This is a genomic window from Bifidobacterium sp. W8114 (assembly GCF_016101165.1).
Classification (GTDB): domain Bacteria; phylum Actinomycetota; class Actinomycetes; order Actinomycetales; family Bifidobacteriaceae; genus Bombiscardovia; species Bombiscardovia asteroides.
Genome location: NZ_JACFRA010000009.1, coordinates 1 through 40,407, shown reverse-complemented (window position 1 = coordinate 40,407; position 40,407 = coordinate 1). Strand labels below are relative to the sequence as shown.

13 protein-coding genes are annotated in these 40,407 nt (G+C 60.2%); 12 read left to right on the top strand and 1 reads right to left on the bottom strand.

Going from position 1 to position 40,407, the window contains the following annotated elements; translation table 11 throughout:
* The first annotated feature begins 325 nt into the window (after positions 1-325).
* The 8 genes from H3T89_RS08615 to H3T89_RS08575 all read left to right on the top strand — a co-directional run bounded on the left by H3T89_RS08615 (position 326) and on the right by H3T89_RS08575 (position 21,565).
* Entirely contained in the window at positions 326-1,246 is a 921-nt protein-coding gene (locus H3T89_RS08615; RefSeq protein WP_198216867.1) for an ABC transporter ATP-binding protein, read from the top strand.
* The gene (locus tag H3T89_RS08610; RefSeq protein ID WP_198216866.1) at positions 1,243-2,019 is read left to right on the top strand and encodes an ABC transporter permease; all 777 of its coding nucleotides are present in this window, start codon (positions 1,243-1,245) and stop codon (positions 2,017-2,019) included. Before H3T89_RS08615 ends, H3T89_RS08610 begins: the two co-directional genes overlap by 4 nt.
* Before the next feature lie 6 nt (positions 2,020-2,025).
* Positions 2,026-2,691, top strand: coding sequence for a TetR/AcrR family transcriptional regulator (locus H3T89_RS08605; protein ID WP_198216865.1), 666 nt, complete (start codon positions 2,026-2,028; stop codon positions 2,689-2,691).
* Positions 2,692-3,259: 568 nt separating this feature from the next.
* On the top strand, positions 3,260-6,838 hold the full coding sequence (locus H3T89_RS08595) for an RCC1 domain-containing protein (protein ID WP_332461052.1): 3,579 nt from the start codon (positions 3,260-3,262) through the stop codon (positions 6,836-6,838).
* Positions 6,839-7,651: 813 nt separating this feature from the next.
* Complete coding sequence (locus H3T89_RS08590; RefSeq protein WP_198216863.1) at positions 7,652-10,963, top strand: RCC1 domain-containing protein; 3,312 nt, start codon at positions 7,652-7,654, stop codon at positions 10,961-10,963.
* Between the two features lie 260 nt (positions 10,964-11,223).
* On the top strand, positions 11,224-14,952 hold the full coding sequence (locus tag H3T89_RS08585; RefSeq protein WP_198216862.1) for an RCC1 domain-containing protein: 3,729 nt from the start codon (positions 11,224-11,226) through the stop codon (positions 14,950-14,952).
* A 296-nt stretch (positions 14,953-15,248) separates the two neighbouring features.
* A complete protein-coding gene (locus tag H3T89_RS08580) occupies positions 15,249-18,773 on the top strand; it encodes an RCC1 domain-containing protein (protein ID WP_198216861.1) in 3,525 nt (1,174 codons plus the stop codon).
* 368 nt (positions 18,774-19,141) lie between these two features.
* A complete protein-coding gene (locus H3T89_RS08575) occupies positions 19,142-21,565 on the top strand; it encodes a beta-L-arabinofuranosidase domain-containing protein (protein WP_198216860.1) in 2,424 nt (807 codons plus the stop codon).
* 5 nt (positions 21,566-21,570) lie between these two features.
* Here the strand turns inward: H3T89_RS08575 and H3T89_RS08570 are convergent, their stop codons facing one another.
* Positions 21,571-22,599 (bottom strand): LacI family DNA-binding transcriptional regulator, encoded by a 1,029-nt coding sequence (locus tag H3T89_RS08570; RefSeq protein ID WP_198216859.1) that lies wholly within the window; start codon positions 22,597-22,599, stop codon positions 21,571-21,573.
* Between the two features lie 311 nt (positions 22,600-22,910).
* Here H3T89_RS08570 and H3T89_RS08565 point away from each other — a divergent pair, with 311 nt between their 5' ends.
* The 4 genes from H3T89_RS08565 to H3T89_RS08550 all read left to right on the top strand — a co-directional run bounded on the left by H3T89_RS08565 (position 22,911) and on the right by H3T89_RS08550 (position 39,703).
* On the top strand, positions 22,911-26,573 hold the full coding sequence (locus H3T89_RS08565; protein ID WP_442859983.1) for an RCC1 domain-containing protein: 3,663 nt from the start codon (positions 22,911-22,913) through the stop codon (positions 26,571-26,573).
* 865 nt (positions 26,574-27,438) lie between these two features.
* Complete coding sequence (locus tag H3T89_RS08560; RefSeq protein WP_198216858.1) at positions 27,439-31,041, top strand: RCC1 domain-containing protein; 3,603 nt, start codon at positions 27,439-27,441, stop codon at positions 31,039-31,041.
* A 995-nt stretch (positions 31,042-32,036) separates the two neighbouring features.
* Entirely contained in the window at positions 32,037-35,564 is a 3,528-nt protein-coding gene (locus tag H3T89_RS08555; protein WP_198216857.1) for an RCC1 domain-containing protein, read from the top strand.
* A 578-nt stretch (positions 35,565-36,142) separates the two neighbouring features.
* A complete protein-coding gene (locus H3T89_RS08550; protein WP_198216856.1) occupies positions 36,143-39,703 on the top strand; it encodes an RCC1 domain-containing protein in 3,561 nt (1,186 codons plus the stop codon).
* Positions 39,704-40,407: the final 704 nt, after the last annotated feature.

Here is a 40,407-nt window from a genome sequence, read left to right as displayed (position 1 = left end):
CGACCTATTAACAACCACCCAACACGCTTACAGCCACAAGGCCAAACCCCCAACATAAACAACGCGTTTAGTTCCTATAGCCCCAACACTGCTAACGAAAATCATAGTACTTGCAAGTCAATGCAAGGCGTATATCCCCGCCAAGCCACATCAGAATATCCGAAAGCTGACGCAGACCACAATGCGGCCCATGAAAACCTTGGCGAGACCAGGTTGTTAACAATGTTATTATAGTTTACATCGTTAATCACTAATGATCGTCAGGAGGTATATCTTGCAACCCGCAAAAAACGATTCGGGGAAATACGCCCTGTCCTGTTGCCAGGTGCGTAAATCATTCGGGAGCAGGCAGGTGCTCAAGGGTGTGGATCTTCAGGTCAGGCGCGGCAGCATCTTGGGTCTGCTGGGTAGGAATGGAGCAGGCAAGTCAACCCTGATCTCGGCCTTGACCGGGCTGGGCGAGCCGGACTCAGGCCACATCTCAGTAGAGGGGCGCAACCCTTATCGAACCCCCTCGCGCATCTTCGGCCGGGTAATCGGACTTGCTCCCCAAGACCTGGGCATCTATCCCCATCTCAGTGTCCGGGACAACCTGTGTGGCATGGCCGGCCTGCAAGGGCTGAACACCAAGCAATGCAGCAAAAGGGCCGACGAACTGATAGAGCTCATGGGATTGGGATCCCAGTCAGGAACAGCAGCCGAGAATCTATCGGGAGGGCAGAAACGACGCCTTCACACCGCCATGGCCATGGTCCACAATCCCCCAGTGCTCTTCCTGGACGAGCCGACGGTCGGAGCGGATGTAGAGGCCCGCGCCAGAATACTGGACATGGTCAAGGCCATGAGCCGGCAGGGCACCACCATCATCTACACCACCCACTACCTCAAAGAATTGGAAGAGATGGGCGCTGACCTGGCCTTCCTGATCGACGGGCGGATCCAAGTCCGGGGCTCCCTGCAGGAGGTACTCCATAAATATGCCCGGGCATCCCTGCGTATCTCATTCGTCGGCCCTGCCCCAGGCCAGGTCCCGGGATGGCGGACGGCAGACGGCTTCCTGGAGCCCGATCACCCGGTGTCCAGTCCAGAGCAGGAGTTGGCCCGCCTCCTGCAGAAGCCGGTCATGAAAGAGGCCCGTCTGTCGTCAGTCACCATCGTCCAGCCTGACATCGAGTCGGCCTACATGACCGTCATGGGTTCGTCCTCTAGCGACCCTGCCGGGTTACGAGCATGGGAAGACAGGTGAGCGCCGTGCATTTCAACGGATATTTAGCGACATTCCGCCTCAATTTCAAAATCGAGCTGCGAAGCATCTGGCTGCAGGCGGTCATTGTGGCCATTCCCCTGATCATCATCCCCTTCATGCTGCCCTCCTACCGGGACTCGCTGAGAGCCCAGGGGCATCTGGGCGCCAACGGATCCGAGCAGGCGCTTCCTGGGTTCGCCATCCTTTTCGCCATGTTTTCCCTGCAGCTGGTCCTCCAACTCTTCTTTCAGGAGCATGAATGGCACACCTGGGACAGGATGCGGGTGTCGGCGGTCTCCCTCTTCGACCTGGTCATGGCCAAACTGAGCGTGTCCTTCATGGTGCAGGTGGTCCAAGTCTCTCTAGTCATGCTGATCGGGACGGCGCTCTACCATTATCGGCCCAATGGATCAGTCCTGGCCCTGGCCGCGGTCTGCCTGGTCATTTCGATTGTGCTGACCCTCTTCGGCCTGTTGCTCTACATCTTCTCGTCCTCGCAAAACATGGCCATGTCCTTCAACAACATTCTTGGCATGCTCCTGGCTGGCATGGGCGGAGCCCTCAGCCCTGTCTCCGGATTCCCGGACTGGGCGCAGAAGCTGGCCAAGGGCAGCCCCGTCTACTGGGCCATGGATGCCATAGGAAAAATCAATTTCGACCATGCCGGAATGGCGGATGTATGGCCTGACCTGCGTATCCTGCTGGCCTTCCTGCTCGCCCTGGCTCTCCTGGCAACGGTACTATTCAAGAGAGGAGTACAGCGGAAGGAGTGAGGAAGCATGGCTGACCCACCCAAGGCACCCGTCAAGACGACGCTCAACCGAGACTACATTCTGCGCTCTGCCCTATATTTCGTCGACGAGCACGGACTGGAGGCCCTGAACATCCGCGCCTTGGGCAAGCAAATGGGGGTGTCAGGACCAGCCATCTACCGCCATGTACCCAGCAAGGCCGCCCTGCTTGATGGAATCGTCGAGCTCATCTGGCAGTCAGCCACCGACCTGGACTCCATACCCCAGGACATGGGATGGCGGCAAGCGCTTGAAGATGTCATGCTTCAGGTTCACCGGACGCTGCTTTCGCATCCCCGGGCGCTCCCGCTCATGGCCACGCATCCCATCAACACCGACCAGTCCTTCCACATGGTCAGCACCTGGTTGAACCAGCTGACCGCCCATGGGCTCAAGGTCGATTCCGACACCATCCACCTGCTCAACAGCCTTGCCGGACTGACCCTGGGCAGTGCCATCGCCCAGGCCTCTCCCCCAGTCGGCGGTGCGGGTGGCCAAACCAATACGGATCTGGTTAAAAGACTGGCCGAGGATACCCAAGGATTCGATGATCTGAAAACGCTCTTCGCCTCTACGGACGACGGAATCAGTGCCCTTATGGAGACCAGCTACCGCAAGGGCCTGCACGCCCTCATCGCCGGCTGGCCCGCCTGATCAGTGGCCAATGGATCGTTCCCAGTCACGCACCCATAACACGCACTCATAAACTTCATGTTCTACTCAGAATCACTTCCCCGACATTCCACCTGAGAGAACCTTATCGGCACGTAGTATAGTTGAAAGACGCAAGGCTTCCTGCTTGTACCCTCGCACAGAGGGATGGGGATATACGCAACGTCAGGGAAGCCTCCAAGGGTATTTCAACCGGTAGGGGCCGGTGGGTCAGCCTTTGGGGAAGGGGATCATGCTTAATAGGTGTCAGCATCAGCACATGTCGATCAGACCGGCCGCGGCCGTCAGTCTTCTGCTATCTTTCGTCCTGCCTCTAGGCCTCCTCGCCGGCACCAGCGCCGATGCCGGCACCACCGCCAGCGAGCCTGCTGTGGCCGGCGCGAGCGCGCCAGCCATAGCAGGAGGCACCGGGGGGGGGGGGGGGTCGTCAGACCCCTCGCGTAGCTAAGCAAAATTCCGGTATTTCCCCCAGTAAGGCAACGCCTTCAACCACACCCCTCTCTCTACGCCATCACCCCTATCTACAACCTCCCCGCTAAATACAGCGCAGCTGCCGTCACCCACCATCCCAGCACCTAATAAAAGAATCGCGACCGACGAAGATTTAAACGGCCGATCACAGCCACGCTCATCCGCTCAACATACCGTCACCTTCAACGACCCTGAACAGCAAACCAGCACAGAACAAAAAATCACGGACGGAAACCGTGTAAGCCGACCCGTCAATCCATCAAGAATCGGCTATGTATTCGACGGATGGCTCATAGGAGACACACCCGTCGCCTATGACTTCAGTCAGCCGGTCACTGGCGATATCACCCTGACAGCCCACTGGATACAAGGCTCCAGCTCATGGAGCCTCGATCCAGTCCATGGACCAGCAAGCGGCAACACCAAGGTCACTCTTACCCCGCCCGTCATACCCAATATTCGGTTCAGTCAGATCAGCGCGGGAAATAACTTTGCTGTGGCATTGGGATCAGACGGCAACATCTACAGCTGGGGCTCCAACCAGAAAGGGCAGCTTGGTCGAACAGCCAGCAGCAGCCTATACGATCCCAATCCCACACCCGGTAAGGTCGACAGACCCGCAAACGTACCATCCGACTTCACCTGGGTTCAGGTCAGCGCAGGAAACACTTTTGCCCTGGCTCTCGGTTCTGACGGCATTCTCTATAGTTGGGGAGACAACGACTTATATGAGCTTGGACGCGATGGTGTTTACAATCTCTTCGGCGGTGACCAGACACCAAGGCCTGTAGACAAGCAGGACACCATCAAATTCACCCGCATCAAGGCAGCGGCAAACCACGCCATGGCTTTTGATTCTTTTGGAAATCTCTACAGCTGGGGATGGAACGAGTATGGACAACTGGGTCATGATGGTGGAACTCAGCAAGTCAAAGAACCGACTAAGGTCGACAAACCCGCGAATGCATCATCCAACTTCTCCTGGATTCAGGCAAACGGAGGGTTCTACGATACGATTGCGATCGGTTCAGACGGCAACCTCTACAGTTGGGGGAACAACGACTTTGACCAACTAGGCCGCGACACCACTGATACAAGGAAGAATCCCATCCCCGGCAAGATTGACAAGCCTGCAGGTGTTCCCAGCGACTTCACATGGCTCCAGACGGGTTCAGCCCATTACAATTCCATGGCTTTGGGCTCGGATGGAAATATCTATACCTGGGGTTCGGATCTTCAAGAAGTCATGCTGGGACGCGACCTGAGCCTCAATGCAGCCAATCGTCCGGCAGCTGTCTATAAACCGGCAAACGTCAATTACATTGACTGCATGACGACTGACTACCACTCCATGGGGCTCGGCTCAGACGGCAACCTTTACAGCTGGGGAACGGGAGGGGACGGCGAGCTCGGGCACGCCACCCCGGTAAGCGGCCCGGGAATTGTGACCAAGCCAGACAGTGGCAAGGATGACTTCACCTGGAAGCAGGCCAGCATAAACAACGGCTATACCATGGGACTGGGCTCAGATGGCTACCTGTATACCTGGGGCTTCAACTATTACGGCGAACTAGGGCACGGCGCCGCCGGCGATAAAGAACGCGGAGTGGTGTCGACGCTCGGCACACCCGACCTCACTGGCATTAAGTTCGACGGAACCACTATTAAAGACCTGTCAAAGAACACGAATGGCAACACCTGGAGCGCCACTGCCCCGCCACATGCAAAGGGGAAGGCGGATGTGACCGTCCAATGGACCATAAATGGGGCGTCGCAGCCGGATGTGCATTTGACCTATCGATATGATGGACCAAAATACACCGTCTCCTTCAGCAACAAAGACAAGTCCTGTCCGGCCTCTTCCGACATGCCCCAAAACCAGTCCGTCACTGAGGGCGGGCAGGCCGTGCGCCCATACCCCGATCCGAAAGCGGACGGCTGTCTGTTTGATGGCTGGTTCATCAAGGATGCCAATAGTGATTCCAAGGTCGCCTATGACTTCAGCCAGCCTGTCACCGGAGATGTCGCACTAATCGCGCATTGGAGTCAAACCAATAGCGGCGGATGGTCGATCAACCCGATCAAGGGCAGCTCGATGGGCGGCCAGCAGGTAACCATCACGCCGCCCAAAACCAGTCGGGGCATCCGCTTCAACCAAGTCAGTGCAGGTGGCTACCAGATGAGCGATGCCATGGGCTTCTCCGTAGGAGTGGCCAGCGATGGGAACGCCTATGCCTGGGGCAGCAACCAGCATGGTCAGCTCGGCATCGGCAACACAGCCAAGCAGAACAAGCCGGTCAAGATCCCCCTGCCGGACGGCGTGGACTCCACCTTCACCTACACACAGGTCGTAGCAGGCGGCTTCCACGTGCTTGCCATAGGCTCCGACCAAATCGTCTACAGCTGGGGCGCCAACGACCACGGCCAACTGGGCGACAACACAACCGTCGACCATTCCACGCCACATTCCGTGCCGGACCCGTCCGACACAAGCCGGCCTTTCAAGGCCGTCCAAGTGAGCGCCGGTGCCTATGACTCGGCCGCCATCGACCTAAATGGGAACGTCTACACCTGGGGCAGCGAAGGCAACAGCTGCGACGGTAACTTCAATCCCAGCTTCACCCAGCCACAGAAGACACCTGCCCCAGCAGCCGCCCCTGACGGCTCCGGCCAAGGACTGCAGGCGGTGCAGGTCAGCCTCGGATGGAGCTTCATCTTGGCTCTGGACGCGGACGGCAACGCATACGCTTGGGGATACAACAACTACGGTCAGCTCGGCAACAACAGCACCAGCAGCACATACACAGCCACACCAGCCAAGGTGCGCGACCCGAACAGCCCCGAGGACCCTAATAAAGGACTGCAAGCCACTCAAATCAGCGCAGGCACGGACCACGGCCTCGCCATCGACAAGAATGGGGCCGTCCTGAGCTGGGGGCACAACAATTCCGGCCAATTAGGGAACGGTTCCACCTACGACCAGCCCGTCCCCAAACCGGTGAAGAATCCCGGCAGGACAGGCAACTTCACCGTGGTAAGCATCAGCGCAGGAGTCATATACTCTCTGGCCGTCGACAGCGCAGGCAACGCCTGGGGATGGGGACACAACGCCTATGGGCAAGTGGGCAACGGCGACGTCTATCCACTGCAAACGCCTACAAAAGTGCTGAGCACCGACTCTTCCGCCAACACCAGCGAATCCCTGCAGGCCATGCAAATCAGCGCAGCCCAATATCATTCCCTGGCCATCGGCCGGGATGGCAACGCTTACGCCTGGGGCGACAACACATACGGCCAACTCGGCAACAGAAGCCTGCAGCAGAGCCGTAAGCCGACCTCAGTGGCCTTCAATCAGGCACTGCTGATCACCAGTGTCAGATTCGACAAGACGGTGGTCAACTCCCTGTTGCAGAACCCTGATCAGTCCGTCTCCCTGACCACCCCTGCCCACAATCCGGGACAGGCCGATGTGATCGTGGACTGGACCCTGGGAGGGATCATGCAGCCTCAAGCGCACCTGGCCTACACCTACGAAGGCATGTTGCCGCACGCAGGCAGCAGCGGGACCTTGATCTTGCTGGCGGCTGGAATGCTCGCCGCTGCTGGCGCTGCAGCAGCGGGACGTCACCGGCGCGAATCCCGCAACCTGCGAAGCTAGAGACTTCACACGAGTAAGCAGCCGGACCATACCCCAAGATGGCCCGACCACACAGGGTGGCCCCGCAGTCCCCAACACAGCGGAGCCACCCACCCTCCCCCTTCAACACCAGCGCCAAAAGGGAAACCAGGCAATTTAGACACCCAGAAGGGAACAACTGGTCGCCTGCACTTCCGCCGAATTCCAGTCCCGCAGTCAATGTGTGTAGAGCGTGGTAGCATGATGAGATAGAAGCCGGGACCGTTCCCGGCGTGCAGCTCGTTTTTCTTGGGATTTTTATTAACGGGCCGTTGATTTTGAGGAAGGGGATCGCACCCATCATGCGTCATTGTCGGAAAAAGCAGATCCGGTCATCCACTGTAGCTGGCCTTCTGCTCGCGATTATCCTGCCTACCAGCCTTCTGACTGGCCTTGCTGCCACTGCCGAGCCAGTCACGAACGATTCCAGTGCAGCCAGCGCGAGCGCGCAGACTGCTCTAGAAGGCACCGGGGGGGGGGGGTCGACCGACCGCTCGGGTAGATAAGCAAAACCCCGGCACTTCCTCCAGCACCATAATCTCGCAGAGCCCGTCAGCAAAACCCGCGACACCTTCTTCACCTACAGCAACCCCAAACACCTCAGCAACACCATCAACGCCTTCCACTGCCCCAGACACATCGGAATCGCCGTCGGCTACTACCGCACCCCAGAATCCCACCAAGCCGACTCCCTCTTCCGACTCCTCCCCTGCTCCTACGGCCACCCCATCTGACAGTGATTCCAATAATGCTGACAAGGCAGACGAAAGCAACGGAAACTCGGTCCAGCCACGCTTGGCCACAACATACACAGTAACTTTTGACAGCACAATAGGTTCGTCAACACAAAAGTCAACGCTCAGCCGTGGAAGCAGGGTGGTACGTCCCCCAGACCCCTACTGCAAAGGCTATTCCTTTGTCGGCTGGTTCATTGGGGATGTCGCCTATGACTTTACCCAGCCCGTCACCGAAAACCTCACGCTGACAGCCCGCTGGGTCAAGGGTCTCAATTCCTGGAGTCTCAGCCCCAACCATGGTCCTGCCACCGGCAACACGACAGCAACCCTGACCCCGCCGGCCATAGGAGATATTCGCTTCAGCCAGTTCAGCGCAGGAAAAGACTTTTCACTAGCCCTTGACTCGCTCGGAGTGCTATACAGCTGGGGCAACAACAGCGAGGGGCAGTTGGGACGCACACCCACCGCCAGCGAACCTGCCGATCGGCCTGGACGAGTAGACGTTCCAGGTGGCACCCGCTTCATCCAGGTCAGCGCAGGAGACGAATTTGTTGTGGCCATCGATATCAGTAACCATCTATACAGCTGGGGAAGCAATGAAAAAGGCCAGTCAGGACTAGGTCTCGTCCACTCATCAAGTCCCGTGCCAAATCAGGTGGTCCCATCTACAAATTCCTCCAAAAGCTTTGTTCAAGTCAGCGCAGGACCAAACTATGCGCTGGCCACATGCTCGGACGGAACTGTGTACAGCTGGGGAGACAACAGCAGCGGCCAGCTGGGACGCGAAACCGACGAACTCCATGGTGACTCGTCGACTTATGGGCACGCGTACCCGAACCCAATACCGCTTCCAAAAGGCGTAAAGTTCACCCAGGTGTCCGCGGGCGGCACGGCTTCCTTTGCACTCGCCTCTGATGGCAGCGTCTACAGCTGGGGAGACAACAGCAACAGCCAGCTGGGACGCACCCCCACCGCCAGCGAACCTGCCAATCAGCCATACAAGATGGATACTGCGGACGGTTTGAGCTTCACCCAGGTCAGCGCAGGATACCGCCACACACTGGCTATTGATTCAGATGGCAATGCATACAACTGGGGGTATGGCAGCACCAGCCAGCCCAGCAAGGTAGCCCTGCCTGACGGCATCAGAACAAGGCAGGTCGGCGCGGGATACGACTACTCTCTGGCGACTGGTTCCGACGGCAACATCTATAGCTGGGGAGACAACAGCAGCGGCCAGCTGGGACGAGATACGGGTGGTGAAACCACAAACCAGCCAGACAAAGCGAACATGCCCGACGGCATCACCTATACTCAATTCAGTGCGGGGTACAGGCACATCCTGGCTATGTGCTCGGACGGCTACCTCTACGACTGGGGAGACGACAGCAGCGGCCAGCTGGGTGCCGGGAACACCAGCAGTGTGCCAGTTACCACACCAAACAAGGCCGACTTCCCACAAGCATTCAAATTCATCAGCGCCAAGCTGGATGGAACCCCGATTACCGACTTGACCAAGAACCAGAACGGCACCTTGAGTTTCCGCACCCCAGCGCACGAAAAGGGCCGGGTGGACTTAACAGTCGCATGGATCAGGAACGGCCATCAGCCCGATGCACACCTGCCCTACAAGTATGATGGTTCCACGTACACAGTCACTTTCGACGGTGCAGGCGGTACACCAACACCAGATGCCCAGCGGGTCATGGATGACGATCAGGTCGTCCGCCCCGACAAGGATCCGGCCAAGGACGGCTATCTGTTCGACGGCTGGTTCCTCAAAGACTCCAAGGGCGACTCCAATATAGCCTACGACTTCAATCAGCCCGTCTTCAGCGACATCACCTTGGTCGCCCACTTCAGTCCCGTCTCGCACTGGAACATCGACAAGAAGGAAGGACCGGAAACCGGCGGCCAGAGCGTCAAACTCACCCCGCCGCAAGGCCCACGTGGAATCCGTTTCTCTTGGATCCAAGCGGGACAGGATTTTTCCTTGGCTCTCGGTTCAGACGGCAACCTTTACAGTTGGGGAACAAATTATAATTACCAACTTGGACACACCCCCTCAGATAAGCCTGTCGTGGTGGAAACTCCCGCCGGAGTCCGCTATACCCAGGCCGCTGCAGGACAAAAGTTCGCCTTGGCCCTTGGCTCAGACGGCTATGTATATACCTGGGGAAGCAACGATTGTGAACAGCTGGGACGCAACACCTTCGCCAACAATCGCAATCCCCCAGACAAAGTGGCACCGCCTGCGGGAATCCACTACACTCGAGTCTACGCGGGCGATAGCTTCGCCTTGGCATTAGGCTCCGATGGCAACCTCTACGCCTGGGGAGACGATAGGGAAGGCGCACTAGGGCAAGGCAGGTCAGGATTAAAGAGCAGAGACCCTCTTAGAGTCGCTGCACCCGAAGGCATCACATTCACCCAGGTTTTCACAGGTCCATTCAGCAAGCATGTCCTCGCCCTGGGCTCGGACGGCAACCTCTACAGCTGGGGATACAACAATTCGTTCCAACTGGGCCGCCAACGTAGTACGACAACTGACCTATATGACCCTCTGCCCTACAAAGTAAAGGCCCCAACCGGCGTCACATTTACGCAAGCCAGCACGGGCCTGAACTTCTCGCTGGCTCTCGGCTCCGACAATAATCTCTACAGTTGGGGAGGCAACAACAAAGATCAGTTGGGAAACACGGAACTGATTTCTGCGACCCCTTCCAGGGTCGTCATGCCGTCAGGTGTTCATTTCACCCGGTTTGTGGCGGGAAGTTACTTTGCCCTCGCCACAGGATCGGACGGCAACCTCTACAGTTGGGGATACAACGATTGCGGACAACTTGGACGCACCACCAGCGGCAAATCCGACCATCTGCCCACCAAAGTGGACGCTCCAGCCGGCATCACCCTCATCCGGCCTCAGGCAGGAGGCAATCACTCTTCAGCCATAGGATCGGACGGCAACACCTACAGCTGGGGAAAGAACGACCAAGGTATGCTGGGACGCGACATCAGCGGTGACCATGATCCGACTCCAGGCAAGATCATTTTCCCTGGAGTCGGCATTCCCAAACTCGTTCAGTTCGGCAATACGAGCGGAATTTATCCGACAGCCAACAATGACGGCACTTGGAATGTGACCACGCCGCCTTACACACCAGGGCCGGTTACGGTAACCATCAACTGGACGCTGAACGGGGTTACGCAACTCCCCGACACCAGCAACACCTACCTGTACACCTCCATCAGCGTCCTGCCTCGGGCCGGCGGCACCGGCATATTCCTGCCCCTCGCCGTTGGTCTGCTCATCATCATGGCAACCATGGCAGCGCGACACCTGAGAAAGGACAGAAGCCTGAATCAGTAGACTTCGCACGAGTAAGCAGGCCCGGATTGCGTCTATCCCCAAATTATGACGATCTGGGCCCTACAGGGTGGCCCCGCAATCCCCCAACACAGCGGAGCCACCCTTCTTTATTCATTCGGGTGTTGCTCCCACTCTTGCCCGTCCGCGCATGATATACTGCAATCCAGCTGTCGGGATGGTCCCCGGCACACGTCTCGTGAAGCGACTTGGGGATTTTCATCATCGAGCCACCTGTTTGGGGAAAGGGGTTCGCAGCCATCATGCACCATAGGGATGCTTCTGCCCGGCCATGCATTGCCGCGAGCCTTCTGCTTGCCATCATCCTGCTCGCAAGTCTGATCATGGGCAGCCTCGCCACAGCCGACACCGACACCAACACCGACACCGACACCGACACAAGCCAGCCAACGCTGCAGACCACGCCGACGACACCCCGGTCCCCATTGACACCAACACCCTCGCCACTGAACACCACACCATCACCACTGAACACCACACCCGAACACGATCAAACACCTGACAGCCGCCCCCAGGCACGCTCAACAAGGCACACCGTCACCTTCGACAGCGCCGACGGCAGCAGCATCGACCCTCAAAACGTCGATGACGGCGCACTGGCCAGCCGGCCTGCCAAGGACCCGACCCGGGACGGCTACCTGTTCGACGGCTGGTTCACCGGCAATCTTGCCTACGACTTCACCCAACCCGTCACTGCAGACCTCACCCTCACCGCCCACTGGACCAAGGGAACCAGTGCCTGGAGCCTCTCCCCCACCTCCGGGTCAGCCGCCGGAGGCGACAAGATCACCTTGGTCCCACCCGCCAAACCCGGCGTACGATTCAGCCACATCAGCTCGGGTCTATGGCATACCTTGGCGATGGGCTCGGACGGCAACCTCTACAGCTGGGGACAAAACAAAGCAAGTCTGGGACGTGACACCAATGAGATACCAGCCACCGCACCGAGCAAGGCGCCAGAAGGCACCCCAGGCCTGGTCACCCCGCCGACCGGCGTCCACTTCACCCAGACCAGCGCAGGAATGAGCCTTTCCCTGGCCATGGGCTCGGACGGCAACCTCTACAGCTGGGGACTAAACGAAAACGGGCAGCTGGGACGCAGCACCACCATCACGCCAGCTGACAGACCGGGCCTGGTCACCCCGCCGACCGGCGTCCACTTCACCCAGTTCACCGCCGGATACTCGCAATCCCTGGCCATCGGCTCGGACGGCAACCTCTACAGCTGGGGAGACAACAGCCGAGGCCAGTTGGGACGCGACACGGGATCAGCGACCTACGACGCCACGCCAGGCAGAGTGTCAATGCCGACAGGCATCACCTGCACCCAGATCAGCGGGGGAACCTTCTATTCCCTGGCTCTGGGCTCGGACGGCAACATTTACAGCTGGGGAGACAACACTCAGGGCGAACTCGGACGCAACACCAACAGCGAACAGCCAGGAACCCTGCCGAACAAAGTGATCCTGCCGAAAGGCGTAACGAAATACACCGCGATTGCCGCACAGGGATGGTGTTCTCTGGCCATGGGCTCAGACGGCAACCTCTACAGCTGGGGTTACAACAGCTACGGCCAGATGGGACGAGATACCGACACACCCACACAAAACATCGATCCAGGCAAAGTGACGCTGCCCGCAGGCGTCACGAGATTCACCCAGTTCGGCGCAGGAAACCAACACACCCTGGCCGTAGGCTCGGACGGCAACCTCTACAGCTGGGGGAGCAACAAATTCGGCCAGCTGGGACGTGATGCCAACAGCTTGAGAAATGCCGTACCGGGCAAAGTATCCCTGCCGGCAGGCATCAGCTGCATCCAGATCAACGCAGCAAATACCTCCTCCCTGATCCTAGGCTCGGACGGCAACCTCTACAGCTGGGGAGACAACAGCCGAAGCCAGTTGGGACGCACGACCACTGGTCGTTCTGACGCCCTCCCCGGCACAGTCACATTCCCCGAGGATCCCAGACCCGTCAGCGTCAGCTTCGGCGGGACGCCCGGCACCAACCTCAACGCCCAGTCAAACGGCACCTGGAGCGTCACCACGCCCCAGCATGCAGCAGGCAAGACCGATGTCACCATCATCTGGGGCATGAACGGCCAGCAGCCCGACACCCACCTGACCTACCAATACGTGAACACCTACCATGTCACTTTTTCTTCCGACAGTGACTCCCCTACAGCACCCTCGGGCATGCCCGGACCCCAGTCCGTCACCGAAGGCAGGCAGGCCACACGCCCGATTGCAGACCCGACCAAAGACGGCTTCCTGTTCGACGGCTGGTTCCTCAAGGACTCAAAAGGCGAATCCAAGGTGGCTTATGACTTCAGCCAGCCCGTCACCAGCAGCATCACCCTGGCCGCCCATTGGAGCCCTGTAGACATCGGCAGCTGGGCAATCAGCCCGAATAATGGCGATGCCCAGGGCGGCCAGCAGGTGACCATCACCCCGCCCAAAACCAGCCGGGGCATCCGTTTCAACCAGATAAGCGCCAGCGATAATTTTGCCGGTTTTTCTGTAGGGGTGACCAGCGATGGGAATGCCTACGCCTGGGGCGGCAACGACTACGGGCAGCTGGGCCAGGATCCGAGTACGACGGCCACACAGTACGCGCCGACCAAGGTCCCCCTGCCTGACGGCGCAGCTACCGGGTTCACCTACACGCAGGTCGCCGCAGGCGGAACCCACGTGCTGGCCATCGGCTCCGACCAGACCGTCTACAGCTGGGGACACAATCAATATGGCCAGCTTGGCGACGGCAGCAGGCAAGACCACTCCAAGCCACAGCCCGTCAAGGGCCCAGACGGACAACCCTTCAAGGCCACCCAGGTGACCGCCGGCTTCACCGATTCGGCAGCCATCGACCTGAATGGGCGCGTCTACGTCTGGGGCAGCGAAACCAACGACCAGGACACCTATAGCGCGCCCAAACTGACACCGGCCCTGGCCAAGGATCCCAGCGGCTCCGACAAGGGGCTGAAGGCGGTCCAGGTAAGCGCAAGATACAGCTTCCTCATGGCCCTGGACGCCGACGGCAACGTATACACCTGGGGATACAACAACCACGGACAATTCGGCAACGGCCAAAGCACAGGAAAATACAGCACCGTATATGCTGCCGACCCAGCCCCCGTGCCCGATCCCAAGAACGCCAGCAAGACCTTTAAGGCCAGGATGATCAGCGTGGGCGAACTCCACGCGCTGGCCATCGGACAGGACGGCACAGCCTGGGCATGGGGAAGGAACACATCGGGCCAGATCGGCGATGGCACGCTGACCGACCGGTCCACACCCACGCAGGTAAAAAACCCTGCCGATGCCAGCCAGGCATTCCAGGCCGCCCAAATCATCGCCGGAGCCACATATTCGCTGGCTATCGACCAGAGCGGCACAGCCTGGGGATGGGGAGAAAACACCTTTGATCAGTTGGGCAGCAACCAGGGCACCTCCGAGCTGCTCGTCCCCTCACAAGTGTCACCCCCCGCAGGCCAGGACAACGCAGGCAAGGGCTTCGCGGTCGCGCGGATCAGCGCAGGATCGGCTTGTTCCATGGCCATCGGTCAGGACGGCAACCTCTACAGCTGGGGATACAACTACCGTGGGCAACTCGGCACCGGCAGCAACAACGGCACGAAGATCATTACGCCGACGCTGGTGGCGCTATATCCGCCGCCGCTGATTACCGGTGTCAGGTTCGACCAGACACCCGCCGGCAGCCTGCAGCAGAACGCTGACGGGTCGGTCACCCTGGCCACGCCAGCCCACAATCCGGGACTGTCTGATGTGATCGTGGACTGGTCCCTGGGCACCACCAACCAGACCCCGACCCACCTCAGCTATACCTTCAAAGGCATCCTGCCCCATACAGGCAAGACGGGAGTGCTCCTCCTGCTCGCCTCAGGCCTGCTTGCCGCCGCCGGCGCCCTGGCAGCCGGACGCCACAGGCACGAATTCGCTTCGCTCGAGTAAGCGGTCGAACCGCACCCCAAGAACGGCCCGGCCATGATGGGTGGCTCCGCCCCCCCCAACATCATGGAGCCACCCATTTTCATTTTTATCTCTGCGCCTAGAGGAAAATATCTGCATCCCAACTTGACATAATATTTTTTACTCGTTTTATCCGAGTGTTGCTCCCCTTAAGACCCGAACCTGCATGCTAGCGTTCTTTCTAGCTACCGGGAACGTGCCCGGCATGCGACCGATGAAAAAACTTGGGGTTTTCATCATCGGATTGCCTTACCTTGGGAAAGGGGTTTGTAGCGATCATGTGCCATCCGGACGAGTCTTCCCGGTCAGCCATTGTTGTAGACATTTTGAAAGTTATTGTCATTCTTCCAGCCAGCATGATTTTCGGCGGGCTCACTGCGGCCGATGCCATCGCAAATCCGATCAGCCCGGCCCAGCAAACAGACGCATCCGTCAGCACAACCACCACCCGAGCTCAGCCAGGTTCAACTTCATACCAGGTCGTCTTCGACAGCGCCGAGGGCAGCAGCGTCGACTCCCAGAACGTCAAGGACGGTGCTTTGGCCAGCCGTCCCGAACAAGACCCGACCAGGGACGGCTACCTGTTCGATGGCTGGTTCGCCAAAGACGCCAACGGCGACTCCAAGGTGGCCTACGACTTCACCCAGCCCGTCACCACAGACCTCACCCTGACCGCCCACTGGACCAAGGGCACAAGCGCCTGGAGCCTCTCCCCCGCCTCCGGGAAGACCAGAGGATACGCCAAAATCACCCTGACCCCGCCCACCAAACCAGACATACGCTTCAGCCACATCATCCCGGCAAAAGAAGAAGGCTCCCAGGCCATCGCCTCGGACGGCAACCTCTACCGGTGGGGAGACAACAACTACAAATTGGAGACTCCTGAAGACGAAAAGCGCACGCCAAGCCTGGTCAACCCGCCGACCGGCGTCCACTTCACCCAGGTCAGCACAGGCTACTCCCATTTCCTGGCCATCGGTTCAGACGGCAATCTCTACAGCTGGGGGCACAATGCTGACGGAGAACTGGGACGCGAAACTGTCAGCACGACACCAAAAGACAACCCCCAGATAGACAATCAGCCGAGGCTGGTCACTCCACCGGCCGGCGTCCACTTCACCCAAGCATGTGCAGGCAAATGGCATTCCCTTGCACTGGGATCGGACGGCAACCTCTACAGCTGGGGACAAAACAAGTACGGCGAACTTGGACGTGACACGGGTTCTGCCATATACGACGTCAAGCCAGGCAAGGTGAACTTGCCGAAGGGCATCACAAAAATCACTCAAATCAGCGCAGGAACCTTCTACTCTATGGCTCTTGACTCGGACGGTGACCTTTACAGCTGGGGCGACAACACTTATGACGAGCTGGGACGCTACGCCGGCGGATATCCCTTCCGTGACCGTTCACCGCGCAAGATGATCATGCCAGCAGGCGTCAAGAAATTCACTTGGATCAAGGCTGGAGAGTGGACATCCCTGGCCACCAGCTCAGACGGCAGTCTCTACAGCTGGGGATGGAACGAATATGGCCAGCTAGGACGCAACACCGCCCCGGCGAGGCAAGACCGCACGCCGCGCAAAGTGACCATGCCGGCAGGCGTCACGAAATTCACCCAGGTCAGCACAGAGCACAGACATTCCCTGGCTTTGGGTTCGGATGGCAACCTCTACAGCTGGGGTCTAAACGATTGCGAACAGCTGGGCCGCGACACCGGGTCAGCCAAATACGACGTCAAGCCGGGCAAAGTGCCTACACCAGCAGGTGCCGCACAATTCACCGAGGTCAGCGCCGGCTATTCCCACTCCCTAGCCATTGGCTCCGACGGTAACCTGTACAGCTGGGGCCAAAACAAGTATGGCGAATTGGGACGCCCCACCAGCGGCAAGTACGACAGCAGCCCCGGCATGGTCGCATTCCCCGAGGATCCCAAGCCCGTTAACGTGAGTTTCGGGGGGGCACCCGGAACCAACCTCGACCCCAACTCGGACGGCACCTGGAGCGTCACCACGCCCCCACATGACCACGGCAGAGTAGATACAGTCATCACCTGGAGGATGAACGGCGAGCGTCCAGACGCACACTTGTCCTACAGGTACCTAGGCAATTATCTCATCGTTTTCGACCCCGACGGTGGCAATGGGTTCGGTTTCCAAATCGTGACCGAGGGAAACCGACTGAAACCCCCCGCCAAGGATCCAACCAAGAATAAACACCTGTTCGACGGCTGGTTCATCGGCGACACAGCCTATGACTTCAGCAGGCCGGTCACCGATAAGGCGACTCTGACCGCCCACTGGAGCAGTGCCGACAGCAACAGGTGGAAGCTCGACAAGGACAACGGGCCTGAGACCGGTGGTCAAACCGTCACCCTGACTCCGCCACCGGAACGCGGCATCCGGCTCAGCCAAGCCGATGCAGGAGACCTCCATTCCGGGGCCGTGGGCTCCGACGGCAGCCTCTACACCTGGGGAGACAACGACAGCCATGGGCAGCTGGGCCGCGACACCACCGACAAGCAGGACAGCCGTCCCGGCAAGGCGGATGCCCCTGCGGGCGTCAAGTTCGTCTATGTCAGCGCAGGCTACGGATTCTCCGTGGCCTTAGGCTCCGACGGCAATCTTTACAGCTGGGGAGACAACAGCCGAGGCCAGCTGGGACGCACTGTCACCAGCAGCACCCCGGCCAACAGGCCCAACAAGGTTGAGACCCCGGCAGGCATCACCTTCGTCCAGGCGAGCGCAGGCGGATCATATGTGGTGGCTGCTAGTTCGGACGGCGACATCTACACCTGGGGCAACAACATCCACGGCGAACTCGGGCGCAGCACCACCAGCGACAACCCCGCAGACAAGCCCGGCAAAGCCAACACCCCAGCAGACGTCACTTTCGCCAGTGTCAGTGCAGGCTGGGACCACACGGTGGCCGTGGACACGCAAGGCGCGATATACACCTGGGGAGACAACAACCACGGCGAGCTCGGGCGCAGCACCACCAAAACTCCGGCAGACAAGCCCGGCAAAGCAGACACCCCAACAGGCGTCACCTTCACCCAAGCCAGCGCAGGCGGAAGCCACTCCGTGGCCGTAAGCGACGACGGCAGCCTCTACACCTGGGGGTACGCCGCCAACGGACGCCTGGGTCGCGACACCAACAACACCCCCACAGACAAGCCCGGCAAGGTTGGCACCCCTGCTGGCATCACCTTCACCCAGGCCAGCGCAGGAGACGGGCATTCCATCGCCTTGGGTTCCGACGGCAGCCTCTATACCTGGGGTGACAGCAGCAAAACCCCGTCGGATAGGCCCAACAAGGTGGATACCCCAGCAGGCATCACCTTCACCCAGGCCAGCGCAGGAGCATCGTACTGCCTGGCCCTGGGATCTGACGGCAACCTCTACAGCTGGGGAGACAACACCAACGGTCAGCTTGGCCGCGACACCGGCAGCACCCAGGCCGTCAGCCCGGCCAAGGATGACTTCCCCGAGCTAGGCATCCCCACGCATGTCCTGTTCGACAATGCGGAAGCCTCCAACCTGATCAGGAAACCCGATGGCACCTGGACGGCGACCACGCCGGCGCATATGCCCGGCACGTCAACCGTCACCATCGACTGGAGGCTGAACGGAGCAGCCCAGACCCCCGACACCAGCAACATGTATCGGTACAATTCCATCAGCCTGCTGCCTAGGGCCGGCGGAGGCGGCCTGCTTCCCCTGCTCATCGCAGGACTGATAGCCTTCGCATGCGCCGCGGCAGCCAGACGCCACCGGCTGGAAAACCTCAGCCGACAACAGTAAAGACTTCCCTCGTGTAAGCAGGTCCGGGTTATCACTATCCCCAACACACTCCCGGACCACAAGGGTGGCCCCAACTCCCCCAACGCAATGGGGCCACCCATATACTTCCACCACAAGGGCATGGGCATCGCATCACCTCAGCCGCGCTGCCTGTTCCATGTGATTCTGTTGAAAAGTCATTGCATATGTCAACAACAGTGCTTATCGCAGAACCGGCCTGATTTCATTTCGGCACAGCATCTCATCGCAGACAGAACAACATTGGGGGAACCGCGACATTACAATATATGTAGCGCTACAATTATCAACAGCAACGCCGACGACTCAGCCACCGCAGGCCTGTCCGAACGGCACTGCAAGGAGGAGCCATGACCGGCGCACGCCGTCAATCCCAGTCCACGCAAAGCCATCCTGGACCGGACGTCCACTTCACACCATCCCAGGTCCGACTGACCCCTGGAAGCATCTACGCCGATGCACAGCAGGCCGGCTCAGACTACCTGCTGAGCCTAGATCCCGATCGTCTTTTGGCCCCCTACCGGCGTGAGGCAGGTCTGCCTGCCAAGGCGGATCCATACCCCAACTGGGAATCCATGGGTCTGGACGGCCACATCGGCGGCCACTACCTGTCCGGACTTGCGGCCTACTGGCAGAGTCTGCAAACCTGGCCCTTCCTGGAGCGCGCCACCCGCATGCTGACCGGCCTGCTCGAGTGCCAGGAGGCCTCGGGCGACGGCTTCCTGGGCGGCATGCCTCACAGCGCCGAACTCTTCCGGAACCTGCGGGAGGGTCACGTTCAGGCCCAGTCCTTCGATCTGCTGGGCGCCTGGGTGCCCCTCTACAACCTGCACAAGCTCTTCGCCGGCCTGCTGGATTGCTGGCAGTCCTTCCAAACCAAGGCCGCCTCCGAAATGGCCCGCGTCATGGTCCTGCGCCTGGCCGACTGGTGGTGCGACCTGGCGGACAATATCGACGAACAGGATTTCCAAACCATGCTGACCTGCGAGTACGGGGGCCTGAACGAGGCCTTCGCCCGCCTCTATCAGCTGACCGGAAAGGACCGCTATCTCCACCAGGCCCGTCGCCTGACCGACCGCCCCTTCTTCGAACCGCTGGCCGCAGGCAAGGACCAGCTGACCGGCCTGCACGCCAATACGCAAATACCCAAGGTCCTGGGCTACGAGCGTCTGGCCGAGATTACCGGAGACGAGACCTTCCGCACAGCTGTGGACACCTTCTGGCATGGGGTGGTAGACAAGCGCACGGTCTCCATCGGGGCCCACTCCATCTCCGAGCATTTCAATCCGCCGGACGACTTCTCGGCCATGGTCACCTCCCGCGAGGGCCTGGAGACCTGCAACAGCTACAACATGGCCAAGCTGGCCCTGCGCCTCTACGACCGCACCGGACAGGCCCGCTATCTGGACTTCTATGAGCGGGTCCTGGTCAACCATCTGGTTTCCACAGTGGGCATCCGCGAGCATGGCTTCGTCTACTTCACCCCCATGCGGCCCCGGCACTATAGGGTCTATTCCAGCGCCCAGCGCTCCTTCTGGTGCTGTGTGGGCACCGGCCTGGAAAACCACGCCCGCTACGGTGCCATGATTTTCGAGCGCCGGCCCGGAAAGAAATCCAGCCAGGAATCCGAGTCCCTGGCGGTCAACCTCTTCATCCCCGCCAGCCTGGACTGGTTCCAGCGCGGACTACAGGTCAGCCTGGCCTACGCTCCCGGCCCTGGAGCCACCAACCTGGGCCGTCTGGATCTGGAGGCCAGCGACAAGAGTCAGCAGACCTTGGACCTCTACATACGCCATCCCTGGTGGCTGGAGGGCGCCGAGTACCGGATCGCGCAAGGCCAGGCGGACATGACCGTCGAGCCAGCGACGTCCGGTTCGGATGGCAGCCCCCGCTTCGACCACCTGCATCTGACCTGGACCGGCCAAGTGAGCCTGGAGCTGAGCCACCAGGTTCGGGTGACTGCCGAGCCCCTGCCGGACGGTTCGGACTGGGTCAGCCTGCTGCGCGGTGTCAAGGTCATGGCCGCCCGCAGCGACGATGCCGACCTGATTGGCCTGAAGGCTGACGACTCCCGTGCCGGGCACATCGCCTCCGGCCCCCTGCGTCCGCTGGGCGACCTGCCCGTGCTCCAGGGAGCGCCCCAGGACTTCCTGCTGCCCCACCCCCAGGATGATGGCGCCATAGAGGTGGCCGTCTCCAGACCCAAGACCGGAAAACAAGGGTGGACCGATTCACGCCTGCTGCTTGTCCCCTTCACCTCTATCGAGGCCTCCCGATACTCGGTCTACCTGCCTTGGGCGCAGGATGGCAATAAGGACCGTGTTCACCGGGCCCTGGAAGAAGTCGATGTACAGGAACAGGCCCACGAGCTGCAGGTCTGCGACCGGGTGGACTGCGGATCCCAGCAGTCCGAAATCGACCACGAGTATCAGGGCAGGAATGACCGGCAGGAGCTGATTGAGGGAATCAACACCCGTCACGCCCAGGCTGGGGGCTGCTTCTCATACCGTCTGCGAGATGCCACCGGCGGAGCGACAATGCTGGAGGTGACCATGCGGGACCAGGACAGCGCCGCACCCTACTCCTTACGGACGGAAGGCCTGGAATTGGGCGAGCCCGTAAGAAGCCAGGAAAACGGCAGAATACTGGACCGCTACCCCCTGACCGGTCGTGGATTGGACGCCCTGCCCGACCGGGCCGTCAGGGTACAGGTCCAAGCCGGAGACGAAGGTCCCACCCCTGACCTGCTGACACTGGCGCTGATTCGCGGTTGACGAGTTCAAGACTGGGCTGTGCTACCAGCCTCCACCAGCGTGAAGGGAAGGTGCACCTGCTCAGGCTGATGTCTGCCGGGTAGATCCTTCATCCGAGCCATGAGCAGTCGCAGGCACTCGGCCGCCACCCGGTCCGTATCTACGCGGATGGTCGATAGTGCGGGTGTGAGGAAGCGGGACACTTCCAGCCCGTCGAAACCGATCAGGGCCACCTGCTCGGGCACTCGCACCCCATGTTCCTCCAGCGCGTGCAGAGCCCCGATGGCCACCACATCCGTCAGGGCGAAGACCCCGTCAAAATTCCTGCGGCGAGCCAGCAGTACTGCCATGGCTTGATCCGCGCTGCCCTGTTCCCAGTCGCAGTCGACCACATCTTCAGGTCCTAGGCGAATTCCATGGACTTGTGCTGCCTGCATGGCCCCCAAGAGCCGCTGGTCTTGCCCTAGGCTGGACTGAACCAGTTGGTCTGGGGCTTTGTAGGAAGCTCCAAGAACCAGAATCCGCCGGCAACCATGGTCTATCAGATGCTCCACTGCCGCCTGGGCACCCTTGCGGTTAGGACTGCGCACGGTGTCCACGGACCGGTCCAGTTGAGGACCGTCGAAAACCACCAAGGGATAGCGCCGATTGAGCGCGGCAATAGAGTCAGCGGACAGGGCCGGCGCAGACAGGATGGTCCCTTCGCAGAATTGTGTGGCGATGTCTGCCACCATGGATGACTCGTAGCTGGCCATCTGCCTGGTCTGCTGGATCAGTGTCTGATACCCCATGCTCACGGCCTGATCTGATACCGCCGCCGCCAAGGCCGCCGAGAAGGGCGAACGGTCCAGTTCCACAGTGGAGAAGCCGATGATTCCGGACCTGCCCGAGCTGAGCCGCCGGGCCGCCAGATTGGGTCGGTACCCCAGACGTTCCGCTGCCTCCAACACTCGACGCGCCGTAGCGGGCTTGACCGAGGATTTGCCCCGTAGTGCATTGGATGCCGTCATCCTCGACACCCCGGCCTCGCCGGCCACATCGTCCAAAGTCGTCACTATAGCCGTCGCTTCCCTCGCGCCTGATTTGTCAGCCCATTCTATCGCCGGGCAGACAGGGACTTCAGGGGAGGGAAATACGGGCTGCGGTACGATATTTGCTCGCTTTGTCTTCAGTGAGGCAGTAAACAGGAGCACTGTGCTGGCACGGAGCCCGAAGCAGGCTTGACCTATATGGATCTGATATCACAAATGGCGTCGTGTGCTCTTGTTTTTTCGGGTAGCATGATGAATGTAGTGGTGTTGGGGAGTTGGCTGGGTTTCGATATGGCTTGTACGGCTGGCGTGGGGGCTGAAAGGCTTCCTGACGGATGGGACGTTGTAGGCAGAGATTCATCAGCACCTTCCAGGGGATGTTCGAAGTGGCTGTGTCCGGTGTGGGCGAAAGGTTGTCGGCTATGCATCAGGGTACCCGACTGCGTCGCGCCTCGGCGACGACGATCCTCCTGCTGGGCCTGCTGGCAGGCCTGGTCACCGCGACCGCCGACGCGGACGCTCCCCCATCCATCAAGGGGGGCCGCCATACCCCTCGCGTAGCTGAGCACACCTCCGGCATCCCCACCGGCCGCGCAGCCAGCACCCCCCTGCCCTCGCCCTCGCCAATACAAACCACCACACCATTGAGCCCAAGAACAAGCCCAGGAACCCCATCATCGACGACGGGAACACCCGACAACACAGGATCTGCTTCAGCCAAGCCATCCGATACCGCTGATCAAACTTCGCATGTGGTGCGCTTCGACCCGGATAACGCGAGCAGGCCTACCCAATCAACTGTGGAAACCGGCACCCTCGCCACTCCCCCACAAGAAAACCCACAGCGTGGGGGCTTCAGGTTCGACGGGTGGACATACAACGGCCAACCCTATGACTTCCGGACCCCCGTCCTGCAGGACATAACCTTGAAAGCCCAATGGTCGAAGACCACGGACTGGAGGCTGAGCCCGGAGCACGGGCCCGCCTCCGGCGCCCGGCTGACCATCAGCCCGCCCGACAGGCAGGAACCCTGTTACACCAGCGTCCACGCAGGAGAGCAGATCCTCGGCCTGACCGGGGACGGCCGCATCCACACCTGGACACAGGACAGCATTCCCGAACAGGTGCCCTCCCCCACGCAGGCTCCCGCCGGGTTCCGTTACCTGCAGGCCGCGGCAGGCAGCCGCCGGCAGGCCGCATTGGGATCAGACCAACACATCTACACCTGGACCAGCCAACAGACCACACCCACGCTCCTCGACACCGGACAGGATGCCGGGTTCACCAGCATCAGCATCAACGACGACCGGCTCCTGGCCGTGGACCAACAGGGACAGGTCCGCGCCTACCAGTCCAGCGATGCCGACAGCCAGAATCCGAACCCGAAACCCGACGAACAGGAAACAACCATCCTGCCCGGACAGGCGCAGGCCGTCACCGCCGTAGCCTCCGGCAGCCAGGCCCTCATCGTGGACGCGGACGGGCAAGCCTGGACATGGAATACGAGCAACACCGGCAACGTCAAACCCGAACCCGTCAGGCAGGACCCGGGCACGCGCACCGTCCAGGCGCAGGCCCTCAACCAGGGATTCCTCCTCCTGGACGAGGACGGACAGGCCCGGTACCTGGCCTATGGCAAGAGCAGCCCCACAGCCGTCAGCCTGCCCAACAGCGAGCAGATCGGCAGAATCAACAGCGGCGAAGAACAGACCATGATCGTTGACAAAGACGGCCACATCTGGGCTTGGAAGCCGGGAAGCAAGCCCATCCGGGCGGACGATGGGAGCCGGCAGTACTTGCAGGCTGTCAAGGCCGGCAGCAGGATCACCGCCGTCGACCGGCAGGGCGGCCTATACCAGTGGGGCCTGGACGGGCAGGGCCGGCCCGGCAAGCCCGTCAGGCGCGACACCATCTCCGAGTCAACCCTGGAATCAGCCAGCATGGACGGCAAGCCACTGACACCCGACAAGACCGGCGACGCCTGGCAGACGGAGGTTCCCGCACGCCAACCCGGACAAGCCATCATCACCATCACCGGCAGTCAGGACAGCCAGCCCTTCACCAGAAGCCTCACCTACACGGTCGACCAGACCCTGTTAAGGGGGACCGAAACCGAAACCAGCTACACCATCCACTTCAACACGGGCGGAGGAAACCCCGAACCAGGAGACCAGCAAGTCTCCTACCCCTACGGCAGGGTCCAACGACCCGCCCCCGACCCGGTGCGCGAAGGCTACCAGTTCGACGGATGGTTCATTGGCGAAGTCGCCTACGACTTCAGCACGCCCGTCACAAAAAACCTCACCCTCACCGCCAAATGGACCAGCAAAACCCCCAACACCTCCTGGAGAATCAACCCAGACAAGGGCAGCCAGCTCGGCCACGAAACCACCACCATCACCCCACCAGACAGCACCAGCGGCATCAGATTCAACCAGATCAGCGGAGGAAAAGACTATACCTATGGTTTTTCCTTGGCTGTGGGCAGCGACGGGAACGCGTACGCCTGGGGAAGCAACCAGTACGGGCAGCTTGGCGACGGGACGACCGCCGACCGGGCTACGCCGGTCATGGTGAAAAAGCCTGCAGGAGTGCCGACCGACTTCACTTATGTGCAGGTCGCTGCAGGCGGCTACCACTCGCTGGCCATCGGCAGCGACGGATACACGTACGCCTGGGGATTAAACTGGGCTGGCCAGCTCGGCAATAACACCAGCGGTGGCTATATGACTGCTCCCGTACGCGTGTGCGATCCCAACAGCCCCTACGATGCGAGCAAAGGACTGAAAGCCATACAGGTCAGCGCCGGACACGATTATTCTCTGGCTATTGGTAGTAACGGATACGAATATGGTTGGGGATGGAACGGTCTAGGCCAGCTCGGCGGCATCATCAACAGCAACACAAGCAACCCGAATCCTATCCCCATGCAGGTGCTGCTCGATCCCAATGATGCAAGCACAGGACTGAAAACCATGCAAATCAGCGCCGGAGACTCGCATTCGCTGGCGATTGATCAGGATGGAAGCGTCTGGGCATGGGGGTTCAACTATCATGGCGAAATCGGCAACAGCATCAACAACAGCATGGAAAACAAGGCGAATCCTATTCCCATGCAGGTGCTGCTCGATCCCAATGATGCAAGCACAGGACTGAAGGCCAAACAAGTGAGTGCGGGGGGCAATCATTCGCTGGCGATTGACGAGAACACAAATATCTGGGCATGGGGGTTCAACCATAACGGTGAACTCGGCAACAGCATCAACAAGGGCACCATCGACCCGAATCCTATCCCCAGACAGGTACTGCTTAATCCCAATGATGCAAGCACAGGGCTGAAAGCCAAACAAGTCATCGGTGGAGGCAATCATTCACTGGCGATTGACGAGAACGGAAACATCTGGACATGGGGAAGCAACGAATATGGTCAGCTCGGCAACGGCAGCATCGGCAGTTGGACTTCGAATCCTACCCCCAAACAGATGATGCTCGAACCCAATAATGCAAGCACAGGACTGAAAGCCATGCAGATTAGCAGTGGATACTATCACTCCTTTGCAGTCGACGCGAACGGACGTGCACTGGCATGGAGTAGAAACAATACTGGCCAGCTTGGAAATCCTGAGGCAGGAAATCCGAGCCCGGCTCCCATGCCGGTGATGTTCAACCTGTCTCCGGTGATCAGCGGCGTTACCTTCGATACCAGCCCCGGCACGAACCTGAGCCATATAAGCAACAACAGCGTCACTGTGCTCACGCCCGAACACCTGCCTGGCCCGGTCACGGTCAGCGTCGCCTACACGATGGGCGGTGCAGGGCGCACCCTGACCGACACCTCTTTGACTTACACATACCTGCCTGCAGGCGTGCTTCCCCGCGCCGGAGGGGAGGGCATCCTGCTCGCCCTGGCCACCGGCATGACCGGCATGGGCGGGGTCCTGGCATCACGCCGCCACAGGAGAGAACAACACAAGTTGTCAAACATTTCTCACGAGTAAGACAAGCCGGGTGGCGGATCAATCTTCCCGCCCCGGCTTACAGGGGGCGCACGGAGGCAAGTGTCACTGAAGGCTCAATCCCCAAGTGAGCCGACACCCCTCTCGCGCCCCCACCACACATATGTTTACTTCTTCCAGACCGGCATCGGCATCATGTACACGGCCATAAACAGGCTGGTTCGGGATTGCCAAATCAGACTCGATTCTGAGCGTCTCCCGACTCCCATCTGCTGACGCACAACCGGCAGACCCCTACAATCTGCGGGCCAGATTAGCTCATGTCCAGCCACAGGACAGCAAATCCAGGACGCCTATTTCCACATATCAGACTACGGTTTCTTCACCTGCACCATCCTTGACGACTCGAGATACCGACCACCAGTCAAACCAAGTCAGGCCTGACCACACGGCATTCCGCGCCTTGACCGCCCGTATCAGACCCGCCAAAATCCAACGATAACCCAGCAGGACTGCCATAACCTACCCCGCGCCGGTCTGGCCAGCACTCGCCTGGTCGGCGCTTGTGCCATCCCTGCACCCTAGGAACACTGATTAACGAAGCAATACTTATATGTATATGCTGTTTACCTTTGTGGGTCAGGCGATTAGCTATAACCTATGAATACGGTTAGGCATAGTGATCAATCGAGCCTTGGTTAACAGTTCGATACATTTCTTATGAATTGCTCCGCGCGTGTTTCTTTTTCCAGTAGCATAATAAGTGCAATGTTGTTGGGGAGTTGATCGGTTTTCAATGTGGTCTGAATAGCTCCCTGACGGATAAGGCGTTGTAAGCAGGGGTCATCGGCACGTTTGGGGATGTCGGAAACGGTCGTGTCCGGTGTTGACGAGGGGGTTTCGGCTTATGCATCTGGTTACCCATCTACGTCGCGCGTCAGCGACAATGATCCTCCTGCTGGGCCTGCTGGCAGGCCTGGGCATTACATCCGCCAACGCGGACGACACCGCGTCCGCCGGCCCTGCGGACGCTTCTGTGCCCATCAAGGTGGAGGGAGGTAGTCAGACCCCCCGCAAAGCTGAGCAAACCCCCGCCATTACCCCCGGCAGTGCAACCAGCACCCCCCTGCCTTCCCCCTCGCCACTGGAAACCACATCACCACTGACCCCCACGACATCGAGCCCAGCCACCTCGTCATCGCCGACGAACGATACAGACAGCGCAGACCCCACTTCAAACGAGCCATCCGATACCAGTGAGCAAGCTACACACATGGTGCGCTTCGACCAAACCGACGGCAGCAAGCCTACACAATCAGCCGTAAGAACCGGCACTCTCGCCAGCCCTCCGCTAGAGAATCCCCAACGTCCCGGTTTCCGGTTTGACGGATGGACTTATGACGGCAAGCCTTTTGACTTCCGGACCCCCATCCTCCAAGACACGACCTTGACTGCAAAGTGGACCAAAGCCACGGACTGGACGCTGAGCCCGGACCACGGGCCCGCCCCCGGAGCACAGCTGACCATCAGCCCGCCCGACAGGCAGGAACCTCAGTTCGTCAGCATCCAAACTTCAGGAGACCAGATAGTCGGTCTGACCGGCGACGGCCGCATCTTCATGTGGACGCAAGACAGCACGCCAAAACAGGTTTCCTCCCCCATCCAGGCTCCCGACAGGTTCCACTACCTGCAAGCCGCAGCAAACGACCAATGGCAGGCGGCACTCGGATCCGACCAGCACATCTACACTTGGAACAGCCAACAGGCCACGCCCACCATCCTGGACACCGGCCAAAACACCAAGTTCACCAGCATCTGCATGAACGGCGAGCATCTCCTAGCGGTGGACCGGCAGGGACAGGTCCACGCTTTCCGAACCAGCCAGGCCAATAGCCAAAATCCGAACTCGAAGCCCATCGAACATGAAACAACCAGCCTGCCCGGGCAGGCACAGGCCGTTCTTGCAGCCGCCACGGCCAGCCGGATCCTCACCCTGGACGCGGACGGGCAAGCATGGGCCTGGGACACGAACAAGGTTGGAAGGGCCAAGCCCGAGCGCATTGAGCAAGACCCGGGCTTGCGCATCGTCCAAACCCAACCCTACAACAAAGGGGCCCTCCTCTTGGGCGCAGGCGGGCAGGCCTATTACCTGGCTGACAACACCACCAAGCTTGTAGCCACCGGCCTGCCAGAACAGCTGAAAGCCAGCCGGATAACCGGCAACGACAGCCAGGCCATCACCATAGACAAGGACGGCAAGGTCTGGGCCTGGGAGCCCGGCGAAACACCCATCCGTGCCGACAACGGGAAGCAGGCCTACACGCAGGCCGCCGCTACGGGCGGCAGAATCACCGCCGTGGACAGGCAAGGCAGCCTATACCGGTGGAGCCTGGACAAGCAAGGCCGGCCCGGCAAGCCGGCAAGAATCAACACCACCCAGGCGCGCGCCCTGGAATCAGCCAGCATGGACGAACAAAAATTGACTCTCAGCAAGAAAGACGGCTCCTGGCAGACGGAGGTGCCCGAACACCAGCCTGGACCAGCCGCCATCACGATCGCCGGTAGGCAGGACGGCCAGCCCTTCACCAGAAGACTCGACTACACAGTCGACCAGACCCTGACCAGGGACGCCCGGCAGGCATCCGTCTACACAGTCGGCTTCGACTCAGATGGCGGAAGCCTGAAGCCGGACCCACAGCAGGTGTCCTACCCGCTCGGAAGGGTGCAGCGTCCCACACCCGACCCGACGCGCGAAGGCTATCAGTTCGACGGATGGTTCAAAGACAACATCGCCTACGACTTCAGCAAGCCCGTCACCCAGAACCTCACCCTCACCGCCCACTGGACCGCCAAAGACCCAAACAACGTTTGGAGGATCAACCCCAACAAGGGCAGCCAGCTGGGCAGGCAGCAGACCACCATCACCCCGCCCGCCAACAGCCAGGACATCAGGTTCAACCAGATCAGCAGCTCAAAAAGCGACGGAGTGGCGACCTCATTCTCTTCGACGGTCGGCAGCGACGGGAACGCCTACGCCTGGGGATACAACAGTTCCGGCCAGATTGGCGACGGCTCGACTACACAGCGGAATTCGCCGACACCCGTGAAGAAGCCCGATCGCACAACGTATCCGGACCGGCCGGCGGATTTCACCTACGTGCAGGTCACCGCCGGAGGCAAGCATTCGCTGGCCATAGGCAGCGACGGATACGTGTACGCCTGGGGAAACAACGACTACGGTCAGCTCGGCAACCGCACCACCGGCGGATATTCGGCCGTCCCCGTGCGCGTATTCAATCCCGCCACAAGCTCCAACGTGAACACGGGACTGAAGGCCATACAGGTCAGCGCCGGAGATGGTGTTTCGCTGGCCATCGACACGGAGGGGAACACCTGGGCATGGGGGCGTAACAACTACGGCCAGCTCGGCAACAACAGCACCAGCAATTCCAGCCTTCCCGTACGCGTGCAATACCCCACAAGTGCGGGCACGGTGCAGGCCGTACAGCTGAGCACCGGGTACTATCACACGGTGGCGATCGACACAAACGGAAACACCTGGGCATGGGGATCAAACGCTCAAGGCCAGCTCGGTAACAACAGCAACAACAATTCAAGGATTCCCGTACGCGCGCAATACCCCACAAGTGCGGGCACAGTGTTAGCCGTACAGGTCAGCGCGGGATGCGCTCATTCGCTGGCGATCGACACAAACGGGAACACCTGGGCATGGGGATACAACGACTATGGCCAGGTCGGCAACGCCAACTCGAGTTACAGCGTGACTGCTCCTGTACGCGTGCAATACCCCACGAGTGCGGGCACGGTGAAGGCTGTGCAGGTGAGCACGGGAACCTGGCATTCGCTGGCGATCGACACGAACGGGAACACCTGGGCATGGGGGCGTAACAATACTGGACAACTCGGCATCAACACCACGAGCGATCGGTATACCCCGGTGAAAGTGCTTGCTTCTGCACAGTCCACGAGCTCGGCCGGCCCCTGGCTGCATGTCGTGCAGGTCAGCGCCGGACGCTTGCATTCCCTGGCCGTCGACAAGGAAGGGCACGCCAGGGCATGGGGACAAAACTCCTCCGGCGAGCTCGGCAACACCGACATCCCCACAGGAGACTCCTCCAGTGCCAGACGCATGGCTCCTGTGTCGGTGATGTTCCCCCTGCAGCCGGTGATCACAGCCGCCAGGTTCGACACCAGCCCCGCCACTAACCTGACCCATGTCATCAACAGCAACAGCGTCACCGTGCTGACACCCGCACACCAGCCGGGCTCGGTCAGGGTCAGCGTCGACTACACGATAGGCGGAGTAGGGAACACCCTGACCGACACATCCCTCACCTACACGTACACGCCTGCCGGCGTGCTCCCCCAGGCCGGAGAGGAGGGCATCCTGCTCACTCTGGCCACCAGCATGACCGGTATGGGCGGTGTCCTGGCTTCACGCCGCCACAGGAGAGAAACACACCAACTGTTGCACACTTCGCACGAGTAAGATCGGCCGGACGGCGTGTCAATCCCCACGCCACCAGCCCAACTTGGCGGGAGCAGGGAGGAAAAGCGCCATCTAAGGCTCAACCCCCAAGGGAGCCGACACCCCTCCCGCGCCCCCACCATCCATATACTTGCTTCTGCAGAACCGGCATCGGCATGATACGAGCAGCCACGCAGCAGGCCAGTTCGAGACAGCCAAATGAGCCTGGGCTCCGACCGTCTCCCGGCTCCCGCCGGCTCGAGAACGTGCTGATGTCAACTGGCGGACCCCCAAACAGTTCGGGTCGGATTAACCCATGCCCAGCCACAGGACGGCTAAACCTAGGCCACCTATTTCTTTACAAGAGACATCGAATGCTTCGCCCCCCCCCCATCCTTGGCGACTAGAGCACACCGGCCACCAGTTGCGCATGTCTGGCCCGGCCCTGCGGCAGTCCGCGCCTCGACCACTTGTAGCTGACACATCGAATCCTACGGTAACCCAGCAGGACTGATCCAGTCGGAAACTGTCAAAGACCTTGAGTGGATAGCTTCGATAAACTGCCACGCAAGGCCTTGGATGCCGCCATCCGCGGCTCCCCGACCTCACACCGGCAATCTCGTCCAGAGCCGTCACCACCCCGCCGCTTCCCCCGCACCTGACCTGCCGAACCAATCCACTCCTGGACAGACAGAGAGCTTGGGAATCGGAGCACCGGGCAACGAAGCGATACCCACCTGCTGTCTCTTCTGCCAGAGAGGCGATTAACCAGGGATACGCTCAGGCATGGGGATCGAACAAGTCCTGGACTATATTTCGAAGCGTTTATTGTGGGTTACACCATGTGCGGTGCTTTTTCGGGTAGCATGACAATGTTGTAGGGCAATTGGTTGGGTTTCAATGTGGCTTGAGGGGTCACTTCCTGACGGATAGGACACTATAAGCAGGGGTCATCGGCACACTCTCGGTGATGTTGGATGTAGACGTGTCCGATGTGGGCGAAAGGTTTTCGGCTTATGCATCTGGGTGCCGGTCTACGGCGTATCTCGACGATGATGATCGTCCTGCTCAGCTTGCATGCGGGCCCTGCAGCGGTATCCACCGACGCGGACGGTGACGCACCCCCCACTCTCCCCAGCAGCGCCACCAGCACTCAAGTTCCCTCGTCATCGTCCCTGAAAACCGCATCACTGCTGAACCCTGCAACAACATCAGATGCCCCATCAACGTCGACGGGCATTCCGGACAGCACAGAATCGGCTACTTCAGCCAAGCCATCCGATAAGACGGACAGTCAAGCCATGCATACTGTGCGCTTCGACCCGGCCGATGGAAGCACACCTACCCAGGCGACCGTGAAAACCGGGACTCTCGCCGCTCCCCCGCAAGAGAACCCTCAGCGCCCCGGCTTCCGGTTCGACGGATGGACACTTGACGGACAACCCTTCGACTTCCAAACTCCCATCCTCCAGGACACGACACTGGCCGCAAAATGGACCAACCCCACGGACTGGACGTTGAGCCCGGACCACGGACCCACTACCGGCGCCCGCTTGTCCATCAGCCCACCCGACAGGCAGGAACCCTACTACATCAGACTCCAAACTGCAGGCGAGCAGACTGTCGGACTGACCGGTGACGGCCGCATCTACACATGGACGCAAAACAACATACCTGAACAGGCACCTTTCCCCATCCAAGCCGACGACGGGTTCCATTACCTGCAGGCCGCAGCCGGCAGCCGACTGCAGGCAGCATTAGGATCCGACCAGCACATCTACACCTGGACCAACCAACAGCCCAAGCCCGTGATTCTCCACTCCAGCACGAACATCCAGTTCACCAGCATCAGCATGAACGGCGGCCGGCTCATCGCGGTGGACCAACAGGGCCGCGTCCACGCTTTCCAAGATGACCAAGACGAGAGCCGGAATCCGACTCCAAAACTCGCCGAACAGGCTACAACCAGCCTGCCCGAACAGGCGCAAGCCGTCCTCGCCGTCGCATCTGGCAGCCGAACTCTGGCACTGGACTCCGACAGACAAGGCTGGATATGGGATACGACCAACAATGAAAAAACCAAACCCATAAGCATCAAACAAGACCCCGGAATCCGCATCATCCAGGCCCAAGCCCTCAGCAAAGGGTTCCTCCTCCTGGACGCGGACGGTCAGGCCTATTACCAGGCCGGCAACACGGCCAGCATGACCCCAGTCAGTCTGCCGGACGGCGTGCAGACCAGCAGGATCGCCGCAAACGGGGATCAGACCATGATTACCGGCAAGGACGGCCACGTCTGGGCCTGGAAGCCCGGCAAGACGCCCACCCGCGCAGACAACGGAAAGCAGCGTTACATGCAAGCGGTCCACATCGGTAGCAGAATCACCGCCGTGAACAGGCAGGGCAGCCTATACCAGTGGAACCTGGACGATCAGGGCCAGCTAAGCAAACCAGACAGATTCAACACCATACAGGCGCCCACCCTGGAATCAGCCAGTATGGACGGCCAGCCGCTTACACTCACCAAGAACAACGACTCCTGGCAGGCGGACACACCCGCCCGCCAGCCAGGGCAGACCACTATTCTCATCGTTGGCAGGCAGGACAGCCAGCCCTTCACCAGAAGCCTCAACTACACGGTCGACCAGACCCTGACCAGAGACGGCCAACTGGACTCCACATACACGGTCCATTTCAACACGGGCGAAGGAGGCCCGACCCCCCAGGACCAGAGCATCCAGCCAGTCTACGGCAGGGTCCATCGGCCTACCCCCGACTCGACGCGCGCAGGCTACCAGTTTGACGGATGGTTTATCGGGCAGGTCGCCTACGACTTCAGCAGTGCTGTCAGCAAGGACCTGACCCTGACCGCCCACTGGACACCCACCAAACAGAACAACCAGTGGAGCATCAGCCCCGACAAGGGCAACCAGCTGGGCAAGGAAACCACCACCATCACCCCGCCAACCAACACCAGCCGGGGCATCAGGTTCAGCCAGGCCAGTGGCGGAGGATACCTCTTCGCTGATCAGACGGGGTATTCGCTTGCTGTGGGCAGCGACGGGAACGCCTACGCCTGGGGCAACAACAAGTTCGGCCAGCTCGGCATCGGTACGACCGCCCGGCAGAACACACCCGTCCCGGTGCCGAAGCCTGCAGACGCACCCACGGATTTCACCTACGTGCAGGTCGTTGCCGGAGGCTATCATTCGCTGGCCATCGGCAGCGACGGGTACGTGTACGCCTGGGGGCTCAACGACCACGGGCAGCTCGGCAACAACACCACATCCAATTCGTCGCTACCTGTGCGCGTGCACGGGCCAAACAACTCCGGTGAAGGCCTGAAAGCCATCCAGGTAACCGGCGGAGCCTGGAATTCCATGGCGCTAGGCGTTGACGGAACCGTATACACCTGGGGCAGCATATCCAAAGGATACGATCGTAACGGCTCAAGCCAGCAAACCTTCCCCGCTGCAGTCAAAGACTCCTCGGATGCCAGCGGCGTCTTCCACGCCGTACAGATCAGCACCGGCTGGTCCTTCGACATGGCCATCGGCCAGGACGGTTACGTGTACGTCTGGGGCTACAACACCAACGGCCAGTTCGGCAACAACACAAATAACGGGACCAGTGCCAACATCTTCAACCCGACGCCCGGCCGCGTGTTCGCCTCCAGCAAGTCCACGGCTGCAGCGGGCCCCTGGCTGAAGGCGGTGCAGGTGAGCGCTGGATACTGGTATGCGCTGGCCATTGACACGGACGGGAACACCTGGGCATGGGGACAAAATACGTATGGTTCACTCGGCAATGGCACCAGCAACGGAGAATACGATGCAAATCCTGTCCCCGTGCGTGTAAAATACCCGGTAACTGCAGGCCCTGTGACAGCCAAGCAGGTGAACGCTGGAGGCTATTATGCGCTCGCCATTGACACGGACGGGAACACCTGGGCATGGGGGCGCAACGATTTTGGCCAGCTCGGCGACAACACCACCAGCAATCGGTATACCCCGGTAAAGGTGTTTGCCTCCGCGCAGTCCAAGAGCTCGGCCGGACCCTGGATGAACACCGTGCAAATAAGTGCGAGATGGCAGCATTCACTGGCGATTGGCACGAACGGATACGCCAAGGCATGGGGAGACAACCAGTACGGTCAGCTCGGCAATCCCAATGCAGGAAGCCGGAGTCTTGCTCCCGTTCTGGTAGCGTTCAACCTGCAGCCGGTGATCACCAGCGTCGCCTTCGACACCAGCCCCGGCACAAATCTGATTCGCGGCGATGGCAGCAGCGCCAGCGTGACCACGCCTGCACACCTGCCGGGCACGGTTACAGTCAGCGTCAAATACACGCTGGGCGGCGCAGGAAACACCCAGACCGACACCTCCCTCAGATACACGTACCTGCCCGCAGCGCCTACAGTCGTGCTTCCCAGTACCGGCGGGGCAGGCATCCTGCTCACCCTGGTCACAGGAGTCGTGAGCATGGGCAGCGTGGTGGCCTCCCGCCACCACAAGAAGAAACGGCATCAGCTGTCGCAAACTTAGCATGAGTAAGACCAGCCAGGGGCGGGTCAATCTCTCGGCCCTGGCTTACCGGGGGCGCACGGAGGCAATCGTCATACAAGGCTCAATCCCAAGTGAGCCGACACGCCTCCCGCGCCCCTCCCACCACACTTAATGCTTACTTCTGCCGGATCGGCATCATGCAGGCAGCCTCGCAACAGGCCGGTCGGGACAGCCAACTTAGTCAGAATTCCGACCATCTCCCGGCCCCCATGCACTGGCGGTCAATGGCAGGCACAATCTTGGAGATTGAGATGCTGGCTAACAGTACGATGTTTGCTCACTTTTTCATCAGTGATGCGATAAATAGAGACACTGCGCCGGCACGGAGCCCGAAGCAGGCTTGACCTATACGGATTCATTCTTACAAACGGCTGCGTGTGTACTAGTTTTTTCGGGTAGCATGATGAATGTAGTGGTGTTGGGGAGTTGGCTGGGTTTCGATGCGGATTAAAGAGTCGCTTCCTGACGGATGGGACGTTGTAGGCAGGGATTCATCGGCACCTTCCTGGGGATGTTCGAAGTGGCTGTGTCCGGTGTGGGCGAAAGGTTGTCGGCTTATGCATCAGAGTACCCGACTGCGTCGCATCCTGGCGACGACGATCCTCCTGCTGGGCCTGCTGGCAGGCCTGGGCGCCGCGACCGCCGACGCGGACGCTCCCCCATCCATCAAGGGGGGCCGCCAAACCCCCCACACAGCTGGACAAACCCCCGGCATCCCCACCGGCAGCACAGCCAGCACCCCACTGCCCTCACCCTCGCCAATACAAACCACCACACCATTAGGTTCCGCAACACCGAGTCCAAGCACTCCATCATCGACGACAATCAATAAAGACGGCACAGACCTCGCTCCGGTCAAATCAGCCGAAAAGACAGATACTCAAACTTCCCTTACGGTGCGCTTCGACCCGGCCGACGGAGGCACGCCCACACGGGCGAGCGTGGAAACCGGCACCCTAGCATCCCCTCCACAACACAACCCTGTGCGTGGGGGCTTCCGGTTCGACGGGTGGACGCTTGACGGCCAGCCCTACGACTTCCGGACCCCCGTCCTGCAGGACACGATCCTGACTGCAAAATGGACCAAGGTCACGGACTGGACGCTGAGCCCGGAGCACGGGCCCGCCACCGGCACCCGGCTGACCATCAGCCCGCCCGACAGGCAGGAACCCTGTTACACCAGCGTCCACGCAGGAGAGCAGATCCTCGGCCTGACCGGGGACGGCCGCATCCACACCTGGACACAGGACAGCATTCCCGAACAGGTGCCCTCCCCCACGCAGGCTCCCGCCGGGTTCCGTTACCTGCAGGCCGCGGCCGGCAGCCGCCGGCAGGCCGCACTCGGATCCGACCAGCGGATCTACACCTGGGACAGCCAACAGACCACACCCACAATCATCGACACCGGCCCAGACACCCTGTTCACCAGCATCAGCATGAACGATAATCGGCTCCTGGCCGTGGACCGTCAAGGCCGGGTCCACGCCTACCAGGCCAGCGATGCCGACAGCCGGAATCCGAATCCGAAATTCACACAACAGGCCACGACCGGCCTGCCCGAACCGGCGCAGGCCGTCACCGCCGCCGCCTCCGACAGCCGGATCCTCATCGTGGATTCGGACGGGCAGGCCTGGACCCGGAACGCGAACAACACGGTAAAAGCCAAGCCCGAACCCATCAGGCAGGAATCGGGCACGCGCATCATCCAGGCCCAGGCCCTCAACCAGGGATTCCTCCTCCTGGACACTGACGGGCAGGCCTATTTCCTGGCCGACAGCACAACCAGCACCACAGTTTTAAGCCTGCCAGGACAGCTGAAAGCCAGCAAAATCACCGGCAACGACAGCCAGGCCATCATCACGGACAAGAACGGCAAGGTCTGGGCCTGGAAGCCCGGGCAGACACCCATGCGCGCCGACAACGGGAACCAGCCATACACGCAGGCCGCCGCTACGGGCGGCAGAATCACCGCCATCAGCAGACAGGGCGGCATGTTCACGTGGAGCCTGGCCGGGCAGGGCCTGCCCGGCCAGCCAGCCAGACTCATCACCACCACAACACCCATCCTTGAAACAGCCAGCATGGACGGCCAGGCACTGACACCCGACAAGACCGGCGACGCCTGGCAGACGGAGGTTCCCGCACGCCAACCCGGACAAGCCACCATTGTTATCACCGGCAAACAAGACGGCCAGCTTTTCACCAGAAGCCTCAACTACACCGTCGACCAGCCCCTGTTAAGAGACACGAGACCGGCCTCCACCCACACGGTCACCTTCGACACGGCAGGAGGGAGCCCGACACCCGGCCCCCAGCAGGTCGCCTATCCCTACGGCAGGGTCCAACGACCCTCCCCCGACCCGGTGCGCGAAGGCTACCAGTTCGACGGATGGTTCATCAACAAAGTCGCCTACGACTTCGGCAAACCCGTCACAAAAAACCTCACCCTCACCGCCAAATGGACCAGCAAAACCCCCAACACCTCCTGGGGAATCAACCCCGACAAGGGTAGCCAGCTCGGCCACGAAACCACCACCATCACCCCACCAGACAGCACCAGCGGCATCAGATTCAACCAGATCAGCTCCGGAGGATACGTTATGAATGATCTGATGGGGTTTTCGCTGGCTGTGGGCAGCGACGGGAACGCCTACGCCTGGGGATACAACGGCTTTGGCCAAATCGGCGACGGGACGACCACCAACCGGGCTACGCCGGTCATGGTGAAAAAGCCTGCAGGAGCGCCGACCGACTTCACTTATGTGCAGGTCGCTGCAGGCGGCTACCACTCGCTGGCCATCGGCAGCGACGGATACACGTACGCCTGGGGGAATAACGATTTCGGCCAGCTCGGCAACAACACCACAGGGAATTCGTCAGTCCCTGTGCGCGTATACAGCCCAAACGGCTCCGGTACAGGTCTAAAAGCAATCCAGGTCTCCACCGGAATGCGAAGCTCCATAGCGCTGGGAGCCGACGGAACCGTGTACACCTGGGGAAGCTTATCCGCAGGCAACGGTCAATACACAAGCCAGCAGACCGTCCCCGCCGCGGTCATGGACCCTGCTGATGCGAGCGGGGTCTTTCATGCCCTGCAGATAGGCACTCAATGGTCTTTTAATCTCGCCATCGGCCAGGACCATTACGTGTACGCCTGGGGCTACAACAACTACGGCCAGCTCGGCAACAATACTAGCGACGGGCTTAATACCAATACCGCGCACCCAACACCCAAGCGTGTATTCAGTTCCAGCCAATCCACGGCTGCTGCGGGCCCCTGGCTGAAAGCGACCAAGGTGAGCGCCGGCGGCTGGCATGCGCTGGCCATCGATGAAGACGGGAACACCTGGTCATGGGGGCGCAACATCGTTGGTCAGCTCGGCAATGGCAGCAACAGCGGCGATAATCCGAATCCGATTCCCCAAAAGGTGCGGTACCCGACGGATGCAGGCACAGTGACAGCCATACAGATCAGCGGCGGAGACAGTCACACGTTGGCTATCGACACAAACGGAAACGCCTGGGCATGGGGAATCAGCAACTACAATCAGATTGGTGACAACGCCGGGTACAACCGGTATTCTCCTGTAAGGGTGTTCGCCTCCGCGCAATCCACTAGCTCAGCCGGCCCCTGGCTGAAAGCCGCGCAAGTAAGTGCCGGCTACTTTCATTCTTCGGCAATCGATACGGACGGATATGCCAGAGCATGGGGAGACAACCGATATGGCGCAATCGGCAATCCCGACGCAGGAAGCCCGAGCCCGGCTCCCATGCCGGTGGTGTTCAACCTGTCTCCGGTGATCAGCGGCGTTACCTTCGATACCAGCCCCGGCACGAACCTGAGCCATATAAGCAACAACAGCGTCACTGTGTTCACGCCCGAACACCTGCCTGGCCCGGTCACGGTCAGCGTGGACTACATGATGGGTGGTGCAGGACGCATCCTGACCGACACCTCTTTGACTTACACATACCTGCCTGCAGGCGTGCTTCCCCGCGCCGGAGGGGAGGGCATCCTGCTCGCCCTGGTCACCGGCATGACCGGCATGGGAGGGGTCCTGGCATCACGCCAACACAGGAGAGAACAACACAAGTTGTCAAACATTTCTCACGAGTAAGACAAGCCGGGTGGCGGATCAATCTTCCCGCCTCGGCTTACAGGGGGCGCACGGAGGCAAGTGTCACTGAAGGCTCAATCCCCAAGTGAGCCGACACTCCTCTCGCGCCCCCACCACATTTATCATTCAATCGCCCGACAGCAATAGTGAAAACAGCTGCTTTTACCGCGCGCGGCCAGTCGGTTATCTTGCATCAGGAACAAAACCCTAGGGCCGGTCTACTCCTGGCTGGCAAGCTTGAAATAGATGGTTTTCAGTCTTAATCAGAGGCAGGTTGCTGCAGTCGGCGACCCCAAGACACTGAAGCGGTCCAAACTAGGTCTGCCTTACAGTCTTCTATCGCCGAACAAATGCTGAACTTCACGATGGAAATGAGAATCAATAGAACGATGCTTATACGCCGTTTTCAGTAGTGATGCAATTACTCAGAAATACAAAACCGATTACCACATGGTCGTCTATAGCGAGATCACCCATCACGATCCGTATCGTGTGTTATCTGTGGGCTAGGTGGTATGGTGAAAAGCGGGGAATGTCGAGAAGACGACTGGCTTTTGTCGTGGCTTGTGCAGTTTGCTGCACAGGCTGGTATTGAGCTATGGACGGCTTTCCGACATGAAGAACTTTGAATAGGCAAGCGGCGTTTGCTCCGCTTGGTGTTTGGTGAAGGGGTTTTGGTTTCATGCATCTGGTTTCCCGTCTGC

What these genes read in the sequence shown, in the direction of transcription:
- H3T89_RS08605 (WP_198216865.1), top strand. Translation starts at nt 2,026, where the DNA reads ATGGCTGACCCACCCAAGGCACCCGTCAAGACGACGCTCAACCGAGAC.
- H3T89_RS08585 (WP_198216862.1), top strand. Translation starts at nt 11,224, where the DNA reads ATGCACCATAGGGATGCTTCTGCCCGGCCATGCATTGCCGCGAGCCTT.
- H3T89_RS08580 (WP_198216861.1), top strand. Translation starts at nt 15,249, where the DNA reads ATGTGCCATCCGGACGAGTCTTCCCGGTCAGCCATTGTTGTAGACATT.
- H3T89_RS08575 (WP_198216860.1), top strand. Translation starts at nt 19,142, where the DNA reads ATGACCGGCGCACGCCGTCAATCCCAGTCCACGCAAAGCCATCCTGGA.
- H3T89_RS08565 (WP_442859983.1), top strand. Translation starts at nt 22,911, where the DNA reads ATGGGACGTTGTAGGCAGAGATTCATCAGCACCTTCCAGGGGATGTTC.
- H3T89_RS08560 (WP_198216858.1), top strand. Translation starts at nt 27,439, where the DNA reads ATGCATCTGGTTACCCATCTACGTCGCGCGTCAGCGACAATGATCCTC.
- H3T89_RS08555 (WP_198216857.1), top strand. Translation starts at nt 32,037, where the DNA reads ATGCATCTGGGTGCCGGTCTACGGCGTATCTCGACGATGATGATCGTC.
- H3T89_RS08550 (WP_198216856.1), top strand. Translation starts at nt 36,143, where the DNA reads ATGCATCAGAGTACCCGACTGCGTCGCATCCTGGCGACGACGATCCTC.